Source organism: Geodermatophilus sp. DF01-2 (assembly GCF_004571065.1).
Lineage (GTDB): Bacteria > Actinomycetota > Actinomycetes > Mycobacteriales > Geodermatophilaceae > Geodermatophilus.
The window spans coordinates 1-57,671 of record NZ_SPQN01000005.1 but is presented as its reverse complement, the minus strand read 5'-3'; the positions used below and the strand labels follow the sequence as shown (position 1 = coordinate 57,671).

The 57,671-nt window shown below is 71.7% G+C and carries 52 protein-coding genes (1 of these 52 running past the window's edge); 17 read left to right on the top strand and 35 right to left on the bottom strand.

The genetic code is table 11. From position 1 onward, the window contains the following. The 7 genes from E4P41_RS03060 to E4P41_RS03030 all read right to left on the bottom strand — a co-directional run. A protein-coding gene (locus tag E4P41_RS03060) for an urease accessory protein UreD (protein WP_167760890.1) crosses the window boundary here: on the bottom strand, positions 1–561 show its 5' portion. Its footprint begins 222 nt before the window's first position; the window shows 561 of its 783 coding nt (coding positions 1–561); it begins with the start codon at positions 559–561; the stop codon falls past the left edge of the window. Further along, positions 561–1,256, bottom strand: a complete 696-nt coding sequence (gene ureG, locus E4P41_RS03055) for an urease accessory protein UreG (RefSeq protein WP_280659026.1) — start codon at positions 1,254–1,256, stop codon at positions 561–563. The genes E4P41_RS03060 and ureG overlap by 1 nt, the downstream gene beginning before the upstream one ends. Then, a complete protein-coding gene (locus E4P41_RS03050; RefSeq protein WP_135139404.1) occupies positions 1,246–1,950 on the bottom strand; it encodes an urease accessory UreF family protein in 705 nt (234 codons plus the stop codon). The genes ureG and E4P41_RS03050 overlap by 11 nt, the downstream gene beginning before the upstream one ends. Further along, a complete protein-coding gene (locus tag E4P41_RS03045) occupies positions 1,950–3,659 on the bottom strand; it encodes an urease subunit alpha (RefSeq protein WP_135139403.1) in 1,710 nt (569 codons plus the stop codon). Before E4P41_RS03045 ends, E4P41_RS03050 begins: the two co-directional genes overlap by 1 nt. Further along, positions 3,652–3,948, bottom strand: a complete 297-nt coding sequence (ureB, locus tag E4P41_RS23770; RefSeq protein ID WP_348536454.1) for an urease subunit beta — start codon at positions 3,946–3,948, stop codon at positions 3,652–3,654. Before ureB ends, E4P41_RS03045 begins: the two co-directional genes overlap by 8 nt. A gap of 287 nt (positions 3,949–4,235) precedes the next feature. After that, positions 4,236–4,538 (bottom strand): urease subunit gamma, encoded by a 303-nt coding sequence (locus E4P41_RS03035; RefSeq protein ID WP_135139402.1) that lies wholly within the window; start codon positions 4,536–4,538, stop codon positions 4,236–4,238. Between the two features lie 217 nt (positions 4,539–4,755). Beyond that, positions 4,756–5,307, bottom strand: a complete 552-nt coding sequence (locus E4P41_RS03030; RefSeq protein ID WP_135139401.1) for a universal stress protein — start codon at positions 5,305–5,307, stop codon at positions 4,756–4,758. 87 nt (positions 5,308–5,394) lie between these two features. Between E4P41_RS03030 and E4P41_RS03025 the strand changes: the two genes are divergently transcribed. Then, complete coding sequence (locus tag E4P41_RS03025) at positions 5,395–5,868, top strand: MarR family winged helix-turn-helix transcriptional regulator (protein WP_209307509.1); 474 nt, start codon at positions 5,395–5,397, stop codon at positions 5,866–5,868. Positions 5,869–5,957: 89 nt separating this feature from the next. Here the strand turns inward: E4P41_RS03025 and E4P41_RS03020 are convergent, their stop codons facing one another. From E4P41_RS03020 to E4P41_RS03010, 3 genes are all read right to left on the bottom strand, one after another. Then, complete coding sequence (locus E4P41_RS03020) at positions 5,958–7,169, bottom strand: glycosyltransferase (RefSeq protein ID WP_135139400.1); 1,212 nt, start codon at positions 7,167–7,169, stop codon at positions 5,958–5,960. Beyond that, entirely contained in the window at positions 7,166–8,194 is a 1,029-nt protein-coding gene (locus tag E4P41_RS03015) for a glucosyl-3-phosphoglycerate synthase (RefSeq protein ID WP_280659016.1), read from the bottom strand. Before E4P41_RS03015 ends, E4P41_RS03020 begins: the two co-directional genes overlap by 4 nt. A gap of 209 nt (positions 8,195–8,403) precedes the next feature. Then, positions 8,404–8,673 (bottom strand): hypothetical protein, encoded by a 270-nt coding sequence (locus E4P41_RS03010; protein ID WP_135139398.1) that lies wholly within the window; start codon positions 8,671–8,673, stop codon positions 8,404–8,406. Positions 8,674–9,006: 333 nt separating this feature from the next. On the opposite strand from E4P41_RS03010, the gene E4P41_RS23545 reads away from it, so the two are divergent. The 3 genes from E4P41_RS23545 (at position 9,007) to fdxA (ending at position 12,423) form a co-directional block, all read left to right on the top strand. Further along, positions 9,007–10,557, top strand: coding sequence for a GAF domain-containing protein (locus E4P41_RS23545; RefSeq protein WP_280659014.1), 1,551 nt, complete (start codon positions 9,007–9,009; stop codon positions 10,555–10,557). Between the two features lie 1,049 nt (positions 10,558–11,606). Then, positions 11,607–11,939, top strand: a complete 333-nt coding sequence (locus E4P41_RS03000; RefSeq protein WP_135139396.1) for a cupin domain-containing protein — start codon at positions 11,607–11,609, stop codon at positions 11,937–11,939. Positions 11,940–12,072: 133 nt separating this feature from the next. Then, positions 12,073–12,423 carry a ferredoxin gene (gene fdxA, locus E4P41_RS02995; RefSeq protein WP_135139395.1) on the top strand — a complete coding sequence of 117 codons (351 nt, stop codon included), beginning with the start codon at positions 12,073–12,075 and terminating at the stop codon, positions 12,421–12,423. Positions 12,424–12,430: 7 nt separating this feature from the next. Here the strand turns inward: fdxA and E4P41_RS02990 are convergent, their stop codons facing one another. Next, positions 12,431–13,183, bottom strand: coding sequence for a helix-turn-helix domain-containing protein (locus E4P41_RS02990; protein WP_209307508.1), 753 nt, complete (start codon positions 13,181–13,183; stop codon positions 12,431–12,433). A 175-nt stretch (positions 13,184–13,358) separates the two neighbouring features. Continuing rightward, entirely contained in the window at positions 13,359–13,574 is a 216-nt protein-coding gene (locus E4P41_RS21880) for a hypothetical protein (protein ID WP_167760889.1), read from the bottom strand. A 442-nt stretch (positions 13,575–14,016) separates the two neighbouring features. Here E4P41_RS21880 and E4P41_RS02985 point away from each other — a divergent pair, with 442 nt between their 5' ends. After that, positions 14,017–14,208, top strand: coding sequence for a hypothetical protein (locus E4P41_RS02985; protein ID WP_135139394.1), 192 nt, complete (start codon positions 14,017–14,019; stop codon positions 14,206–14,208). Between the two features lie 7 nt (positions 14,209–14,215). Here the strand turns inward: E4P41_RS02985 and E4P41_RS02980 are convergent, their stop codons facing one another. Next, a complete protein-coding gene (locus E4P41_RS02980; RefSeq protein ID WP_280659007.1) occupies positions 14,216–14,704 on the bottom strand; it encodes a hemerythrin domain-containing protein in 489 nt (162 codons plus the stop codon). A 164-nt stretch (positions 14,705–14,868) separates the two neighbouring features. Here E4P41_RS02980 and E4P41_RS02975 point away from each other — a divergent pair, with 164 nt between their 5' ends. From E4P41_RS02975 to E4P41_RS02965, 3 genes are read left to right on the top strand one after another with little or no spacing between them, the layout of a single operon-like run. Next, on the top strand, positions 14,869–15,570 hold the full coding sequence (locus E4P41_RS02975; RefSeq protein WP_135139392.1) for a hemerythrin domain-containing protein: 702 nt from the start codon (positions 14,869–14,871) through the stop codon (positions 15,568–15,570). Then, positions 15,486–16,520: a universal stress protein gene (locus tag E4P41_RS02970; RefSeq protein ID WP_135139391.1), complete on the top strand. Its 1,035-nt coding sequence runs from the start codon at positions 15,486–15,488 to the stop codon at positions 16,518–16,520. The genes E4P41_RS02975 and E4P41_RS02970 overlap by 85 nt, the downstream gene beginning before the upstream one ends. Before the next feature lie 60 nt (positions 16,521–16,580). Then, positions 16,581–17,384, top strand: coding sequence for a class I SAM-dependent methyltransferase (locus E4P41_RS02965; RefSeq protein WP_135139390.1), 804 nt, complete (start codon positions 16,581–16,583; stop codon positions 17,382–17,384). Here E4P41_RS02965 and E4P41_RS02960 read toward each other — a convergent pair. The 6 genes from E4P41_RS02960 to E4P41_RS02935 form a co-directional block, all read right to left on the bottom strand. Then, entirely contained in the window at positions 17,362–18,495 is a 1,134-nt protein-coding gene (locus E4P41_RS02960; protein ID WP_245177070.1) for a tellurite resistance/C4-dicarboxylate transporter family protein, read from the bottom strand. The genes E4P41_RS02965 and E4P41_RS02960 overlap by 23 nt on opposite strands. Before the next feature lie 40 nt (positions 18,496–18,535). Beyond that, the gene (locus E4P41_RS02955; RefSeq protein WP_135139389.1) at positions 18,536–19,768 is read right to left on the bottom strand and encodes an MFS transporter; all 1,233 of its coding nucleotides are present in this window, start codon (positions 19,766–19,768) and stop codon (positions 18,536–18,538) included. Beyond that, entirely contained in the window at positions 19,765–20,505 is a 741-nt protein-coding gene (gene narI, locus E4P41_RS02950) for a respiratory nitrate reductase subunit gamma (protein WP_135139388.1), read from the bottom strand. Before narI ends, E4P41_RS02955 begins: the two co-directional genes overlap by 4 nt. After that, complete coding sequence (narJ, locus tag E4P41_RS02945) at positions 20,502–21,212, bottom strand: nitrate reductase molybdenum cofactor assembly chaperone (protein ID WP_135139387.1); 711 nt, start codon at positions 21,210–21,212, stop codon at positions 20,502–20,504. Before narJ ends, narI begins: the two co-directional genes overlap by 4 nt. Then, positions 21,209–22,936 carry a nitrate reductase subunit beta gene (narH, locus tag E4P41_RS02940; RefSeq protein WP_135139386.1) on the bottom strand — a complete coding sequence of 576 codons (1,728 nt, stop codon included), beginning with the start codon at positions 22,934–22,936 and terminating at the stop codon, positions 21,209–21,211. The genes narJ and narH overlap by 4 nt, the downstream gene beginning before the upstream one ends. Before the next feature lie 148 nt (positions 22,937–23,084). Continuing rightward, positions 23,085–26,798, bottom strand: coding sequence for a nitrate reductase subunit alpha (locus E4P41_RS02935; RefSeq protein WP_209307507.1), 3,714 nt, complete (start codon positions 26,796–26,798; stop codon positions 23,085–23,087). 447 nt (positions 26,799–27,245) lie between these two features. Between E4P41_RS02935 and E4P41_RS02930 the strand changes: the two genes are divergently transcribed. Beyond that, the gene (locus E4P41_RS02930) at positions 27,246–28,490 is read left to right on the top strand and encodes a globin domain-containing protein (RefSeq protein WP_135139385.1); all 1,245 of its coding nucleotides are present in this window, start codon (positions 27,246–27,248) and stop codon (positions 28,488–28,490) included. 518 nt (positions 28,491–29,008) lie between these two features. On the opposite strand, the gene E4P41_RS02925 is transcribed toward E4P41_RS02930, so the two are convergent. Continuing rightward, on the bottom strand, positions 29,009–31,120 hold the full coding sequence (locus E4P41_RS02925) for an EAL domain-containing protein (RefSeq protein WP_135139384.1): 2,112 nt from the start codon (positions 31,118–31,120) through the stop codon (positions 29,009–29,011). A 780-nt stretch (positions 31,121–31,900) separates the two neighbouring features. Here E4P41_RS02925 and E4P41_RS22965 point away from each other — a divergent pair. Together E4P41_RS22965 and E4P41_RS02915 are read left to right on the top strand one after the other, a co-directional pair. After that, positions 31,901–32,452, top strand: coding sequence for a hypothetical protein (locus E4P41_RS22965; RefSeq protein ID WP_245177069.1), 552 nt, complete (start codon positions 31,901–31,903; stop codon positions 32,450–32,452). Between the two features lie 134 nt (positions 32,453–32,586). Beyond that, a complete protein-coding gene (locus tag E4P41_RS02915; protein WP_135139382.1) occupies positions 32,587–33,513 on the top strand; it encodes a hypothetical protein in 927 nt (308 codons plus the stop codon). Here E4P41_RS02915 and E4P41_RS23765 read toward each other — a convergent pair. Beyond that, a complete protein-coding gene (locus E4P41_RS23765; protein ID WP_348536452.1) occupies positions 33,504–33,866 on the bottom strand; it encodes an SRPBCC family protein in 363 nt (120 codons plus the stop codon). The two genes, E4P41_RS02915 and E4P41_RS23765, sit on opposite strands and share 10 nt — an antisense overlap. Next, the gene (locus E4P41_RS02910; protein ID WP_280658996.1) at positions 33,796–34,419 is read right to left on the bottom strand and encodes a Rieske 2Fe-2S domain-containing protein; all 624 of its coding nucleotides are present in this window, start codon (positions 34,417–34,419) and stop codon (positions 33,796–33,798) included. Before E4P41_RS02910 ends, E4P41_RS23765 begins: the two co-directional genes overlap by 71 nt. Before the next feature lie 263 nt (positions 34,420–34,682). Between E4P41_RS02910 and E4P41_RS02905 the strand changes: the two genes are divergently transcribed. The 5 genes from E4P41_RS02905 (at position 34,683) to E4P41_RS22555 (ending at position 38,756) form a co-directional block, all read left to right on the top strand. Beyond that, positions 34,683–35,627, top strand: a complete 945-nt coding sequence (locus E4P41_RS02905; protein ID WP_135139381.1) for a LysR substrate-binding domain-containing protein — start codon at positions 34,683–34,685, stop codon at positions 35,625–35,627. Further along, on the top strand, positions 35,624–36,727 hold the full coding sequence (locus E4P41_RS02900) for an enolase C-terminal domain-like protein (protein WP_135139380.1): 1,104 nt from the start codon (positions 35,624–35,626) through the stop codon (positions 36,725–36,727). Before E4P41_RS02905 ends, E4P41_RS02900 begins: the two co-directional genes overlap by 4 nt. A gap of 133 nt (positions 36,728–36,860) precedes the next feature. Then, the gene (gene catA / locus E4P41_RS02895; protein ID WP_135139379.1) at positions 36,861–37,715 is read left to right on the top strand and encodes a catechol 1,2-dioxygenase; all 855 of its coding nucleotides are present in this window, start codon (positions 36,861–36,863) and stop codon (positions 37,713–37,715) included. Then, positions 37,712–38,017 (top strand): muconolactone Delta-isomerase, encoded by a 306-nt coding sequence (catC, locus tag E4P41_RS02890; RefSeq protein WP_245177068.1) that lies wholly within the window; start codon positions 37,712–37,714, stop codon positions 38,015–38,017. Before catA ends, catC begins: the two co-directional genes overlap by 4 nt. 583 nt (positions 38,018–38,600) lie before the next feature. Next, entirely contained in the window at positions 38,601–38,756 is a 156-nt protein-coding gene (locus E4P41_RS22555; RefSeq protein WP_209307505.1) for a hypothetical protein, read from the top strand. A gap of 142 nt (positions 38,757–38,898) precedes the next feature. Here the strand turns inward: E4P41_RS22555 and E4P41_RS02880 are convergent, their stop codons facing one another. The 8 genes from E4P41_RS02880 to E4P41_RS02845 form a co-directional block, all read right to left on the bottom strand. Continuing rightward, positions 38,899–39,570 carry a M15 family metallopeptidase gene (locus tag E4P41_RS02880; RefSeq protein ID WP_135139378.1) on the bottom strand — a complete coding sequence of 224 codons (672 nt, stop codon included), beginning with the start codon at positions 39,568–39,570 and terminating at the stop codon, positions 38,899–38,901. Between the two features lie 82 nt (positions 39,571–39,652). Continuing rightward, a complete protein-coding gene (gene acs, locus E4P41_RS02875; RefSeq protein ID WP_135139377.1) occupies positions 39,653–41,620 on the bottom strand; it encodes an acetate--CoA ligase in 1,968 nt (655 codons plus the stop codon). Between the two features lie 406 nt (positions 41,621–42,026). Beyond that, the gene (locus E4P41_RS02870; protein WP_135139376.1) at positions 42,027–43,646 is read right to left on the bottom strand and encodes a cation acetate symporter; all 1,620 of its coding nucleotides are present in this window, start codon (positions 43,644–43,646) and stop codon (positions 42,027–42,029) included. Beyond that, on the bottom strand, positions 43,639–44,034 hold the full coding sequence (locus tag E4P41_RS02865) for a DUF485 domain-containing protein (RefSeq protein ID WP_135139375.1): 396 nt from the start codon (positions 44,032–44,034) through the stop codon (positions 43,639–43,641). The genes E4P41_RS02870 and E4P41_RS02865 overlap by 8 nt, the downstream gene beginning before the upstream one ends. A gap of 315 nt (positions 44,035–44,349) precedes the next feature. Then, positions 44,350–45,882, bottom strand: a complete 1,533-nt coding sequence (locus E4P41_RS02860) for a cation acetate symporter (RefSeq protein WP_135139374.1) — start codon at positions 45,880–45,882, stop codon at positions 44,350–44,352. Between the two features lie 171 nt (positions 45,883–46,053). Further along, positions 46,054–46,428, bottom strand: a complete 375-nt coding sequence (locus tag E4P41_RS02855; protein ID WP_135139373.1) for a hypothetical protein — start codon at positions 46,426–46,428, stop codon at positions 46,054–46,056. Between the two features lie 3 nt (positions 46,429–46,431). Beyond that, the gene (locus tag E4P41_RS02850) at positions 46,432–47,175 is read right to left on the bottom strand and encodes a LytTR family DNA-binding domain-containing protein (RefSeq protein ID WP_135139372.1); all 744 of its coding nucleotides are present in this window, start codon (positions 47,173–47,175) and stop codon (positions 46,432–46,434) included. Further along, a complete protein-coding gene (locus E4P41_RS02845) occupies positions 47,172–48,260 on the bottom strand; it encodes a histidine kinase (protein WP_245177067.1) in 1,089 nt (362 codons plus the stop codon). Before E4P41_RS02845 ends, E4P41_RS02850 begins: the two co-directional genes overlap by 4 nt. 351 nt (positions 48,261–48,611) lie before the next feature. On the opposite strand from E4P41_RS02845, the gene E4P41_RS02840 reads away from it, so the two are divergent. Continuing rightward, positions 48,612–50,144 carry a methyl-accepting chemotaxis protein gene (locus tag E4P41_RS02840; RefSeq protein ID WP_209307504.1) on the top strand — a complete coding sequence of 511 codons (1,533 nt, stop codon included), beginning with the start codon at positions 48,612–48,614 and terminating at the stop codon, positions 50,142–50,144. 685 nt (positions 50,145–50,829) lie between these two features. Here E4P41_RS02840 and E4P41_RS02835 read toward each other — a convergent pair. The 5 genes from E4P41_RS02835 to E4P41_RS02815 form a co-directional block, all read right to left on the bottom strand. Further along, positions 50,830–52,785: a gamma-glutamylcyclotransferase gene (locus tag E4P41_RS02835; protein ID WP_135139369.1), complete on the bottom strand. Its 1,956-nt coding sequence runs from the start codon at positions 52,783–52,785 to the stop codon at positions 50,830–50,832. Beyond that, complete coding sequence (locus E4P41_RS02830) at positions 52,782–53,474, bottom strand: cysteine hydrolase (RefSeq protein WP_135139368.1); 693 nt, start codon at positions 53,472–53,474, stop codon at positions 52,782–52,784. Before E4P41_RS02830 ends, E4P41_RS02835 begins: the two co-directional genes overlap by 4 nt. A 17-nt stretch (positions 53,475–53,491) precedes the next feature. Then, positions 53,492–54,484 carry a carbamate kinase gene (locus E4P41_RS02825; protein ID WP_135139367.1) on the bottom strand — a complete coding sequence of 331 codons (993 nt, stop codon included), beginning with the start codon at positions 54,482–54,484 and terminating at the stop codon, positions 53,492–53,494. Then, on the bottom strand, positions 54,481–55,872 hold the full coding sequence (locus tag E4P41_RS02820) for a DUF1116 domain-containing protein (protein ID WP_135139366.1): 1,392 nt from the start codon (positions 55,870–55,872) through the stop codon (positions 54,481–54,483). Before E4P41_RS02820 ends, E4P41_RS02825 begins: the two co-directional genes overlap by 4 nt. Further along, positions 55,869–57,671: DUF2877 domain-containing protein (locus tag E4P41_RS02815; protein WP_135139365.1), on the bottom strand; the 1,803-nt coding region annotated here is incomplete at its 5' end. The genes E4P41_RS02820 and E4P41_RS02815, both read right to left, overlap by 4 nt.

The window sequence follows — 57,671 nt, the reverse complement described above, 5'->3', positions numbered from 1 at the left end:
GGGGGCGCCGGGTCCGACGCTCAGCTGCTGGTTGAGCAGCGGCCGGCCGTCGAGCCGGACCCGCAGGTGTTGGTACACGGTTCCGGGCGACTCGCGGTGCCGGCCCAGCAGCAGCTCCTCCCTGAGCAGCAGACGAGCGCCGGGGTCGAGGTCGACCCGGATGTCGCTGCGGTGGCGACAGCCGTGCGCGGCGATCACCGGCTCCGGAATCCAGACGAGGGTGGCTCCGGAGCAGACGTGGACGGTGACCCGGGTGCTCGACTGCTCGCCGCCCGGGCCGGGGAGCAGCAGGGTCGCGGACACGTCGCGCAGTACCAGGGTGCTGTCCCGCCCGACGTCGACGCGCAGGACCAGCTCGTCCCCGCCGACCGGGCCGGCTGCGCCAGCGGCCAGGCAGACCCGGGCGACATTCGCGGCTCCGTCAGTCCACGGCTCGGGCCCCTTGGGAAAGGTGGGCCGCAGCATCAAGGGCGATTCCGAGCGCAGCGTGGTGATGCGACTTCGGCCTCTGCCATCGGTCCGCTGGATGTAGTCCGTGGCCAGTTCGGCTCTGGCGCGCATCACTCCCGGCTGCTGGCGAGGCAGGCCCGCACCCAGGCGGCCACCGGAGCGGCGGTGGGGTCCTCGGTCAGGGACAGGAAGATCGTCGGCAGCTCGCCGCGCTGGGCCCGGGCGTCGCGGTCCATCACCGACAGGTCGGCACCGACGCGGTCGGCCAGGTCGGTCTTGTTGATGACCAGGAGATCAGCTCGGGTCACGCCCGGACCGCCCTTGCGCGGCACCTTGTCGCCACCGGCGACGTCGATCACGTAGATCTGGTGGTGGACCAGGCCGCGGCTGAACGTCGCCGTGAGGTTGTCCCCGCCGCTCTCCACCAGCAGCAGCTCCACCCCCGGCAGGCTCTCTTCGAGATCCTCCAGCGCCTCCAGGTTGGCCGAGATGTCGTCGCGGATGGCGGTGTGCGGGCAGCAGCCGGTCTCGACGGCGCGGACGCGCTGCTCGGGCAGGACGCCGTTGCGGAGCAGGAAGTCGGCGTCCTCGGTGGTGTAGATGTCGTTGGTTACCACGGCCAGGTCCACCTCGCTGCCGAGGGCGCGGCACAGCGCGGCGACGAGCGCGGTCTTGCCCGATCCGACCGGGCCGCCGATGCCGATCCGCAGCGCCCGGCCGGGGGTGCGCGGCAGGGTGCCGGCGGGATCGGTGTGCGGGTGTGGGTGCTCGTGGTCGGCATCGGCGAGATCGTGGTCAGGAAGCAAAGAGACGCACCTCCCAGGTGGCGTGCTGTTCTGCGGCGAGGTCGAGCAGCGGAGCGCTGTCGGCTGGTAGGTCGGCGGGGTCGCCGACGGCACAGCTGTCGGCATCGGCGGCGATCCGGTCGAGCATCGGCCCCAGCCGCGCCAGGGCGGCGTGGGTCGCGAACGGGTCGAGGCCGAGCAGCCGGACGGCGGCGGTGGCCGGCCCGACCACCGCGTCGTGGACGGCGGCCAGCGCGGCTGCCCTGGGCGGCAGTCCGGCAGCCGCGCAAGCGGCGCCGAGCACCAGAGGATGGTGCGGGCTGGTGCCGATCTCGTCCCAGCAGGGGTGCGGCCGGATCACGCGGACGGCGCGCAGGAGCTGGCGGCCCAGCTTGCGCGAGGTCGCCCGCAGCGCCGGGGAGGGCATGCGGGCGTCCAGCTCCGCGTCGAGGGTTCCCAGGTCGGCGACCTCACCGCGGATCACCCTGGCGCACGCCGCGGCCGCGAAGGCGGCCGCCACCGTTCCGCTGGTGGCGGCGCGGCCGCGGAGGAACCCCTCCAACGAGGCCACGTCGTGCACCCGGCCGGCGGCTACCGTCGCCTCGAGCCCGCCGGAGTGGGCGTGTCCCCCGGCCGGAAGGCGACCGTCGGACAGCAGCAGGAGCGCCGCGGCCGCGTCGGCCCCTGTCGCCTCCGCGGCGCCCGTGCCGGCCATCAGAAGAGGAAATAGCGCTGGGTCATCGGCAGGTCGGTGACCGGCGAATGGTCGACCACCTCGCCATCGATGCGCACCTGGAAGGTGTCCGGGTCGACGTCGATCTCCGGCAGCGCATCGTTGAGCGGGAGGTCGGCCTTCGTCCGGCCGCGGACGTTCTCCACCGCCACCAGCCGCCGGTGCACGTCGAGCCGGTCCGCCAGGCCGTCGTCCAGGGCCGACGGGGAGACGAACGCGAGACTGGTGGCCTGCGCGGCCCGCGTGTGCGTGTTGTAGCCGAGCCGGGCGAGCACCGGTTGCGGGGTGGGCACCGAGGCGTTCGGGTCCCCCAGCATGGCCATCGCGGCCATGCCTCCCTTGAACACCGAGGTCGGCTTGACGCCGAACAGCGCCGGCTCCCAGAGCACGAAGTCGGCCAGCTTGCCGACCTCGATCGACCCGATCTCGCGTTCGAGGCCGTGGATCACGGCGGGGCAGATCGTGTACTTGGCGACGTAGCGGCGGGCCCGGTGGTTGTCGGCCCGGCCGTCGCCCGGCAGCGGGCCGCGCAGCTCCTTCATCACGTGGGCGGTCTGCCAGGTGCGCAGCACCGTCTCCCCGAGCCGGCCCATCGCCTGGGCGTCGGAGGACATCGCCGAGATCGCGCCGATGTCCTGGAGGACGTCCTCCGCCGCGATCGTCGTCGCCCGGACCCGGCTCTCGGCGAACTGCAGCTCGGCCGGGACCTTCGGGTTGAGGTGATGGGCGACGAGCACCATGTCCAGCTGCTCGTCCGCGGTGTTGACCGTGAACGGCCGCGTGGGCGTCGTCGAGGAGGGCAGCACGTGGGCCTCGGCGGCGATGCGGATGATGTCGGGCGCGTGCCCGCCGCCGGCGCCCTCGGTGTGATAGGCGTGGAACGTCCGGCCGGCGGCCGTGCGCAGCAGGTCCTCGACGAAGCCCGCCTCGTTCAGGGTGTCGCTGTGGATCGCGACCTGCACGCCGGACGCGTCGGCGACCCTCAACGCGGCGTCGATCACTGCCGGCGTGGCGCCCCAGTCCTCGTGGCACTTGAAGCCCGCGGCTCCGGCGCGCAGCTGCTCCCACAGCGCGTCCTCCGAGACGGTGGTACCGCGGCCCAGGAACGCCACGTTCACCGGCCACGGATCCATCGCCTCGAACATGCGCTCGAGCCACCAGGCGCCCGGCGTGGCCAGCGTCGCCTGCGAGCCGCTGGTCGGACCGGTGCCGCCGCCGACGATGGTCGTGATGCCGGCGTCCAGCGCCACCTCGGCCATGGGCGGGGACACCAGGTGCACGTGGGTGTCGATCGCACCCGCGGTCATGATCAGCCCCGTGCCGTTCATGATCTCCGTGGACGGCCCGACGACGAGATCGGGGTGCACGCCGTCCATGATGTCGGGGTTGCCGGACTTGCCGACGGCGGTGAAGCGCCCGTCCCGGATGCCGACGTCGGCCTTGACGATGCCCCAGTGATCCAGGATCACCACGTTGGTCACGATCAGGTCGGGCGTGCCCTCAGTGCGTGGGGTGTGCGACTGGCCCTGGGACTCACGGCCGGACTTGCCGCCGCCGAAGACGTTCTCGTCGCCGCCGACGCAGTGATCCTCCTCGATCTCGATGACGAGGCTGGTGTCGGCCAGGCGCAGCCGGTCGCCCGTCGTGGGGCCCAGCGTCGCCACGTACTCCTGGCGTTCGATCTCAGCCATCGAGCGGGCCCGCGCACTCGCCGCGGAAACCGGCGGCGATGCGCCGCCCGGCGAACGGGATCAGTTCGATCTCCTGGCGAGACCCGGGATCGAAGCGGGTCATGCCCCCGGCGATGATGTTCTGCCGTCGTCCCCAGGCGGCCTGTCGGTCGAAGGAGAGTGCCGGGTTGGCCTCGGCGAAGTGGTAGTGCGAGCCCACGGTGATCGGCCGGTCCGCCGTGTTGACGACGGTCACCGTGACGGCCTCGCGCCCGACGTTGATCTCCATCGGCCCCTCGCCGTAGAGGATCTCGCCGGGCGTGCCGGGGCGGGCCGAGGAGTCGGCACCGGGATGGGTGATCGCGATCGCGCCTCCCTTGCCCGACCCCAGCGGGACGTCCTTCCCGCTGCCGGGACGCGTCCTGGACGGCGGCGGCATCGGGCTCGCCATCCGGCCGGCCAGCTTCGCCAGTCCCGGGTTGCGCTCCGCCGCGTGCTGCGCCCAGGCCAGCGCGCGACTCGTCAGCGACTGCCCTGCCCCGCCGGGCTGCTGCATCCGGTTGGACAGCGTGTCCTTGACCCGCTGACCGAGCCGGTTCACTGGATCGGCTCCGGCAGAGTGATCAGCTTGGTCCCGTCGGGGAAGGTCGCCTCGACGTGCAACTGGGCCAGCATCTCCGGAACCCCGTCCATCACGTCCTCGCGGGTGAGCACGTGGCGGCCGTCGTTCTGCAGGTCCGCTTTGCAACGCCCGTCACGGGCCCCTTCCAGCAGGAAGGCGGTGATGACCGCGGTGGCCTCGGGGAGGTTGAGCTTGAGACCTCGGGCCTTCCGCTTGAGTGCCAGCTCGGAGGCGGTGAAGATCAGCAGCTTCTCCCGCTCCTTGAGGGTCAACAACATCCTGGTCTCCCTCCACCGACCTACCGCCTCTGCGACCTCGGCGACTTCGAGAGGTCAGGGCGCTGGCGTGGTCAGCGTCACACAGGTCGTCCGAGCACGCCCGCTGTGCACCGGCTCGTCGTCCCACCGGTCGGCTGGGGCCGAGGCGGCGCGCAGACCGGTGGGCTCTCGACCTGAGGGAGCTACACGGGCGGCGCGCCGACGCCACTCGTCGGCATCAGCCGGCCCTGGTGGCGTCGTCTTCGCCGGGACGGTCGGTCCGGGGCCGGACGATGACGACCGGGCACTGCGCTTCGCGCGCGACGTCCGTGGCGACCGAGCCGAGAACGAGGTCGGCGAGCCGGCCGTGGCCGCGCGAGCCGACGACGACGAGATCGGCGTCCCGGGACGCCTCGACGAGCACGCGACCCGGCCTGCCGTGCACGGCATGGAGGCGCAGCTCGGGAACCCGGTCCCGCAGCGACGCCCACGCGGCGTCGAGCTCCCGGATCACCGCCTGCTCCCAGTCCTCCAAGGGAGGGATGTAACCGACCTTCCAGGAGCCGGGCTGGGGAGCGGTGGTCATCTGCCAGCAGCGGACGACGTGCAGTGGGGCGCCACGCCGGGCGGCGTCCTCGGCAGCCCAGAGCACCGCATCCCGGGACGCCGCTGAACCGTCGTCCCCGACGACGACGCCGGTGACGGACCGCAGGTTCTCCTCCACGCCCGGGGCGCCGACGGAATCCGCGACCGCGTCGGTGGTGGAACCGGTCGACCCGTTGCCGGTCATGATCGTCTCCTCTGCGCCAATGACCGCAGGAGCTCGTCTGCGGCACCCGACGCCGACGAAGCCATCGTAACACGATATGTTTCCACCGTGGCAGGTGACGAGGGACCGTCGGTCGGCAGCCGCAGGTCCGGGTCGGACGACGAATCGCCGGACGGAGGCCGGCTGACCAAGGAGGACTTCGAGGCCTTGGCCCGATTCCGGTTCGGCATCCGCCGCTATCTGCGCTTCAGCGAAGAAGCGGTGCGGCAGCACGGCCTCACCCCGCAGCAGTACCAGCTCATGCTGGCGATCAAGGGGTTTCCGGGGCGGGACTGGGCCGTCGTCCGGGAGCTGGCCGATCGACTGCAGTTGCGCCATCACAGCGTCGTCGAGCTGGTCACCCGGGCGCAGCGACAGGACCTCGTCCGCCGGATGCCGGACCCGGACGACGCCCGCGCCGTCCGGGTGGCGTTGACCGGCGAGGGCGAGCAGCTCCTGGGTCGACTCAGCGCCCTGCACCGGGACGAGCTCCGGCGCATGGACGCCGCCCTGGCGCTCCCCCGCTGGCACTCGGGCGACTGAGGAGACCGGCCACCGCCCGTCGGAGAAGAGCGTCGACGGCTACCTGTGGGGCACGACCTCGACCGTGTCCCGCCGTCGAGGGGACGGCGTCATGCCGACTTCGCCGATCCCGAAATGTCCTGGGCTCGCCCGGCCACCGTCCCGGTACCGCCGGCGAGGGCCATCGCCTCGGAGTAGAGCCGTTCGTAGGCCGTGGCCATCGACGCCGGGGCGAACCGGCGGCGGGCGGCGGCCATGCAGGCAGCCGGGTCGAGCTCGTCGAGTCGGCCGACGGCGCGTGCGAAGCCGGCCTCGTCCTCGGCGAGGAACCCGGTCACTCCGGGCTCGACGAGCGAGGGCAGGCAGCCGCGGGCCATCGCCACGACGGGCGTCCCGGCGGCCAGCGCCTCGCAGACCGCTGTGCCGCCCGGCTCCTCCCAGTCGATCGGGAAGAGTGCGGCCTGCGCATACCGCAGCAGGTCGTCCTTGGCCTCTCCGGAGACGTTGCCGATCCACCGGGCGGTCACACCGTCCAGCAGCGGTGCCACCTCGTCGAGGAAGTAGCGGACGTCGACGTTGCCGTGCAGGTGCGCCGCCGGGTCGGCCAGGTTCCGGCGCAGGGACGCCTCGTCCGGGCGTCCGGCCACCGGCCCGGCCAGCACCACCGGCAGCCCGGCCTGCCGCGCCGCGCGGACCGCGACGGCGGTGCCCTTGAGCGGCGTGATCCGTCCGAGCGCGACCACGTCCGGACGGCGTTCGGAGGGTGCCGCCGGCCGGGGATGCCGGCTGAGCGGCACCGCCAGTGGGACGGCGCCGAGGGTCTGGCGCCGCAGGAGTTCCGGTCCGCGGGCGACCTGAGCGGCGGAGACGCCGGCGTAGAACACCCGGCCTCGGCCGTCGAAGCCGGCCCAGAAGTCGGCGTTGCGGTGCAGGTCCCAGTGCAGCGTGGCCAGCACCGGCGGGCCGCTCCGGCCCAGTGCTCCCAGCACGGCCGGGCCGACGACCTCCACGTGCGTGTGCACGATGTCGAACGGCTGCCCGGCGGCGGCGTGCCGCCCGATCGTGTCCAGCACGACCTGCTCGTGGGCGTGGGCGATGCCGACCACCCCCGGATAGGGCGCGGCCAGGCGGCCGAACTGCCCGGTGGGGAAGGCCGCCACGCGCTCCTCCACCGGGAGGTCGCTCTCCCCCACGGTGGCCAGGACCACGCTGTGTCCCCGACGGCGCAACTCGGTCGTCAAGGTGGCGACGACGTTCTCCACCCCGCCGTACCCCCCGGGTGGCACCGCCAGCCACGGCCCGGCGTCCATGAGGATCTTCACGCCGACCGCCCCAGCCGGGCCTCCCTGGCCGACCGGCGGGCGGCGTAGGCCGGCACCGTCCGCATCGGCGGCCGCTGGCGCACGCCGACGTCCCAGGTCACCGGCTCGACCTCCATGCCGGTGCGCACGTACTGCATCAGGGCGTCGTTCCGGACAGCGATGTCAGGACAGCGCGCCAAGGCGGTCTGCAAGATCTGTCCGGCCATCCGGCCCAGTGCGGCGTCGGACTGATGGGTGTGCTGACGGGTGCCCAGGTCGACCTGCGCGAGAGCGTCGATGCCGGCCACCTCGGCCAGGTCGACCAGCAGGCCCAGTTCGACGCCGTAGCCGGAGACGAACGGCACCTGTTCCAGCAGCTCCCGACGCCCGGCGTACTCGCCGGACAAGGGCTGCACGAAGCCGGCCAGCCCCGGCCACAGGGCGTTGAGCAGCGGCCGCGCGAGCAGCTCGGTCACCCGGCCCCCGCCGGTCGGGATCATCCCCTCCGCCGTCGTCAGCGGGCGGTCGTAGAGCGCCTTGACGTACCCCACGGATGGGTCGGAGAGGAGTGGACCGAGCAGACCGACGACGAACTGGGCGTCGAAGGCGACCAGGTCGGAGTCCACGAAGACGACGAGGTCACCATCGGTGGCGTACAGGGACTTCCACAGCGCTTCGCCTTTCCCCGGGACCTGTCCGTGGGACGGGAGGAGGTCGTCCACGGTGATCACCCGGGCACCGGCCGCGGCGGCGACGGCGGCCGTGCGGTCCGTGGAGCCGCTGTCGGCCACCACCAGCTCGTCGACCAGCGGGGTGCGCTCCACGAGCTCGCGGCGGATGGCCGAGACGATCGCGCCGACCGTGCGTTCCTCGTCGAGCGCCGGGAGCACCACGCTGACCGTGACGCCCCGGCGGCGCTTGGCCTCGCACAGGGTGGCCGCGTCATAGTCGGCGCCCACATAGGTCCGGCGGCTCAGCCACCGCGAGACATCGGTCTGCACAGCCCACACTCCAGTCGCTGGTTCGGGATCCGTTGCCGGCCGCATGGCGCCGGGGATCTTCGTCGTTCGCGCGGACGCCGGCCGTCGAGAAGTCGTCCGATCGGTTCATGCCCCGCGCGGGTCGCGCACCCCCGGTGAACGTCGTCACGTCGGCCCGAGGGGAGTGCTCAAGACCAGGTCCTGCTCCGGCCAGGGCGAGGGCCCGCCGACCCGGTACGAGCCGGTCGGCGGGCCCTCGCGCGCTCCTGTGGATGTCAGCTGCCGGCCGGGGTGACGCCGAACATCAGCACACGCCGACCGACGTCGTAGTGGACGGTGCCGGTGTTCGCCAGCAGGTCCTGGAGGACGTCGGCGTCGTCCCGGTCCACGGTCAGGACCTCTTCCCAGGCACCCTGGTCCAGCACCAACTGCAGGGTGAAGGTGCCGGGCTTCCCGGGCTCACCGGCCACCCAGCTGAACTGGTAGTGGCTGAGCTGGCGCACCTTCACGCTGTTGTCGGTGATGGGCTGAGATACGTCAGGCACGGGTTCTCCCCTCGTCAACAGCCGCACGTCCGCACGGCTGCCCTGGCCCCTACCCACGCCCTTCGGTCACATGCCAGCGACTCGCTGCGCATCGGCCTCGCCCCAGCGGGCGGTGCACGGGGGCCTGACCGGTGTGTCGGCAGGCTTCGCCGTCGATGCCCGTCGCTCCGACGGGTTCGGCCCGGCGGAACGACATCGGACTCAAGCCGCAGCTGCGGCATGCCGACAGAAGGCGCAGTCGATCGCGACGGCCGGGCACCTGCGCGCCGATGCGCGAACGGACGTGCCGCATACCGGCACCGAAACCGAGACCGAGGCGAGGAGTTGGAGTTGTTGGGATTCAGGGACCGCCGTCAGGCGCTGGAGGGCGACGCGGAGGTCGTCGAGGCGCGCGCCAACGTCGACGCGGTGACCGCCGTGGTGAAGGCGCTGGCCGACGCTCGGACGTCGGAGGAGGCGGTGCGCATCGCGCTGGACCTGGTGCGGGAACGCTTCGATTGGGCCTACGGCTCCTACTGGCGGATCGATCCGGTCGGGAACGCGCTGCGGTTCGTGCAGGAGTCGGGCGACGCGGGCGAGGAGTTCCGGCGGGTCACCCTCGCGGCGTCCTTCCGGGAAGGCGTGGGCCTGTCCGGGCGGGCCTGGCGGTCCCGTGACCTCGTCTTCGTCCCCGACATCGGCGAGGTCCGCGACTGCGTTCGGGCCCCGGTGGCACAGCGCGTCGGGGTGCGCAGCGGTGTCTGCTTCCCGCTGATGGAGGACGGCAGAGTCACCGGGACGATGGACTTCTTCGCCACCGAGACGCTGTCGCCGTCCGCGCAGCGGCTGGAGACGCTGCGCCGCATCGGGCAGCTGGTGTCCCAGGCGATCGAGCGGGTGGCCACCGGTGAACGGCAGGCGCAGGCGGCCGAGGACACGGCGGCGGTCAACAGCGTGCTCCGGGCGGTGGCCGGGGCACGGACGTTGGACGAGGCGATGTCGCAGGCGCTGGCGACGATCCGTCAGGGCTTCGGGTGGGCCTACGCCTCCTACTGGGCGATCGACCCGGCCGAGCGGGTGCTGCGCTTCGCCACCGAGTCCGGCGATGCGGGCCGGGAGTTCCGCGAGGTCACGCTCGCGGCCTCCTTCCAGGAGGGCGTCGGCCTGTCGGGGCGGGCCTGGCGCACGCGGGACCTGGTGTTCGTCGAGGATCTGGCCGAGGTGACCGACTGCGTCCGCGCCCCGGCCGCCCAGCGGGCCGGTGTCAAGTCGGGCGTGTGCCTGCCCATCCTGGTCGGCGGCGAGGTCGTCGGCACCATGGACTTCTTCGCGACCACCACGCTGACGCTGTCGGCCGGTCGGGAGGATGCCCTGCGCAACGCGGCCTTCCTGCTCGGCCAGGCCCTCGAGCGCTTCACCGCGGCGAAGCAGCTACGGACCGCGGGCGAGCAGCTCCTGCAGTCCATCACCGAGGTCGAGCGCAACGTGCTGTCGGCCGCCGCGGTGGCCGGTGACGGCCGGCGGCTGACCGACGAGGCCAACCGTGAGGTGGCCGAGCTCGGCGGGGCCAGCGCCGACATCGGCAAGGTCGTCAAGGTCATCCGGGGGATCGCCGACCAGACCAACCTGCTCGCCCTGAACGCCACGATCGAGGCCGCCCGGGCCGGCGAGGCCGGGCGCGGGTTCGCCGTGGTGGCCGGCGAGGTCAAGGAGCTCGCCGCCGAGACCGCCCGGGCGACCCAGGACGTGGACACCAAGGTGAACGCCATCCAGGGGCAGGTCGAGCGCGTCGTCGACGCTCTGGCCCAGATCAGCGCCGTCGTCGGGCAGATCGACGAGACCCAGCAGCTCATCGGCGGCGTCCTGACCGAGCAGACCGCCGTCACCAGGGAGATCCTCGGCTGACCACAGCTGCAGCCGCGCCTCGTCCCCCGTGCGCCCTTGTATCGCTCCGAGTGGGGTTTGTGGCTCTTCCCGGGCGGAGATGGGCTCGGTGAGGCCGATGAGACGGGGCTCGTGGATCGGCAGGCCGAATCGAGTTCTCCGACCGGTCGACGCCCCTCGTTCCGGCTTCCAGATGGGTGAGCGGCCCGGCCACATCGCATGGCCGGGCCGCTGGGGCACTACAGCGACTGGCGGAGGGCGACGAGGAACGGCCACAGCTCCGGCGGATCCTCGACGCAGGTGTCCCACAGGATGTCTGCGTCGAGGTGGGCGATCGGCTGGTAGGCCAGCCGATCCCGCAGCTTGACTGCGGGGTCATCTCCGCGATCGGTACGTCGTCGTTGAATACGCGCACGTACTGCTCGAGCTGGCTGCCGACGTTGACCCAGTGGAACGCCAGGGCATGACGCCGGTAGGCCGAAGCGTCGAACGCTGGGCGCCCCTCACGCACGAGGTCGGTGATCGCATCCAGCGCGCTCACCGCCGCATCACGTTCGGCCGCTCCGGAGCGGGCGGCGCTCACGCCGCGTCGCTCACCCCCAGCGGGCCTCGTGCCAGGTGGCCCGCTGCCGCGGCGCTGCTTGCCGGAAGCACGTACACCGTGGCGTGCAGTACGTCCTCCGCCTCGGCCTCGCGCGCCGGGTCGCCCGCCGCGGCGGCGCGCTGCACGAGGTCGCCGAGACCGCCGGCGGCGCATGTCCCGGCGGCGCGGTGGAGGTCGTCCCGGGTCTCGTAGCAGTTGAGGGGGGCAGTCGCGTGGAGCGACTGTCTACATCCGCTGACACCTCCCGACGAGACGTCCCTGACCGACGGCCACGGGACAGCGCGGTTACGAGGAGGCACGACACCAAGCCGAGGCGTTGACCGCTCCACGTCCCCACCCCCCGACACAATGAGCACTTGTAAGTATGAGCCTAGCTGGTAGAAAGAGAGGCGAGTGGCGAAGCGCGCGGTGCGACCGCGCCAACCGTCAGGAACGACGTCCGGCGGCCGAGTCTTGGGTGGTGGCCATGCAGAAGACGAGCCTCGACGCGCTCGCACGCCAACTGCTCCGCGCGGCACGTGCCGGCGAGAGCGGTCGTTCAGCCGACACCGTCTACGGGGGCCACGAGAAGACCCTCCGGCAGACCGTGGTGGCCATGGTCGCCGGAGCCGCCCTCGCTGAGCATCAGAACCCCGGCGAGGCGACCCTGCAGGTCCTGGATGGCCGGGTCCGACTCATCGCACCGCAGGCGACCTGGGAAGGACGCCGGGGCGACCTGCTGATCATCCCCGAAGCTCGGCACAGCCTCGAAGCGGTCACCGACGCAGCCGTGCTGCTGACCGTGGCCAAGCACCGGTAGACGGCAGACGTGCATCCAGCCCAGGTACCACTCACCGGCCGATCGACCTGTGCACTTACGCCTCCACGAGCGCTACGCCGAAGTGGCTTCCCACGACATCTCTGACTGACCACCTACGAGAAGGGAGAGCACCGTGGCCTACGTGATCGGCGAACCCTGCATCGACGTGATGGATCGGGCTTGCGTCGACGAGTGCCCAGTCGACTGCATCTACGAGGGAGCCCGCGCGCTCTACATCCACCCGGACGAGTGCGTCGACTGCGGAGCCTGCGAACCGGTCTGCCCCGTCGAAGCCATCTACTACGAGGACGACCTCCCCCAGAGCCTCAAGCCCTACCAGGAGGACAACGCGCGCTTCTTCGCCGAGCCCCTTGCTGGGCGAAGCGAACCCCTGGACTCCCCCGGCGGAGCGGCCAGGACCGGCCCCATCGGCGTGGACACCGAACTCGTGACCTCTCGTCCGGTCCGGACTGCGGACTCCTGATTCGTTGTCAGGGAGATCCCGTCGCTGCGTTCGGCGCGGAAGGAGAGTGCGATGGCGGGCCGTGCCTCTCGGATGCCCCCGTCTCTGGTGCCAGGTGGGCCACGCACAGGGACGGTTCGACGAACGGCAACAGCCGGTCGGCGGTCACCGGAGCGCGCATCTCGTCCAGCGCTCCCCGCATCAACCCCAGATGGATGGAACAGACGACTTCGCGGTGCTCCGCAGCCACCTCCCGGAACGGACAGTGCGGCAGCAGAATCCGCCGCGGGTCGTCAGCTGCCAGCTCCGGTGCGAAGCCGATCTCGTCGAGGATGCGCAGCAGGCGAGCGACGGCTTCGTCCTCGGTGACGCGTTGATAGGGAGCGGGCCGCTCAGTGAGGTAGCGCCCCCAGTTGCGTCCCATCTCGATGGCGGCGGCCGGCGGGTCGGCGGTCGTGCCAGTGACGAAGCTGGCGAGGATCTCGGAGAGGAACTGGTAGTTGCGTCGATCCCGGGCAGGGTGCGGCGGCGGCGCGGCGGTGAACGCCAACCGCGGACGTCCTGGTTCTGTTCGCTCCTCGACGTGCCGCTGCACCAACCCATCGGCGACCAGCCGATCGAGGTGGAAGCGCACGGTGTTGGTGTGCAGTCCGGTCCGCTGAGCCAACTCCTGGACGCCGAATCCCCCGGCGGCGGCACGCAGCAGCTCCAGGATGCGCTGCCGGCTGACACCGGCACGCGCGGTCTCCTGCGCGGACAGCTCCTCCGGCGACATGTTCATGAACCGAGTCTCACAGACGAACGGGTCGGGACGCCGGTGCGCTGTCCACGGACCTACCTTCCACGGGGGACGGGGAGGCTGCGAGACCCGAGCGGACGAGGCGTGCCACGGGTGTACCCGACCACCAGCCGGTAGCCCGCCTCGGCCGCCGCGATGACGGCGTCACAGGCCTCGGTCACCGCATCGTGCCGAGCTCGGGGACCTCAGCCGGGCGCCGGGCTCCGATTGCCCTCCGCCAGGTGCCCGTGGCCGTGGCCAGCTCGTCCTCGAGCTCGGTCAGCCGGGCCGCCGGTTCGCGGTCGGCGTGCTCCCGCGGCTCCAGAGATCGCCGGCCTCCGACGCAGGTCACTGCTCCTCCCCGCTGGCGATGGTCGCCGAGCATCTCGATCACGGCGTTCCCCTTCCGTCGGCGGGCGTCGTCCAGCCGCCCAGTGGTTGCGGTCGGGCACCGGCGTCCGGGCTCTCTCGAGACGGGCCAGGCAGAGCGTCGGCGTCACGAACGGTTCCATGTTCGCGGCCCGCAACGGAGCCGCCCGTGCGGCGAGCGCTCCCTGCATCAACCCCAGGCGCACCCCGCACACGACCGGAGAGTGGCCTCCGGCGACCTGGTGGAAGGGGCAGTGGTGCAGCTCGATGACGTCCTCCGACCCGGTGGACCGGGGAGCGAAGCCCAGGCTGTCCAGCAGGGCCACCAGGTCCTCGGTCGCCTCGCGCACCGACGGCGCTGCCGTCGTCGCTGGCGCCGTCGCCCCCGGCTGCTCACCGAGGACCCGACCCCAGGAGCACCGCACGGCGACGGCCTCCGCGGCCGGCTGCCGTGCGGTGCTCTTCAGATGGCTGATGAGGACCTCCGCCAGCAACTGGTACCCGGCGGAGGCGGCAGCCAGGCGCTGGCGCTGGCACCGGCCCAGGGCGGGTTCGTCGAGCTGACCTTCCCGGAGGCCGGGTCGTACCCCTTCGTCTCGCACGTCATGGTCGACGCCGAACGAGGCGCACACGGCCGCATCGCCGTCACCGACAGGTGAGCGAGGGTCACGTTCCCAGCGGCTCGGCCGGGGCGTCGTGCGCCTGCTTCCACTCCTCCATCGCGTCCCAGTCCGCGCCGTCCAGCGTGGCCAGGGCCGCCGGGAAGAGCCCGAAGTCCTCCTTGAACATGTGCCGGTCGAGGTCCTCCAGCACGCGCTGCACGCCGTCCCGCCAGCGCTGGGCGCCGTCGGCTGCGGCCGCTGCGTCGTCGAGGTCGTCCACGTCGTCGTAGAGCCCGGCGTGCTCCTCCTCGAGCACGGTGACGTGGTCGGCCAGCTCGCCGCTGCGGCGCAGCATGGGGAAGAGGGAGCCCTCCTCCTCGGCCACGTGCGGGCCGAGGACGACCAGCAGCTCCTCGAAGTGGGCCCGTGCCGCGGGATCGTCGCCGACGGCCAGGTGGGAACGGATGTGGCCGGTGAGTTCGCGCAGGCGGTCGTGCTCGTCCATCAACCGCGCGATAGGGGTCAGGTCACGGCAGCCGCAGTGGTCGCACATCCGATCTTCCCTTCGACGTCGGGTCCGCACACACGCCCGAGGCCGGTCGTCCGGTGACGGTGCGCCTTCCGCCGCTCGGCGATGCGGACGGAGACCGATCGCCATGGGCTCCCGTTTATACTAATGTCACTCGTGTAAACGGGAGCGACCTGACGGAGGTCGGGATGAACCAGCGATCGCAGGGACACCTACTGGCCGACGAGCACGCGATCCTGTTGCAGCAGGTCGAGGCTCACGAGGACCGCATCCTGACCGTCCTGCGCGACGGGCGGTGGCCCCGCAGGGAGCTGCGGGAACTGGTGGACTACCTGCGATACGAGCTGCTCGATCAGGCAGCGCACGAAGAACGGCTGCTGTTCCCCCTGGCGACCGGCGGCTTCGGCAGCGCTCAGGTCGAGGTCCTGATGCGGGATCACGTGGCGTTGCGGGATGCGGCCGACCGGCTCGCACGAGAGATCGATGCCGAGATCGGTGAGCAGGACGGGAATCGTCTCGCCGAGTTCCTGCTGGACCTGCGGCAGCAGCTGGACCGGCATCTCGCACGGGAGGAGCGCGCGCTGGCCACGACGACCCTGGAGGGAATCGAGCCACGACGCCGGCCGACGTGGTCGCGAACCTGGTACCCGCTGACCGAAGGGCCGGTGCTGGACCTCGATGTCCTGCCCGTGGGTTTCGCCACGCGGGTGGCGATGCAGCGCCTGGCGCGGTTGTCGGCCGACGAGACGGTGGAGGTCCGATCGCACAGCGCACCGACCGTGCTCAGCGCGCTGGTGGCCGACCGATGGGGTGCCGACTACGGCTGGACCTACCTCGAGGAGGGACCGCAGCGCTGGCGGGCCGAGGTCACTCGCCGGCGTCCACAGTGACACGTCCGGTCGGAAGAGACCCGACAAAGCCCGTAGGTGACCGGTACGGCGACGCACCGAACGGTCATGACCCCGCCCGGCTGGGCGAGCGACCGGTGGTCGTGGGCCTGGAGGGTCCCCTCTACGAGAAGGATGCCCTCCGCTGGGCGGCAGCCGAAGCCGCGGCGCGGCAGCGGCCGCTGAGGGTCGTGCACGTCTGCCCACCCCGGTGCGGCCGGGAGGGAGGTGAGCGGCCAGAGGACGTCCCCGCTCAGGTCCTGCAGGAGGCGACACAGGACGTCCGAGCGATCGTCGGAGACGGCCCCGTCAGCACTCAGCTGGTGACCGGGAGCCCCGCAGTCGCTCTGCTCGACGAGAGCCGCGATGCCGAGACGCTGGTCGTGGGCAGCCGGGGGCTCCGCCGCTGGGCGGGCGTGGTCCTCGGTTCGGTCAGCATCGCGGTAGCCGCCAACGCCAACTGCCCGGTCGTCGTGGTCCGGCAGTTGCACGGCGCCACCCCTGGGCCGTCGGCGAATCGGGTGGTGGTCGCGGTCGACGGCACAGAGCTGTCGGAGTCGGCGATCGCCTACGCCTTCCAGGCAGCCGCACGGCGCAGCATCGGTCTGACGGCCCTGCACTGCTGGTCGACGCGCAGTCCGGCAGATCTGCTCCCCGTGGTCGATGACCGCGCCGCCGTGGAAGCCGATCACCGCCGCCTGCTGGAGGACGCCGTCGCCCCCTGGCAACAGCACTTCCCGCAGGTGGACGTCCAGCTCGGCCTCGCGCAGGGTCCTCCGGCTCCCGTGCTCGACACGGAATCCGCGGGTGCGGCTCTGCTGGTCGTCGGGAGCCGTGGCCGCGGGGGTGTGCGTGGCCTGCTCCTGGGCTCGGTCAGTCAGGACGTGCTCCGGGGCGCGCGCTGCCCCGTGGCGATCGTCCGGTCCGGCGCGCATCGACCGGACCCCGGCTGACCATTCGAGGGAGCCTCCACGTTTCCGATGACCACCCCGCGCTACGGAAGGTGTCCCACCATGCCTGATCCCGACCAGCTGCCCGGAGCCGCTCTCGACGCCTCCCGGATGCCCGGGCACTGGCTGCTCGCCCGCCTCGGCAAGCGGGTGCTCCGCCCGGGTGGCCGTGAGCTGACCGGCGCGATGCTGGACGCCCTGGACATCGACAGCGGGGACCGGGTCGTGGAACTCGCGCCCGGGCTGGGAACCACCACCCGGCTCGTCCTGGCGCGCAACCCCGCCTCCTACATCGGGATCGAACGCGACCCGGCGGCCGCAGCCCAGGTCCGGCAGTTGACCACCGGTCCTCCGGTGGACTGCCGCATCGCCGACGCGGAGACCACCGGGCTCGAGGACGGCGGTGCGACCGTCGTGTTCGGCGAGGCCATGCTGACCATGCAACCCGACCCGGCCAAGCTCCGGATCGTGCGGGAGGCCGCGCGGCTGCTCCGCCCGGGCGGCCGGTACGGCATCCACGAGCTCTGCCTGTTGCCCGACGACCTCGACGAGAGCGCCGCCGAACGGGTCCGCGCCGACCTCTCCCGCACCATCCGGATCGGCGCTCGTCCTTCGACCGTTCCCGAGTGGCGCAGGCTGCTGGAGTCCGCGGGGATGTCGGTGGTGCACGAGGCTCGGGCGCCGATGCGGCTGCTGGAACCCACTCGGGTCCTCCGTGACGAGGGCGTCCGGGGAACCGCGCGGATCCTGCGCCGGCTGGCGACGGACCCCGTCGCACGCCGGCGGGTGCTCGCCATGCGCAGCCAGTTCCGCCGCCATCGCCACCACCTGGGAGCGGTGAGCCTCATCGGTCGGGTCGACGGCTGACCACCGCCCCGGACGGAATCGCTGAGGTGGTTCCGCGCCCGGCGGGCAGGACGACGGTGCGGACGACGTGGACGATCATCGCGGCCAGGGTCAGTGCCCACGCGGCGAATGCGACCCAGAGCCAGGTCGCGCCGACCGCGCCGACGACGGGCAGGTCGTTGGCCTGGTCGAGGTAGAGGCCCGCCACGGCGTACATGCCGAGGGGGAAGACCACGCTCCAGAGCGTCGCCTCGTAGACCAGCGGCACGCCGTGGGTGCGGTGCCGCCACCAGCCGGCCGCCACCAGCGCCGGGATCAGCCACGTGGCGAACGCCCAGAACGACACGGATGCGCCGGCGATGAGCCCGCGGGTGGCGTCGACCATCGGTGCGTCGGCCATCTCGACGATGCGTGCCCCGGCCAGCACGGTGATGGCGCTGGCGCCCATCGCGACCCAGTAGGGCGGAGTGAGGTCGACCGGGCGCAGGTCGTAGAGCATCAGCCGTGCGGAGACGAAGATGCCGGCTGCCGCGTACAGGAAGACGCCGACCGACCACGAGAACACCGCCACCACGGCGAGCTCGTCGCGCACGGCCGCGAACACCGGCTCGATGGAGGCAGCGGAGACGGCGACGGACTGGCTGGCGACGACCCAGATGAACCATGTTCCGTTGGCGGTCGCCACCACGGGGCGTTGCTCGCTGCTCAGCACGGCCGTCCATGGGACGACGTAGCCCAGCACGAGCCAGGTCACGCCGGCGACCACCAGCAGGCCGGCGGTGACCTCGTGATGGCCGTCCATCGCCAGCCGCACGCCCAGCACGTTCGTGCCCGCGATGACGGTGAAGAAGCCGAATCCGCGGCGAGGGTCGGTGAAGTCGTCGACGACCGCGTCGCGGTAGGCCAGCAATCGCCACGCGGTCAGCACCAGCAGCACCACGAACGACACCGCGCAGACCACGAGGAGCAGCACGGACAGCGCGATGTGACCGTCCAGCAGCATGCCCACCGAGATGATGCCGCTGCCCATGACCAGCGCGAAGTACCCGGGCGTCAGACCGTGGACGGCGTGCTGGAGCCGGCCCCGCAGTCGCCCGGTCGTGTCCGTTCTCGATCCGGCGGTGGACGTCACGTTCCGGAACCTGCCACAGGCCGCACGCTGCGCAGCGCCCTCAATCGGTGCGGGCGGTCCGACCCACCGGCCGCATGCCCCAAGCGGTGTAGACGGCGGCGACCAGCGCGGTGCCCGCCAGGAGCCACAGCCCGGGACCGTAGTTGCCGTAGTAGCCGTAGACGGCCCCCATGACCAGCGGCGGCAGGAAGCCGCCCAGGCCGCCGGCGGCACCGACGATGCCGGTCACCGAGCCGACCGTGCCGGCGGGGGCGGCGATCGCCACGAGCGCGAAGACCGCACCCGACGACGCTCCCAGCGCTGCGGCCATGGTGAGGAAAGCAATGGTGCCGAGCGGCTGCAGCGGCCGCTCCAGTGTCGAGAGGGCCGCGAACACCGAGACGACCGCGAAGCACACGACCAGCACGGGACCCGGGTGGAACCGGTCGGACAGCCAGCCGCCGACCGGCCGCATGACCACCGCGAGGACGACGAAGCCCGCCGTCCGCAGCGCACCGTCGCCCGGCTCCAGGCCGAAGGTCACCCGCAGGTAGGTCGGTAGGTAGACGCTGAAGGCCACGAACCCGCCGAAGCCGACCGCGTACAGGAACGACAGCTGCAGCGTGATCGGCAGCTTGAGGGTCTCCCAGGCCCGCCGGGCGGCGCTCCCGGTGGGCAGCGCCCGGCCGGGTGCGTCGCGGAGCAGCACCCAGGCGAGCACCGCGTAGGCGGCGAGCAGGACCGCGACGAGGAGGAAGGGGGTGCCCGGGCCGAACGCCTGGCGGAGGGGCACGGTGCTGAACGCCGCGATCGCGGTACCACCCGTGCCGAGGCCGAAGATGCCCAGGGCCAGGCCCCGCTTGTCCGGCGGGAACCAGGCGTTCACCAGCGGGACGCCGACGGCGAACGTGGTGCCGCCCAGCCCCAGGAACAGGCCCCCGACGAGCATCAGCGCGTAGGAGTCCGGGGCCACGAAGCCGACGAACAGCACGGGCACGATCGTCAGCGCGCTGACCAGGGGGAACATGACCCGGGCTCCGAACCGGTCGGTCAGCGCGCCGGCCGGGATCCGGCCGAGGGAGCCCACGACGACGGGCACGGCCACGAGCAGTGAGGTCTGCAGCGGGCTCAGCTCGAGGGTGCCGGCGAAGTACCCGCCGAGCGGGCTGAGCAGCGCCCAGGCCCAGAAGTTGACCGCGAACCCGAGGGTGGCGACGGCGAGCATCTCCCAGGCCTGCCGCGGAACCGCGGCCGTCTGCTGCGTACCGGCTGCCGAACTCGGTGCAACACTCATCGCCGCGGACCTCCCACCCGGTCCCAACCCCGAGGTGTGGCCCGGTTGCCCAGCTGCCGGTTCCTGCTGCGGTAGACGATGTAGGGCCGGGTGAAGTAGCCGATCGGCGCGCTGAAGGCGTGCACCAGCCGGGTGAACGGCCAGATGGCGAACAGCACCAGCGCCGACAGGGCGTGCAGCTGGAAGCCCAGCCCCGCTGCCGTCATCAGCTCCGGCTGCGGCTGGAAGTAGAAGATGCTGCGGAACCACGGCGAGACCGTGTCGCGGTAGTCGGCGCCCTCGTGCCCCAGCACGCCCAGGACGGTGTTGCTCAGCCCGAGCAGGATCGTGAGGGCGAGGACCAGGTACATGAACTTGTCGTTCCTGGTGGTCGCCGAGAACACCGGCCCCACCGTGCGCCGCCGGTAGATCAGGATGGCCATCCCGACCAGCGTGCCGAAGCCGGCGATGGCCCCGATCCCGATGGCGGCGACGTGGTACATCTCCTCGGTGATCCCGACCGCCTCGGTCCAGGACTCGGGGATGCCCAGACCGATGACGTGCCCGACGAGGACGAACAGGATCCCGAAGTGGAACAGCGGGCTGCCCCAGCGCTGCAGCCGTCGTTCGTAGAGCTGGCTCGACCGGGTGGTCCAGCCGAACTTGTCGTACCGGTAGCGCCAGATGTGCCCGCCGATGAAGATCGCCAGGCTGACGTACGGGAGGACGACCCAGAGCAGGACCTCGGGAACGCTCATGCGGGGGCTCCAGCGGGAAATCCGGAACGCGGACCAGGGGTGGCCGGCGGCAGGTACTCCGGCGGCGCGAACGGGGTCGCCCCGTAGGGGTCGAGGCCGACCTCCTCGGTCGGCGGCCCTTCTCGGGCCAGCCGCAGCACCGCCTCCTCGTCCTCGGCTCGGACCGGCGGCAGGGTCGCGCACACCGCCTGCAGCACCCAGGCGTACGGCGACCGGCGCTCCTCGAGCGCCAGCCGGATGAGCTCGAGGCCGGCCCGGTGCTCGCGCAGCAGCCGCTCGCCGCGCGCAGGGTCCCCGGTCGCGGTGAACTCGAGGACGACGGCCAGGTGGTCGGGCAGCTCGTCGTCGGTCAGGGTGAGGCCGGCGCGGCTGTACAGGTGCTTGAACTGCAGCAGCGCCATACCGCGCTTCCGGGTGTCGCCGTAGGCGTAGTAGGTGAGGTACAGCGAGCAGCGGCGGCGCAGGTCGAAGATCTCGACGTAGGCCGCCTGCTGCTCGGTCAGCGACGTGGTCTCCAGGTGGTCGAGGAACCGGCCCAGGGGGCCGGCGACCTGCACCGGCAGCGGCGCGACGGCGGCGCGCAACAGCGGCAGCCGCCCGAGCAGCTCCTCGTCGGGATACCCCAGCAGCAGCGACGCCACCTGCCGGGCGGCCGCCAGCTGACCCGAGGTGGCGGCCGTCCGGCGCGGCAGGAGTCGGCGGCTCACGGCTTGGGGTCCGTCACGGCGGGCGAGCCCTCCCCCACACCGCCGCCGTCCGGCCCGTGGAGTCCGGGGCTCTCGTCCGGGCGTGGCGGGAACAGCCCGGTGGGCGACCCCTTGCCGTCCCAGTTGAGCAGGTTCACCCGCTGCTCCTTGGATGCGGGGGCGGCCAGCATGTCGGTCGTCTGCCGGCCGGCCAGCATGTGGAAGTTCTCGACGGCGATCGGCGTGACACCGCCCGAGGTCTCGCCGAACGGGCCCCAGCCGCCCATCCCCGGGCCGCCGTCGTAGTCGAGCGAGCAGCCGACGTCGAGCTCCTCCATCTCCGGCCCCTGCTCGGCGTGCGCGGTGGGGATGACGTAGCGCTCGTCGTACTTGGCGATGGCGAGCAGCCGGTGCATGTCCTCGATGTCCTGGCCGGTCATGCCGACCGCCGCGGCGATCGACTCGTCGGCCGGCCGGCCCAGGTTGAGGTCGCGCATGTAGGACCGCATCGCGCCGAGCTTCCGGAGCACACCCGTCACCCGGTCCGTGTCGCCGGCGGTGAACAGCTCGGCCAGGTACTCGACCGGGATCCGCAGCGACTCGATGGCACCGAAGATGTTGCCGGCGTCCTCGCCGTCGTGCCCGGTCTCGGTGAGCGCGTCGACCACCGGCGACAGCGGCGGGATGTACCAGACCATCGGCATCGTCCGGTACTCCGGGTGCAGCGGCAGCGCGACCTCGTACCGGTTGATCAGCGCGTGGATCGGCGAGCGCTGCGCGGCCTCGATCCAGTCCCGCGGAATCCTCGCTTGCTCGGCGGCACGGATGACCTGCGGGTCGTCGGGGTCCAGGATGATCGAGCGCTGGGCCTCGTAGAGATCCTGGGGGTCCGGGGTGGACGCCGCCTCCAGCACCCGCTCCTCGTCGTAGAGGACGATGCCGATGTAGCGGAGCCGGCCGACGCAGGTCTCCGAGCAGACGGTCGGGATGCCGACCTCGACGCGGGGGAAGCAGAACGTGCACTTCTCCGCCTTGCCGGTGCGGTGGTTGAAGTAGACCTTCTTGTACGGGCAGCCGGTGACGCACATCCGCCAGCCGCGACACCGGTCCTGGTCGACGAGGACGATGCCGTCCTCTTCCCGCTTGTAGATCGCCCCCGACGGGCAGGACGCCGCGCACGACGGGTTGATGCAGTGCTCGCAGATCCGCGGCAGGTAGAACATGTAGGTCTGCTCGTACTTCTCCTTGACCTGCCCGGAGATCTTCTGCAGCACCGGGTCGTCCTGGGTGAGTTCCGGAGCGCCACCCAGGTTGTCGTCCCAGTTGGCGCTCCACTCCACCTTCATCGGCTTGCCGGACAGCTGGGAGTAGGGCTGGGCGACGGGTGTGTGCTCCTGCAGCGGAGCGTTGGTCAGCGTCTCGTAGTCGTAGGTCCAGGGCTCGTAGTAGTCGTTGATCGACGGCTGGATCGGGTTGGAGAAGATGGTCAGCAGCCGCTTGAGCCGGCTGCCGGTCCGCAGCCTCAGCCTGCCGTTCCGGCCGACCTCCCAGCCGCCCTTCCACCTCTCCTGGTTCTCGTACGTGCGTGGGTAGCCCTGACCGGGCCGCGTCTCGACGTTGTTGAACCAGACGTACTCGACCCCGGTGCGGTTGGTCCACGCCTGCTTGCAGGTGACCGAGCAGGTGTGGCACCCGATGCACTTGTCGAGGTTCATCACCATGCCCATCTGGGCCATGACGCGCATCAGTAGGTCACCTCCTGGTGGCTGGTGCTCCCTGCGCCGCCGTCCGGCCGAGTACGCAGTCGTGGACGCCGACACGCGCCGACACGCCGTCCGGACCGACCGGAACTGCTCACTCGACCCGGGACCCGGCCGGTTGGACGACCGCGCATCAGTACTGCACCTCCTGGCTGCGGCGGCGGATCACGGTGACCTCGTCGCGCTGGTTCCCCGTGGGACCGAGGTAGTTGAAGGCGAAGGAGAGCTGCGCATAGCCCCCGATCAGGTGGGTCGGCTTGAGGAACAGCCTGGTCAGCGAGTTGTGGATGCCCCCGCGCTTGCCCGAGGTCTCTGCCCTCGGGACGTCGATGAGGCGTTCCTGGGCGTGGTGCATGTAGACGGTCCCCTCCGGCATGCGGGAGGACACGATGGCCCGGGCCACCACGACACCGTTGCGGTTGACCGCCTCGATCCAGTCGTTGTCGCGGACTCCGACCTTGGCGGCGTCCTGCGTGCTCATCCAGATCGTCTGCCCGCCTCGGGACAGCGACAGCATGAACAGGTTGTCCTGGTACTCGGAGTGGATCGACCACTTGTTGTGCGGGGTCAGGTACCGGACGGTGATGCCGAGCTCCCCGGTGTCCCCGACCTGCGGCTCCCCGTACAGCGTGTGCATGTCCAGCGGTGGCCGGAAGACCGGCAGGTTCTCCCCCGCATCGGCCATCCAGTCGTGGTCGAGGAAGAAGTGCATCCGCCCGGTGAGGGTGTGCCACGGCTTGAGCCGTTCCACGTTGATGGTGAAGGGCGAGTACCGCCGTCCACCGTGCTCGCTGCCCGACCATTCCGGAGAAGTGATCACCGGGGTCGGCCGGGCCTGCGTGTCGCTGAAGGTGATCAACTGGCTCTCGTGCTCGGCAGCCAGGTCGGCCATCCGCGTCCCGGTGCGCTCCTCGGAGTTGCGGAACCCCTGCGTGGCCAGCCGCCCGTTCGTCGTCCCCGAGAGGGCGAGGATGGTCTCGCACCAGTGCACGTCCCGGGCCAGCGCGGGGCGGCCGGCCGCGACGCCGTCCCGCATGACCCCGTTCTTGTGCCGCAGGTGGTCGACCTCCTCGTCCGGCTCGGTCGTGACGCCCTTGATCTGCAGCCCGAGCTCCTCCACCAGCGGCCCGAGGGCCGACCACTTCTGCCCCACGGCCGCGTAGTCCCGCTCCTGGACGACGAGCTTCGGCATCGTCTTCCCCGGCACCGGATCGCACTCACCCGCCTTCCAGTCCCGGACCACACCGCGCGGGTTGGCGAGTTCGTCGGGGGTGTCGTGCAGCAGTGGCAGCGCCACCAGGTCCCGTCGCACACCCAGGTGCGTCGCCGCCAGCCGGCTGAAGGCACGCGCGATCCCGCCGAAGGCGTCGAAGTCGGTGCGCGTCTCCCACGGCGGGGCGATCGCCGGGTTGAACGAGTTGACGTACGGATGCATGTCGGTGGTGTTCAGGTCGTGCTTCTCGTACCAGGTGGCGGCCGGCAGCGTGATGTCGGAGAACACCGTCGTGCTGGTCATCCGGAAGTCGAGCGCCAGTAGCAGGTCCAACTTGCCGGTGGGCGCCTCGTCGTGCCAGACGAGGTCCTTGGGCCGGGCTTCCGGTGACGCCTCCTCGGCGCGGAGCGACGAGTCGGCGCCGAGCAGGTGCTCGAGGAAGTACTCGTTCCCCTTGCCGGAGGAGCCGAGCAGGTTGGCCCGCCAGACCGTCAGCACCCGCGGGAAGTTCTCCGGGGCGTCGGGGTCCTCGGCGGCGAACCGCAGCCGGCCGGACCTCAGCTCGTTCACCACGTGCGTGCCCGGGTCGGTCCCGGCGGCCTCCCCCGCTGCGATGGCCTCGTCGGCGAGGTCGAGGGGGTTGCGGTTGAAGGTCGGGAACGACGGCATCCACCCCATGCGGGCCGACTCCGCGAGGACGTCGGCCGGCGTCTTCCCGGCGAACCGGCCCTTCCCCAGCGGGGAGGAGAAGCCGTCCAGGGTGGTCCGGTCGTAGCGCCACTGGTCGGTGTGCAGGTACCAGTAGGCGGTCTGGATCATCTGCCGCGGCGGCCGCGCCCAGTCCAGGGCGCCGGCGAGCGTCATCCAGCCGGTGATCGGGCGGACCTTCTCCTGCCCGACGTAGTGGGCCCAGCCGCCGCCGTTGACGCCCTGGCAGCCGGTCAGCGTCGTGAGGGTGAGGAAGGCGCGGTAGATCGTGTCGGAGTGGAACCAGTGGTTCGTACCGGCGCCCATGATGATCATGGAGCGGCCGCCGGACTCCTCGGCGTTCCGCGCGAACTCCCGGCCGATGCGAGCGGCCGCGGCGGCCGACACGCCGGTGAACTGCTCCTGCCAGGCCGGGGTGTACGGCTGCGACGCGTCGTCCAGGCCGGTCGGCCACTCCCCCGGGAGGCCGGCACGCCCGACCCCGAACTGCGCGAGCAGCAGGTCGTACACCGTCGTCACCACGTGCTTGCCCATCCGGCGGACCGGGACGCCGCGGCGCATCGTCGCGCCCTCGCCGCGGGGCGTGTCGAAGCGGGCGAGGTCGACCGGCGCGACCTCGGCGCCGGGCGCGTACAGGCTGAGCAGCGGGTCGACCTCGCCGAGGTCGAGGTTCCACCGGCCCTTGCCGGCCTCGCCGTAGCGGAAACCCAGTGAGCCGTTCGGGACCTGCGGTTCCCCGGTGGCCGAGTCCACCAGGACGGTCTTGAACTCCGCGCCCTCCTCGACGTCCCCGAGGTCGGCGGCGGTGAGGAACTTGCCCGGCACGTAACCGGCCTCGGCGTCGTCGCCGCGTGGGGTGAGGGTCAGCAGGAACGGCAGGTCGGTGTAGCGCTTGACGTACTCGGTGAACCGCGGCACCTGGCGGTCGAGGAAGAACTCCCTGAGCACGACGTGGCCCATGGCCATCGCCAGCGCGCCGTCGGTGCCGGGATGCGGAGCGAGCCAGTCGTCGGCGAACTTGGTGGCATCGGAGTAGTCCGGGCTCATCACGACGACCTTCTGGCCGCGGTAGCGGGCCTCGGTCATCCAGTGCGCGTCCGGCGTGCGGGTCACCGGCACGTTGGAGCCCCACAGGATCAGGTAGGAGGCGTCCCACCAGTCCCCTGACTCCGGCACGTCGGTCTGGTCACCGAAGACCTGCGGGGAGGCGACCGGCAGGTCGGCGTACCAGTCGTAGAACGACAGCATCGGGGCGCCGATCAGCGCCATGAACCGCGACCCGGCGGCGTGGGAGACCATCGACATCGCGGGGATCGGCGAGAAACCGGCGATCCGATCCGGCCCGTACTCCTTGATGGTGTGCACGTGGGCGGCGGCGATCATCTCCGTCGCCTCGTCCCACGAGGCACGGACGAGTCCACCCTTGCCACGCTGCGACTTGTAGGTTCGGGCCTTCTCCGGGTCGGACACGATGTCGGCCCACGCGAGCACCGGATCGCCGAGGCGCTGACGCGCTTCCCGGTACATCTGCAGCAGCGAGCCGCGGACGTAGGGATAGCGGACCCGGGTCGGCGAGTAGGTGTACCAGGAGAAGGCCGCTCCCCGCGGGCAGCCGCGCGGCTCGTACTCCGGCCGGTCGACGCCCGCCGACGGGTAGTCGGTCTGCTGCGCCTCCCAGGTGATGATGCCGTCCTTGACGTACACCTTCCACGAGCACGACCCGGTGCAGTTGACCCCGTGCGTGGAGCGGACCACCTTGTCGTGGGACCAACGGTCTCGGTAGAAGCTGTCGGCGTCCCTTCCCCCGATCTGGTGCAGGGACCGCAGGTCGGCGCTCACCTCGCCCTTGCGGAAGAAGCGGGACGTCCGGACGAGGGCTTCGGACAGCTCGCTGTCCAACCCCGCCGCCTGATCGGTGCTGGTCACGCTGCTCCTTCCCGGATGCCGCGGTGGCCCGCCGCGGCGGCGAGCCGACCGTCATCCCGCAGAGGGGTCGGTCGGTGGTAGTGATGCCGGCGATTTTCCGAGCTGGCTCGTGAGAATCCAGTCATGGACACGTCGTCGGACGGCCCGCCCACGCAGGACGGCGCCCGGGTCGGGGTCGTGGACGCCGTCGACGGGCACCCCTCGACACGAGCCCGGTCCAGCACATCGATGCACGGCTCCCGACCACGTAGGTCATGGCGTACCTGCACGGATACCCCCTTGCCGTCCGGCTCCGGAAGCGACCCGCCGGAGCACTGCCGGTGTGCCATTTCTACCAGACTGACTCGTAAGTCCAGCTACCGCCTGTTGTACGTTCGGAGGGTCGCCGGGCCTGCGGTCAACGGGGCAGGGCCGGCCCTCTTCCCCACCCCCGCGCAAGGAGTCCGAGTGCTCTCCGACCGATCCCGTCCCGTCGTCCAGGCCACGCTGCCCGCCGTCGCCGAGAACATCGGCGAGATCGCCCGGCGCTTCTACGAGCACATGTTCGAGGCGCATCCGGAGCTGCTCGACGGGACCTTCAACCGTGGCAACCAGGCCGAGGGCACGCAGCAGGTGGCACTGGCCGGATCGGTCGCCGCCTTCGCCAGCGCGTTGGTGCACAGCCCCGAGGAACTCCCCGACCACCTGCTCGCGCGCATCGCCCACAAGCACGCCTCGCTGGGCATCCGGCCCGACCAGTACCAGATCGTCCACGACAACCTGTTCTGGGCGATCGCCGACGTCCTCGGCGACGCCGTCACCCCCGAGGTCGCCGCCGCCTGGGACGAGGTCTACTGGCTCATGGCCTACGCCCTGATCAACCAGGAGCGCGGCCTCTACAGCGCCCGCGGCGTGCGACCCGAGACCGTCTGGCGGGACTGGCGGGTCGTCGAGAAGAACCGCGAGACCGACGACGTGGTGACCTTCCGGGTCCGGCGCATCGACGACCGGCTGGTCAAGACCTCGCTGCCCGGCCAGTACGTCACCGTCCGGATGCCCATGACCGACGGCGTCCACCAGCCGCGGCAGTACAGCCTCACCCGCGCCGACGACGGCGAGCACCGCTCCTTCGCGGTGAAGCGGGTGCGCGGGGACGGCAAGCCCGACGGCGAGGTCTCCGCCCTTCTCCACGACACCGTCGACGTCGGCGACACGATCACCATGTCGCTGCCGTTCGGTGACGTCGTCCTCGACGACTCGGGCCGCCCCGTCGTCTTCGCCAGCGCCGGCATCGGCATCACGCCCATGGCCGGCATGCTCAGCCATCTGGTCACCGCCGGGTCCCGCCTCGACGTCACCCTGTTGCACGCCGACCTGGACGAGGCGTCCTGGGCCCTGCGCCGGCAGGTGCTCGACGACGTCCGGGCCCTGCCCAACGGCTCGGTGCACGTCTGGTTCGAGCGCGGCGCCGAGTGCAGCCTGCCGGTCGACGGCGTGTACGGCGGGGTGATGGACCTGGGAGAGCTGCAGCCGCCCGGAGACGCCACCTACTACCTGTGCGGCCCCCTGCCGTTCATGCAGGCCGTCCGCAGCGCGCTCATCGAGCGTGGCGTCGCCGCCCGCGACATCCAGTACGAGGTGTTCGGCCCCGACCTCTGGCAGGCCGACCTCGTCACCACCCCAGCGCCCGGCGCCTCCGGGAGGTCGGAGTGAGCGGCCCTTCGCACGAGCCCGGAGCGACGCCGGCGCGCCGAGGCGGACCCGCGGCGCACGCCGTCCCGCGGGAGCCACGGTCGCTGGTCAGCGCGCTCTCCGGCGTGCCGTTCCACCCGGGCTCCGCCGACCACGCGGCCGGGGTCGGAGCGCACGGTGTCGGCTGCTGCTGATCGGCCATCCCCAGATGCTGCTGCGCCTGGGCCACCCGTCCACCTCCGGCACCACGACCGGACGGCGACCCGTCGACCACGTCCTGCGCTTCACGCCGTCCACGTGATCCGAGCGACGGGTCCGTGGACCGGGAAGGCAACCGTGGCCGCGGCGCCGGTGACGTGCCGGCGATGCCGGCTGGCGTTGGAGGACGTCGTCCTGGACGACCCGGCCGGCGTCGTGTTCGCGGGTGCGGGCGCCTCTGCAGCGCGCTGACCCCGACGGGGGCTCCCCACCCTCCGGTTCCCTCCCAGGACGCCGGTCGGTCGACCGGTGTCCTGGGCCGCCTCGAGGAGGTCGAGGTCTCAGGCCGGTGCCTCGGTGAACGCCGGCTGCACCTGGCCGGCGAGTCGCCGGGTGATGGTCTCCGGGCTCTCGGGTCGGGCGAAGTGGTATCCCTGACCGAGCTGGCAGCCCAGGTCGTCCAGCGCGGCCAACTGGTACTCGTGCTCGATGCCCTCGGCGATGGGTTCGAGGGCCAGCGAGTGGGCGAGGTTGATGATCCCCTCGGCGAGGGCGCGGCCCTGGGAGGTTCCCAGCTGGTCCACGAACGACTTGTCGATCTTGATGCGGTCGATCGGGAACTGGCGGAGGTAGCCCAGCGACGAGTAGCCGGTGCCGAAGTCGTCGACGGCCAGCTGCACCCCGAGATCCCTGAGCTCGCGCAGCCGGCGGATGGTGGCCTCCACGTCGTGGATCATCATGCTCTCGGTGATCTCCAGGATCAGCCGGTGCGGCGCGATGTCGTGCCGGGCCAGGGTCCGCGCGACGAGGTCCGCCAGGCCGTCGTCGGCGAGCTGGCGCGCGGAGAGGTTCACGCTGACCTGCAGCTCACCGGCGGCGCCGGTTCCGACGGTGTCGTGCCACTGCCGCAGCTGCCCGCAGGCCTCGTCCAGGGCCCATGTGCCGAGGGTGGTGATCACCCCGTTGGCCTCGGCGAGCGGGATGAACTCGCTGGGCGGGACCGCGCCCCGGGTGGGGTGGTTCCACCGCATGAGGGCCTCTACGGCGACGAGCGGTTCGCCCTTGATGCTGTAGATCGGCTGGTAGTGCAGCGCCAGCTCACCGCGGTCGAGCGCACCCCGCAGCTCGTTGCTCATCCTCAGCCGGTCCTCGACGACGTCGTGCATCGTGGGGTCGAAGACGCACAGGTCGTCCTTGCCACCGGCCTTGGCCCGGTACATCGCCAGGTCGGCGTGGCGCAGCAGGTCCTCACCGGCGCCGTCCTGCCCCGGTACGGCGAAGGCGATGCCGATGCTGGCGGTCAGGAACAGCTCGCGGTCGTCGTGGACGAAGGCCGGCCGCAGGCAGCTCAGGATCCGCTCGCCGATGCCCAGCACCTGGGCGGATGTCTCCCCCTCCGCCAGCACCGCGAACTCGTCCCCGCCGAGGCGGGCGGCGGTGTCCTCGGGTCGCAGGCACAGCCGCAGCCGATCGGCGACCGACCGCAGGACCTCGTCGCCCGCGGTGTGCCCGAGGGTGTCGTTGACCGCCTTGAACCCGTCCAGGTCGATGAGCAGCAGTGCGACCTGCGTGCCGCGCCGCGAGCTGCGGGCCAGGGCCTGGCGGATGCGGTCGGCCAGCAGCACCCGGTTGGGCAGCCCCGTCACCGCGTCGTGCAGGGCATGGTGGGTGAGTTCGGCCTGGCTGCGCTCCAGGTCGCCGGCCATGGCGTTGAACGCCGAGCCGAGTTCGCCGAACTCGTCCCGACGCGGCAGCGCGACGCGGTGGGACAGCATCCCCTCGCCGAGCCGGCGGGCGGCCTCCCGCAACGTCCGGAGCGGCGTGAGCACCACGCGTGTCAGGTGCAGGCCCCCCGCCGCGGCCAGGACGAGCCCGACGAGCACGACCGCGACGATCCAGAGGACGGCGCGGCGCTGGACCTGCTGGGCGATCTGGTACTCCTCGACGATGTCGGCCGAGGCCAGCTGCTCGGCCTCCTCGAGAGCGCGCAGCGCCGCCTCGGTGGAGCGTTCGATCGCCGACAGCTGCGGTACCGCGGCCGAGGAGGGTCCATCCGTGGGAGCCGACCGGTCCAGCACCGCGTCCAGCAGCCGGACGGCGTCCTCGGCGCGAGCGGACGCGGTGGTGACGAGCTCGCCCTCCTCGGTCAGCTCGCTGCCCTCGAGGTCGCCGAAGGCCTCCTGCAGCTGCCGCCGGGCAGCCTGGTAGTCGGCCCCGGCCGTCGGGCTGGGCTCCAGGATCGCGCTCAGCCCGCGTCGCTCGACCTGGATCACCAGCGTCTGCAGTCGAGCCAGCGGCAGCGCCTCCTCGACCGCCTCGTCGGCGGTGTCGGCGAAGCGATCCAGCGTGCCCTCCAGGGCGGTGACCGCCGTCGCGGACAGTGCCAACAACGGCAGCACCATGGCCGCCACGCTGACACCCACACGGGCACGCACCGACAGAGAGCTGAGCATCGGGATACCTCATACAAAACGGGGACGACCGGTCAGGGACGAAGGAATGATCGGCAGATCCGCGCCGTCCTTGAGAGTCGTCACCTCCCTTCTTGGCCTCGGTGCGGTGGGCGAGTCCGGCGACTCATCCCAGGGAATGAGTCTCCCTCCACCAAGAGGGGATTCTCGAGCGCTCCTCCACATCCCGGCGGAACTCGAGGCTTGACACTCGGCACCTCGTCGATGCCGCCTACCCTGCACATTCGCTTCGGCCGCTCCCACGAGCGCCCTCCACCGCTCACTGCACAGGCTCGCTCTTCGATGCTGTGGGCCGACCACCTGCGCCGACGGAAAGCCCGCAATAATGGAGGTCGATCTCACGCCGAGAAATGGCACACCGCGTGCAGGAATCCGAACGATCGGGCGGCCACGTCACCCTGAAGTCAGGGTCTTTGCGAAGTCAGGTGATGAACCGTCGACCTGGGATTTTGGGGGCGGGCACGGGAGTCGTGGTGATCTGAGGGTGCTGAAGCCGTCGATCCCCGCGAGAGTGCCGTGCCCGCTGTTGCGTCACCGTCTCCGCCGCCGCTGATCTTCCCGACCGGCCCGACGGGCTGTCGGAGGTCGAGGCGATCACTCCGGTCGCCCCCTGATGGCGGTGCCCGACCCGCATCAGGCCCGGGGCCGCCGTAACTCGCTGCAAGCGATCGTGATCCTTGCGCTGACCGGGGTGATGGCCGGTGCCTGGTCGTGGACCGCACTGGCCCAGTGGGCCCGCGACGGGCAGCACAAGGTCCGGCTGTGCGGCCCACCGCGCTCGCCGGGCTGCCCTGGGCGCAGGTCGACCGGCAGCCACGCCGGCAGTCCGGGCACGGCAGGGCCGAGTCCCGCTCGATCGCCGTGCTCGCCGCCGACGGCGCCGGCGGGATTGACGCCCTCTGCCCGTACGCCGCCCAGGTGTTGCGCGTGATCCGTAGCCGCACCGCCAGAGCAACCGGCAACCGCTCCCACCGGGGGTCTACGCGATTGCCTGCCTGGACCACCGCCAGGCCGACCCCGCGCTGCTGGCCGGCTGGCTGCAAAGCCACTGGGCATCGAGAACCGTGTCCATCACGTCGCGACGTCACCCACGGTGAGGATGCCTCCCGAATCCGCACCGGCACCGGGCCGCACCTGATGGCCGCCCTGCGCAACATCGGCCTCCTCGCCCGGCTCCGCGGCGAGACCAACATCGCCGCCTTCCAGCGTCGCAACGCCTGGGCCGGTAGCACCGCCGCCGACACCGTCGACGCCGCACGATCAACCAGGGCCCTGCGGGTCAGGCCGTCATTCCCGACTTCGCGAAGGCCCTGACTCGTTGCCAGTTCCGCACGTACGTTGCCCTATGTAAACGTTGTGCTACATTCTGTTGCGTGCCTCGTTCCCCACGGAAGCCCGTACCAGCCACCCGACGCGCGCTCCTCGGCGGCCGTAGGCGCCCAGTCGCCTTGCTGCTCGCCCTCGGCTGCTTCGTCCCGCTGACCGACGTCGCCGTGGCCCCGGCGGCAGCTGCCGAGGTGAGTGACGCCGCCAGTGCACTCAGCTGGGCCCCGCCCGCGGGGTACACGAACTACCCGGTCAAGAAGGTGACCGCCACGAACACGCTCACCACGGTGAGCGGTCGCGGTGGCGATGTCTACATCAAGCTGTCCCCGGATCACCCCGTCGGCCCGATCGCCATCACCGACTGCCGCAACGCGGTCGTCATCGGCGGCGAGATCAAGGTGCTGCCCTCGGCGACGGTGAACGGCTACGACCAGCGCGCCATCTACGTGCGCAACTGCACCGGGACGGTGCACATCGAGGGCGTCCGCATCGACGGCGCCGTGGCCGGCGCACAGTCCGACGGCATCGCCGTGAACGCCCCGAAGGCGGTGCTGCAGATCCAGAACGTGCGGGTCGACGGCCTGCGCGGCGGGGCCAGCGGCAACCACGCCGACGTCTTCCAGCCCTGGGGCGGTGTCCGAGAGTTCCGCATCGACCGGCTGAGCGGCTCGTCGAACTTCCAGGGGCTGCACATCTTCGAGAACCGCGGCGAGATCGGCCGCGGGATCATCCAGAACACCAACATCGTCGGCACCAACGACGCCCCCATCGACAAGGGCGGCTACTACATCTGGACCGACTGCGACGACGACTACCCGCTGCTGCTGGACAACGTCTACGTCACCCCCCGACCGGGCCGGCCCTTCAGCCAGAGCGTCTGGCCGTCGGTGACCCACAAGGAGTGCCCCGCCACGGTCGCCAACGGCGTGGCCACCTGGCCGCGCGACCCCTCCATCACCGGTGAGGTCCGTGAGGGGCGGCCGGCGACGGGAGACTTCGTTCCGGCCGGGTCGGTCGGGCTGAACTACACGTCCCCCGGCTACCGCTGAGGCACAGCGGCCGGCCCCTGCCCCGGGGCCGGCCGCTGCGGTGACCGGGCCGCGATGGTCCGGATCCGAGCAGGAGGGCTCCCTGGCCGGCGGCGATCCGATCCGCACCGGGAGTGATGAGGCCAGTAGCCGCCGCCGAACGTGCCCCAGCCGCCAGCGTGCAGGGCCTTCGCCGTGTTCTCCGACTCGCCGGTGCTGCACCAGGAGGTCGTGGCCGCGTAGTTCCAGTGGGTCGCGCTGACGTGGTAGCCGTCGGCGCCGTTCTTCGCCTGCACCTTCCAATTACGGTCGTAGGTGTAGGCCGAGGAGCCGCGCAGCACCTCCAGGCCCTCGGGCGACTGGTCGACCAGCATGTCGATGACCTTGGTGGTGTCGCCGAGATGCTCGGCCATCGTGCTGACGTCCGAGTTCAGGCTGCCGAAGAGGAAGCCGCGGTTGCTGTCGAACCGCGCGACCTCGACCAGGTCGTGCGAGCCGTCCTCGTCGAAGGGTCGCCGGGTAGCCGGCCCCGTCCGGGTCCTTGACCTTGAGCAGCGCGCCGTCGTTGCGGAACGTCCAGCCGTGGAACGGACAAGTCAGCGTCATCCGGTTGTCGGTCTTGCGGCGGCGGAGCATCGCACCGCGGTGCGCGCAGGCGTTGATCAGACAGTGCAGCTCGCCGTTCTTGTCACGGGTGGTGACCACGGGCTGGCGGCCGATGTAGGTCGTGAAGTAGTCGCCCGGGTTGGGGAGCTGGCTCTCGTGCGCGAGGTAGACCCAGTTGCCCTCGAAGATGGAGGTCATCTCGAGCTCGGAGATCTCCTCGTCGGTGAAGATCCGGCGGTCGGCGCGGTAGATCCCGGCCTCGGGATCGTCGACGACGGCGTCGGCGAGAACCTCGCGCAGGTGCGTCACGTCGGCAGTCATGGCGGATGCCTCCGGTCGGGTCGGCGGTGGGGCGAGTGCGTTGCCATCGCTGTCCGTGGCATGCCTCACGGCCGCATCGGCACTCTGCCTAGTCCTGACCCGGCACTTTCCAAGACGTCTGCCGTCTGGATCGAGCCGAACTGAGTCTTTGTCGATACATGCTCGACCGTCGTACGTTGGCTGCGTCACACGCCGCCGGGCATGTCGACGAAGCAGCCGGCACACCCTCGGCGGCCGAGCCCTGGAGCGACGAAGGAGGCGACGTGGAGCTCCGTCAACTGCGCTATTTCGTCACGGTCGCCCAGACCCGCCACTTCGGGCGAGCAGCTGAGCGGTTGCACATGGCCCAGTCCCCGCTGTCCCAAGCCATCCGGCAACTGGAGTCGCAGCTCGAGACCATGCTCTTCTACCGGACGACCCGGCGGGTGGAGCTCACGCCCGCTGGCGAGGCCTTCCTGCGGGACGCGCAGCGCATCCTCGACTCGGTCGAGGCCGCGCAGACGCGCGTCCGGCTCGTCGGAGTCGGCAGCACCGGCCTCCTGCGCGTCGGGGCGACCGGGCTGGCGGCATTCCGCCAGCTCCCGCGGCTCGCCGGGATCGCCGCCCGGGAGGTGCCCGGCCTGGTGCTGCGGTTCCAGCCCGACCTGCTCACTCCGGCGCAGGAGTCCGCGCTCGAGGAGGACCGGATCGACCTCGCGGTGCTGCGGCCGCCGATGCGCCGGACGGGACTGTCATCCCGGCTGATCACCCGGGAGCGCCTGGTCCTCGCCGTACCCCGGAGCCACCGTCTCGCCGGCGAGGAGCCGGTCGCGCTCGGCGAACTGCGGGACGAGGACTTCGTCGTCTACGGCGTCCCCGACTCGGTCGTCGACACCGTCGTGACCCAGGCCTGCCTGGCCGCCGGTTTCCTGCCGCGGCGCACCCACCAGGCCGCGAAGACCTCGATCATGCTCACGCTCGTCGCCGCCGGCCTGGGGGTGGCACTGCTGCCCGAGTCGGCCCTGGCCCTGCACGTCGAGGAAGTCAGCTACGTGCCCGTCGCCGACGACGTGCACATCGACCTGGCCCTCGCCTGGCGCAGCGACGACCCCTTCCCCGCCCTCGCACGGTTGCTCCAGGCGCTGGAGGCCAACGGGTTCATCGCACCCGACACGGCCCTCCGGCACCCGCCCGCTCCGGACGCCGTCCCCCTCGGAGGAGCGCGATGAAGATCACCAGGATCGAGGCGATCCCGTTCGCGATCCCGTACCGCAAGCCCCTCCGCTTCGCCAGCGGCGAGGTCCACGTCGCCGACCACGTGCTGGTCCGGGTGCACACCGACGACGGCGTCATCGGCGTCGCCGAGGCCCCGCCCCGGCCGTACACCTACGGCGAGACCCAGGAGTCCGTCGTCGCGGTGATCGACAGGCTCTTCGCGCCGGAACTGGTCGGGCTCACCCTGCTGGAACGCGAGGCCGCCTCCGCGCGGATGGACCGCACCGTCGGCAACCCGGCCGCCAAGGCAGCGGTGGACATGGCGATCTGGGATGCGCTGGGCCGCACGCTCGGTCTCAGCGTCTCCGACCTGCTCGGCGGCTGGACCGACCGGCTGCGGGTGTCCCACATGGTGGGGTTCGCGCCCGACGCCGAGATGGTGGCCGAGGCCGAGCGTGTCCGGGACCGCTACGGCGTCCGAACCTTCAAGGTGAAGGTGGGCCGGCGTCCGGTGGAGCTCGACGTCGGCGCCTGCCGCGCCCTGCGGGCGGCGCTCGGCCCGGACGTGGAGCTCTACGTCGACGGCAACCGCGGCTGGACGCCGTCGGAGGCAGCACGCGCCCTGCAGGCGATGGCCGACCTCGACCTGACCCTGTCCGAGGAGCTCTGCCCGGCCGACGACGTGCTCGGCCGCCGCTGGCTCACCGCCCGGACGACGGTGCCGACCGTCGCCGACGAGAGCGCTCCGACGCCCGGCGCCGTCACCCGCGAGCTGCTCGACGGCGCGGCGACCATGATCAGCATCAAGACCGCCCGCACCGGTTTCAGCACCTCCCAGCGCATCCTGCACCAGTGCGAAGGCCTGGGCGCCGAGGTCGTCATGGGCAACCAGATCGACGGCCAGATCGGCACCGCCTGCACCGTCGCCTTCGGTGCCGCCCACCGCAGCTCGTCGCGCCGGGCCGGCGAGCTCTCCAACTTCCTGGACATGAGCGACGACCTGCTCACCGAGCCGCTGGAGATCTCCGGCGGCGAGCTCACCGTCCGTCCCGGACCGGGGATCGGCATCGAGGTCGACCCGGACAAGCTCGCACGCTACCGCCGGGACCGCTGAAGAAGAGAAAGGACCCCGTCCGCCTCACCGCTGACAAGCTCGCGGCGGGCCTCCGGACGGGGCCCGGCGGGGGCCGGCAGGGAGGCCACCGTCCCATCCGCACCGCACCATCCGCACCGACGCAGGAGGCACCATGACCATCCCCACCGCCCCCAACCCGACCGCCGCCGGCTCCGGCCGCTCGGCCACCGAGCGCTTCTCCCAGAAGGAGCTCAGCGCTGGAGCGGTCGACCAGGCCCGCGTCTCGGCCATCGCCACCGACGCCATCCACGCGCTGCACGAGGTCATCCGCAGGCACCACGTTCACTACGCCGAGTACGACGCCCTCAAGGCGTGGCTCATCCGGGTCGGGGAGGACGGCGAGTGGCCGCTGTTCCTCGATGTCTGGCTCGAGCACGTGGTCGAGGAAGTCGTCAACGCCGACCGTCTGGGCACGAGCGGCACCATCGAGGGCCCGTACTACATCCCGGGCTCGCCGGAGTTCCGCAGCGAGGCGACCCTGCCGATGCGCGACGGCGAGCAGGGAACCCCATTCGTGTTCCAGGGCACCGTCACCGACCTCGACGGCAACCCGCTCGAGGACGCCCGGGTCGAGCTGTGGCACGCCGACGACGACGGCTACTACTCCCAGTTCGCGCCGGGCATCCCGGAGTGGAACCTGCGCGGCACCATCCTGACCGGCCCCGACGGCCGGTTCGCGTTCCACACGATCAAGCCCGCGCCGTACCAGATCCCGACCGACGGCTCCTGCGGTGCGCTCATCGCGGCGGCCGGCTGGCACGCCTGGCGTCCGGCCCACCTGCACCTGAAGGTGTCCGCACCCGGCAAGCAGCTGGTCACCACGCAGCTGTACTTCGAGGGCGGCGAGCACGTCGAGGACGACGTCGCCCAGGCGGTGAAGCCCCAGCTCATCCTGCGCCCGACCCCGGCCACCTCCGGGGTCGGCGAGGAGGTCATCTACGGCTTCGCGCTGGACCCGGCGGCGTGAGTCAGCTCTACGCCGTCCGGATGGACGTCGCGCTGCCGCCGGACATGGACCCGGCGGCACGCGACGACCTCCTCGCCCGGGAGAAGGCGTACTCCCAGCGTTGGCAGCGCTCCGGGCACTGGCCGCACATCTGGCGGTGCGTCGGCGAGTACGCCAACCTCAGCATCTTCGCCGTCGACAACAACGAGCAGCTGCACCAGATCCTCTGGGGCCTGCCGCTGTTCCCCTACATGTCGATCACGGTCACTCCTCTGGCCTCGCACCCGTCGGACATCTCGCAGTCTCCCGCGACCTCCGACTGACGACCGGCACCACCCGCACCACGCCATACCACGGCGTCCGGGGCCGGGGTCGTCCTACCCGATGTCCAGCGCGCAGCGGAACCCGAGGTGGGTCGAGGCGGAGTCACGGTTCTGGAGCTGGCGCGCGGCGGGCCGGTAACGCAAGCACTGCTCGGGAGCACGGAGGTGCGATCCGCCCTTGACCACGAAGGCATCGCGCGGACGCTCGGGACCGGGGTGCGGGAGGTCGGCAGGCGCGCAGCACGGGGAGGCGGCCGCCTCGGGGTGGCGGGAGGTCCACCGGTCGGCCGTCCACTCCCAGACGTTGCCGATCAGGTCCACGGCCCCGTAGGGGTTCGCCGGATAGGAACCCACCGGGGAGGTGGTGACCCACCCGTCCTCTCCGGTGTTCCGGTAGGGATACGGCCCTTGCCACGTGTTCGCCAGGTGGCGGCCCTCCGGGGCACCGCTCGTCGCCCCAGGCGTAGACCGTGTTCCCGGTGCCTCCACGGGAGGCGAACTCGTGCTCGGCCTCGGTCGGCAGCCGCCGTCCGACCCAGTCCGCGTAGGCCTGGGAGTCCTCCCACGACACCTGGGTGACCGGGTGATGCGCACCGACCACGGCCCGACCAACCTTGCCGCCTTGCGCACCCTGGCGATCAACGCCCTCCGACTGGCCGGCCATCCCAACATCGCCGCCGGCCTGCGACAACACACCCGAACACCGCAGCTACCGCTGGCCACCCTCGGCCTCACGTGACAGACGACTCTGCCGAGGCCCTGCGGCGCCGCCTCGACACCCGCGGATGTGGGCCGGGGCCGGCGAGGAGGTCTCCGGACACTGCCGCGCCGCGCCGGAGTGACGGGAGGGGACGTCCTTCGTCCAGGTCAAGTGGCGGCGGTCAAGTGGCGGCGCTGCCGTCCGGACGGCGCACGGGCCCGTAGAAGGCAGCTGGCGCGCCGGTGACAGCCGCCCAGTAGCGGTCGCCGACCGACCAGTGCCACCACTCCGTCGGGTAGTTCACGAAGCCGACGGTTCCGAGGGCCTCCGCCAGAACGGCGCGGTGCCGACGAGCGGCGGCAGGCACCCATGAGGCGTCGGTGTAGCAAGCACCGTGGCTCTCCTCGGGGCTGGCATTGACCCGCGTCCCGAGGTCCAACTCCTCCCCCGCGGTCGTGCTGAGGGTGACGTCGATAGCCCCTCCCGTGGGGTGGGGTGCCACGTCGGGCGGCGCGACGTAGCGGCTGGCGGCCGCGTGGATCTCGTCGTCCGGCCAGTCCCTGTTCAGCTGCCGCAGCTCGTGGCGGTAGTCGGCGAAGTACTGGAGCTGCAGCTCCGGCGGCCGGTAGCCCTCGATCATCAGCACCTGAAGCCCCTGTGGCAGCAGCTCGGCAGCCCGTTCCAGTCGGCGGCGCAGTCCTTGGCGGACGTGCGCGAAGGCGCCGGCCGGGTCCTGCTTGCGCAGGTCGACGCGGACAGCTGTGCACGCCCGCAGGTCGACGAGCGGTTCAGCGCAGTCCCGAACCGGCACCGCGGCCACCCGAGCATCAGACAGCAGCATGGGTTCGGTCACGCCGAGCACCTCTCCACTCTCCGCATCGGTGCTGCGCGGCCGACCTCGACGAGCCCGGAGGCCCGGAGGCCCGGTTCGACGCTCAGTCCTCCTGCTTGCCGCCCGCGAGATTCGCCGAGATCAGGTCCATCACCGACGAGTCGGCGAGCGTGGTGACATCACCCACCTCGCGCTTCTCGGCGACGTCCCGCAGCAGCCGGCGCATGATCTTCCCGGACCGGGTCTTGGGCAGCTCGAGGACGACCATGATCGACTTCGGCTTGGCGATCGGGCCGATCTCCTTGGCGACGTGGTCACGGAGCTCCGTGACGATCTCGGCGCCGGCGCCCTCGTCGGCCGCCGACTCGCGCAGGATCACGAAGGCGTTCACCGCCTGCCCGGTATCCGGGTCGTTCGCGCCCACGACCGCCGCCTCGGCGACCTTCGGGTGGGAGACCAGCGCCGACTCGATCTCCGTGGTGGAGAGCCGGTGACCGGAGACGTTCATGACGTCGTCCACCCGGCCGAGCAGCCAGATGTCGCCGTCCTCGTCGAGTTTGGCGCCGTCACCGGCGAAGTACACCCCGGGGAAGCGCGACCAGTAGGTGTCGACGTAGCGCTGGTCGTCGCCCCAGATGGTGCGCAGCATCGCCGGCCACGGCTCGGTGAGCACCAGGTAACCGCCGGAACCCTTCTGCACCGGCTTCCCCGAGTCGTCGACGACGGCGGCGCAGACGCCGGGCAGCGGCGTCATGGCCGAGCCGGGCTTGCCCGAGGTCACCCCGGGCAGCGGCGTGATCATGATCATCCCGGTCTCGGTCTGCCACCAGGTGTCGACCACCGGGCAGCGGTCGCCGCCGATGGTCTCGCGGTACCACATGTACGCCTCGGGGTTGATCGGCTCCCCGACCGAGCCGATCAACCGCAGCGACGACAGGTCGAACTTCTGCGGGATCTCTGCGCCCCACTTCATGAAGGTGCGGATCGCAGTGGGTGCGCAGTACAGGATGCTCACCTCGTACTTCTCGACGATCTCCCACCAGCGGCCCTTGTGCGGCGCGTCAGGGGTGCCCTCGTACATGACCGAGGTGGTCGCGTTCGACAGCGGCCCGTAGACGATGTAGGAGTGCCCGGTGACCCAGCCGATGTCGGCGGCCGTCCAGTAGACATCGATGTCGGGCTTGAGGTCGAAGACCGCCCACTGGGTCCAGGAGCAGCCGACCAGGTAGCCGCCGGTCGTGTGCAGGATGCCCTTCGGCTTGCCGGTGGTCCCGGAGGTGTACATCACGTACAGCGGGTGTTCGGCGTCGAAGGCCTCGCACTCGTGCTCGCTGGACTGCTTGCCGACGACCTCGTGCCACCAGAGGTCGCGGCCCTCGTTCCACTCGATCTGCTGGCCGGTACGGCGGACCACCACGACGTTGCGCACGTCCGGGCAGCTCTTCAGCGCCTCGTCGACGGCCGGCTTCAGCGCCGAAGGTATGCCGCGCCGGTAACCGCCGTCGGCGGTGATCACGATCCGCGCGTCGCAGTCGAGGATCCGGTCCTGGAGTGCCGTGGACGAGAACCCCCCGAACACGACCGTGTGCGGGGCGCCGATCCGCGCGCACGCGAGCATCGCCACGACGGTCTCCGGGATCATCGGCATGTAGATGGCCACCCGATCGCCGGTCCGGACGCCGAGCTCCAGCAGGGCGTTCGCCGCCCGGCAGACCTCGTCGGTCAGCTCGGCGTAGGTGATGTCGCGGGTGTCGTTCTCCGGCTCCCCCACCCAGTGGTAGGCGATCCGGTCGCCGAGCCCGGCCTCGACGTGCCGATCCAGGCAGTTGTAGGCGGCGTTGAGCTTGCCGCCGACGTACCACTTCGCGAACGGCGGGTCGTCCCAGTCCAGCACCCGGGTGAAGGGCTCGGCCCAGGTCAGCCGCCCGGCCTGCTCCTCCCAGTACGCCAATCGGTCCTGCGTCGCCGATCCGTAGGCGTCGGCCGTCACGTTGGCGTGCTCGGCCAGTTCGGCCGGCGGGTCGAACCGCCGGGTCTCGTGCATCAGGTTCGTCAGTGCGGGGCTGCTCATGGTCTCTCATCTCCTGGAACGGGGCCGCTGCCGGAGCGTGCAGCGGCGCCTGCGGCATGCACCACCGGCCGCCGAAGGGGTCAGGGAAAGGCCGTCGACACCAGCGAGTCACCGGACGTCGGCGTCGCACCGGCTCAGCACGAGGGTCGTGGGCAGGAAGGTCCCGAGGTCGGACGCAACCGGATCGCGGATCGTGCGGCTCGCTCGGTCCGGCTCGGAACGGCCGCCGCATCTGGCCGGTGCCGGAGCCCGCCGACGGCGCGGAGAGCCGGGGAGATCCGGTCTCCTCGCCGCCGGCGGTGGCTTCCTGCAGGCCCCGCCGCCGGCCCCGTCCCGGGTCCCACCTTGAGCTTGCGAAGGGTGGGGAGGACGGGGTCCTTCGCTGGCGGGGGGCAGGGGGTCCTTCTTAGTGCGCGACCGCCTTCTCCGCGCCGATCCCGGTCATGGCCCGGACCTCGAGCTCGGCCCACTTGGGCTCGTCCGGCTTCTCCCTGGTGAGCACGGTGCCCAGCCAGCCCAGGAGGAAGGACAGCGGGATGGAGACCAGGCCCGGGTTGCGCAGCGGGAACCAGGCGAAGTCGACGGTCGGGAACAGCGACAACTCCCCGCCCGAGACCACCGGCGAGAAGATGATCAGCCCCACGCACGCGATCAGCCCGCCGTAGATGGACCACAACGCGCCCTGGGTGGTGAACCGCCGCCAGAACAGCGTGTAGATGATCGTCGGCAGGTTCGCCGACGCGGCCACGGCGAAGGCCAGCGCCACCAGGAAGGCGATGTTCAGCCCGGCCTGCAGGGCGAAGATGCCCAACCCGATCGAGATCGCGCCGACCACCACGGCGGTGATCCGGGCGACCTTGACCTCTCCGTTGGGCGGCACGTCCCCCTTCTTGATCACCGACGCATACACGTCGTGCGCGAAGGACGCCGACGCGGTGATCGTCAGCCCCGCGACCACCGCCAGGATCGTCGCGAACGCCACCCCGGCGACGATGCCCAGCAGGACCGTGCCGCCCAGCTCGAAGGCCAGCAGCGGAGCCGCGGAGTTGACCGCCCCGGGTGCCGCCGCGATCGTCTCCGGGCCGACCAGCGCGCCCGCGCCGTAGCCGATGACCAGGCTGAACAGGTAGAAGATGCCGATCAGCCAGATCGCCCAGACGACCGACCGGCGGGCGTCCTTGGCGGTGGGCACGGTGTAGAAGCGCATGAGCACGTGCGGCAGGCCCGCCGTGCCCAGCACCAAGGCGATCGCCAGGCTGATGAAGTCGAGCCTGGTGAGGTCGTCGACGCCGTACTGCGCGCCCGGCGCCAGCACGTCGACACCGGCGGTGGCCTGATCCGCGGCACCACCGAGCAGCGCCGAGAGGTTGAAGCCGAACAGCGCCAGCGTCCACGCCGTCATCACCAGCGCGGCGGCGATGAGCAGCGTGGCCTTGATGATCTGCACGTACGTGGTGCCGCGCATGCCACCGACGAGGACGTAGATGATCATCAGCGCGCCGACCACCACGACGGTCAACGCCTGCGCCGCCTCGCCGGTCACCCCCAGCAGCAGCGTCACCAGCGCACCGGCTCCGGCCATCTGGGCCAGCAGGTAGAACAACGACACCGCCAGCGTGGAGATCGCCGCCGCCGTGCGCACCGGACCCTGCCGCATCCGGAACGCCAGCACGTCGGCCATCGTGAACCGCGCGGTGTTGCGCATCAGCTCCGCCACCAGCAGCAGCGCCACCAGCCAGGCCACCAGGAAGCCGATGGAGTAGAGGAACCCGTCGTAGCCGTAGAGGGCGATCGCCCCGGCGATGCCCAGGAACGACGCGGCCGACAGGTAGTCCCCGGCGATGGCCAGCCCGTTCTGGGTGCCGCTGATGTTGCGGCCGGCAGCGTAGTAGTCGGCTGCAGTCTTGTTGTTGCGGCTGGCGCGGAAGGTGATGACCAGGGTCACCGCCACGAAGGCCGCGAAGATCGCGATGTTGAGCGCGGGCGTGCCGATCGTGGTGCTCTCGGCGGCGAGGACGTCACCCACGGGTCGCCCCCTGGTCGAAGGACGAGCCGGTCCCCCGCGTACCGGGCGCGTACTCGTGGTGCTCCAGCCGATTCCGCATCTCGTCGGCGATCGGGTCGGTCCGCTTGCCGGCGTGCGCCACGTAGAGGTGCGTGATCACGAACGTCGACACGAACTGTCCCAGGCCCAGCAGGATGCCGACGTTGACGTTGCCGAACACGCTGGTCGCCATGAAGTCGGGCGCGTACGTGGAGAGCAGGACGTAGAGCAGGTACCAGGCCAGGAACGCCACCGTCATCGGGAACGCGAAGGCGCGGAACCGCTTCTTCAACTCCTGGAACTCCGGTGAGGCCTGCGCCTCCCGGTACTCCTCCGGCGTCAGCAGACGCCGTTCCTTGATCTCGGTCAACGTGCGGCCTCCAGGTCAGAGTCAGGCTGATCGTTGCTACGCAACGGTGGACGGCTGTGAGCGCTGTCACGCTAGGAAGCGCGTCCCGGGGAGGGCAGGGGAACGTGCGGACGCTGCGCTGAGCGGTGAGCGGCGGTCGGCGTACGGCAGGTCTTGCGGGACGAGCGGTCGCGAAGCGACGGCACCGTCGGATTCGGATGAGATGACGGTGCGCACCTCGGCCGGTCGTGGGCCGCAGGTCGGGGCGCTCCGGTTCTCTACTGCGCCGTGCGCCAACGGCAGTGCGTCTCGCCCACGTCGTCAGAGCGGCGAGGGTCACCGTGGCAGAGGTCCACGGTCCAGCTGCACCGCCTCGGGAGTGTGCAGACTGGCCATGGTGCGAGAGGCATGCCGCGGCACCCTCCGGGGGGTGGCCAGGGAGACCACCGTCATGGTGAGGAACGCCAGCGGAACGGTCCAGGCCGCCGGCTGGGCGAGCAGCGCGCCGGGCCAACCGTCGGGTGCCACGCCGGCCAGGGTGGCCAGCACCGCCCCGCCGGCGCCGCCGCCACCGACGAGCATCCCGGCGATCGCGCCGGCGTCGGTGAGCCGGCGCCACCAGATGCCCAGCACCAGCAGCGGACAGAACGTGGAGGCGGCGAAGGCGAAGGCAAGGCCGACGGCCCGGGCGACACCTACCCCCTCGGTCAGCAGCGCGAGGCCGAGCGGGACGACGACGGCGATGACGGCGGCCGCCTGGAAGGCGCGCACGCCGCGGAATCGGCGGCCCATCACGTCCTGGCTGAGCACACCGGCCACCGCGACGGTCAGCCCGGACGACGTGGACAGGAACGCGGCGAACGCCCCCGCCGTGGTGAGGGCAGACAGCAGTTCGCCCGTCGTGCCGCCCAGCATCCGCGCCGGCAGTTCCAGCACCACGGTGTCGGTGCGGCCGCTGCTGATCAGGTCCGGGGCGTAGAGCCGGCCCAGGCCGCCGTAGATCGGCGGCAGCACGTAGAAGAGGCCGAGCAGAGCCAGCACGAAGAGGGTCGTGCGGCGGGCCGCGGCGCCGTCGGGATTGGTGTAGAAGCGCACCACCACGTGGGGAAGCCCCATCGTGCCGAAGAACGTGGCAACGATGATCGCGTACGTCGTGTAGAGCTGGTGCTCGCTCCCCCCGGCGAGTGGCGACGCCCACTCGTCTCCGGACATGTCGGGACCTCCCACGTCGGCGGAGGCGGGCGAGACGCCACCGTCGCCGAGCCAGACGGCGGTCATGAACAGCACCGGGAACAGCAGCGCGGTGAGCTTCAGCCAGTACTGGAACGCCTGTACGAAGGTGATGCTGCGCATCCCGCCGAACAGCACGTTGACCAGCACCACCGCCGCGACCAGCACGCCGCCCAGCCAGGGCCCGGTTCCGGTCGTGGTGGCCAACGCCAGGCCGGCGCCCTGGAACTGCGGCATCAGGTAGAGCCAGCCGATCGCCACGACGAGCAGTGAGGAGAACCGGCGCACGCCGAGCGACTCCAGCCGGCTCTCGGCGAAGTCGGGCAGCGTGTAGGCGCCGGAGCGGCGCAGCGGCGCGGCGACGAGCACCAGCAGAACGAGGTAGCCCGCCGTCCAGCCGACCGGGTACCACAGCATCTCCGTGCCGAACGCGAGCACCAGGCCGGCGACGCCGAGGAAGGAGGCTGCGGAGAGGTACTCTCCGCCGATCGCCGACGCGTTGAGCCCAGGCCGCACCGTGCGGGAGGCGACGAAGAAGTCACTGGTGGTGCGGGAGAACCGCCACCCGTAGGCGCCGATCGCCAACGTGGCCACGAAGACGCACGTGACGCCGATGATGCTGTAGCCGGCGGCGGTCACGGCCGGCCGATGCTCCCGGTCACGAGCTCTCCTCGCTGGCGCTCGTCGACCCCGTGCCCGAGGGTGCTGTGCCCATGCGTGACCTCGCAAGCTCGGTCACGAGCTCTCCTCGCTGGCGCTTCGACCCCGTGCCCGAGGGTGCTGTGCCCATGCGTGACCTCGCAAGCTCGGTCACGAGCGGTCCAGCACGTCGGTGAAGTCCCGCTCATTGCGTTCGGCGGCGCGCACGTAGAGCCAGCCGGTGGCGAAGAGGAGCGGATAGACGGCGAACGCCAGCAGCAACCACGGGAGCGGCACGGCGAGCACCTCGACCGCGGAGAGGTCCGGCAGGAGCCAGAAGACCAAGGGGATCCCGCCGACGAGCACGGCCACGGCGGCCAGCGCGAGCAGCGCCAGGCGCAGTTGGGAGCGCAGCAGCGAGGTCATGTAGACCTCGCCGAGCAGCGTCTGGGCCTCGATCTCCCTGGCGGCCGGGACCCGCTGGGCGCGGGTAGCCCCGGTACGCGGACTGGTGACGCGCACCCGGCGGGGCGTGGCGTCCGACATCGCTCACCCCCTGCCCGAGGGACCCGGACGCGCCCGCCGCACCAGGAGGTCCCGGAGTTCCCGCGTGTGCCGACGGCTGACACCGAGCTCGATGCCGCCGACGACCACCGTGCACCGGCCGGCGTCCATCCGCACCTCCTCCACGTGCTGGAGCGCGACCAGCAGCGACCGGTGGATCCGGACGAACCCGGCGTCCTTCCAGTCCTCCTCCAGCGCGGTCAGCGGCACCCGGACCAGGTGGCTGCCCGATGGGGTGTGCAGCCGGGCGTAGTCGCCCTGCGCCTCGACGTAGCGGACGCTGGACCGCGGCACGAACCTGGTCACCCCGCCCAGCTCGACCGCGATGTCGTCGTCCGCCGGTGCGGAACCGCCGCCCCGCGCGCCGACCACCCGGCGGACCGCCTCGGCCAGCCGGTCGTCGCGGACCGGCTTGAGGACGTAGTCAACGGCGCCCAGCTCGAACGCCTCCACGGCGTGGTCGTCGTAGGCGGTGACGAAGACCACCGGAGGCGGCGTCCTGAATCGGGACAGCACCCGGGCCAGGTCGACGCCGGTGAGCCCGGGCATCCGGATGTCGAGGAAGACCGCGTCGACGCTGCGCTCCTGGAGGACACGCAGCGCCTCGGTCGCCGAGTCGCTGGTCACCACGGTCCCGATCCGCCCGTCCCGTTCGAGCAGCCAGCGCAGCTCGTCGAGGGCGGGGCGTTCGTCGTCCACCACGAGGACGATCAACCGGTCGGCGGTCACGGGCGCACTCCGGGGGCGAACTTCGGAACTCGCACGATAACCTTCGTGCCGGCCCCGGGGCCGGTCTCGACGACCAGACCGTAGTCGTCACCGAAGGCGGTGCGCAGCCGGGCGTCGACGTTGCCCAGCCCCACCGAGTCGACGGAGGCGTCGCCGGCGAGTGCCCGTCGCACCTTCTCCGGGTCCTCCCCGACGCCGTCGTCCTCCACCGAGATCAGGCACTCGCCGCCCTGGTCGGCGGCGATGATGGTCACCGTTCCGGTTCCCGGCTTGCGTTCCAGGCCGTGCCGGACGGCGTTCTCCACCAGCGGCTGGAGGCAGAGGAACGGCACAGCGGCCGGCAGCACTTCCTGCGCCACCCGGAGCGTGACCTGGAGCCGATCGCCGAACCGGGCCTTCTCCAACACGAGATACCGCTCGATCGACCGCAACTCCTCCGCCAGCGTCGTGTACTCGCCGTGCCGGCTGAAGGAGTACCGGGTGAAGTCGGCGAACTCCAGCAGCAGCTCGCGAGCTCGCTCGGGATCGGTGCGCACGAACGACGCGATCGCGGTCAGCGAGTTGTAGATGAAGTGCGGGCTGATCTGCGCCCGCAGCGCCCGGACCTCGGCCTCCATCAGCCGGGTGCGTGAGGCGTCGAGCTCGGCCAGCTCCAGGTTCCCCGACACCCATCGGGCGACCTCGCCGGCGGCCCGGACGAGCCCGGCGGAGGCGTGGGAGGTGAACGCCTGCAGGGTGCCGACCACCCGGTCCTCGACCACCAGCGGGCTGACCACGACCTGCCGCAGTGCGCAGCCGGCGTCGGCGCAGGGAAAGTCCTTGCGGTCGCGCACCACGGTGTTGCCCGATCCGACCACGAAGGCGGCGAGAGCCGGTGTCTGCGGCTCGTGGTGCCCGAACCGACCGTCCCAGGCCAGCATCGACACGGTGTCGGTGAGGGCGACGGCGGGCACCCCGAGCAGGTCGCGCAGGTGCCTGATCGCGCGTTCGGCGGAGCCGGCCGTCAGGCCCTCGCGGAGCTCGGGCGCGGTGAGGGAAGCGGAATGGAGGGTCCGGAACGTCGCCTGTTCCGCCTCCGTCCCCAAGTGACCGGGCCGAAGCCACCGCCGGGAATAGCGCATCGGTCACCAGGACGTCGGTGCCGCTGCACGGCCCGGCTTCCCATCCTCCTCTCGATCGAATCCGTACCGGACAGAAGTCGAGCGTGCGCACCGTAGAGTCCGGTGGCCCGTTCCGCCACCCCGCCTCAGGATGGTGCGCCAGCCGGGGACCCGAGGGGTCGGGCCGACGATCACCGCGCGGCGGGCGGGCGGACGAGGCGCCGTCCCGGCATGGGACGGGGGTTTCAACTCAACACCGTCCGAATTCCGCCGATACGTCCCGCGGCAATTCGTCCATGGCGCTGGGAGCTGGACATGGTGGGGCGATTCCGCGGGGTGAGGATCAGCACGCGCCTGCTGGTGCTGGTGCTGGCGGCGACGATCGGAATGGCGGCCATCGCGGTCATCGGCGCGCTCAACGTGCGCTCCACGATCGAGGAGGAGCAGCGCAACAAGGCCCGGGCGGCCGTCGAGGCGGCCCTCGGCGTCGTCGCCTACTACGGCGAGCTCGAAGCCGGCGGGCAGATAACCGAGGCCGAGGCGCAGGCGGCCGCCATGACGGTGATCGGCCAGTTGCGGTACGCCGGCGAGGAGTACTTCTGGATCAACGACATGCAGCCGGCGATGGTCATGCATCCGATCAGGCCCGAGCTGGATGGCACAAACCTGAGGCAGAACGAGGACCCCACGGGCAAGAAGCTGTTCGTGGAGATGGTGGAGGTCGTCGAGCGCGACGGCAGCGGCTTCGTCGAGTACATGTGGCCAAAGCCCGGTGAGGAGGACCCGCAGCCGAAGATCTCCTTCGTCGCGGGGTACGAGCCGTGGGAGTGGGTTCTCGGCTCCGGCATCTACGTCGCCGACCTCGACGGTGCCTTCCGGGCCGAGCTGCTGGACATGGCGCTGTGGGCGCTCCCGGTGCTCGCCGCGATCGTCGCGCTGTCCCTGCTGGTCTCGCGCAGCATCACCCGTCCGCTGCGGGACATGACCGACGTCTTCTCCTCCGGGGACCTGCGCCGGCGGTTCGACGTGCCGGACAGCCGGAACGAGCTGGACCGCCTCGGCGGCGCGCTGAACGGGACGCTCGACCGAGTCTCCGCCGTGGTGGGCGAGGTCGGGAACGCCTCGCAGCTGCTGGAGAGCGCGGCTCGGACGCTGTCCGCGACGGGCGAGACGATCGCCGACACCGCCGAGCGGTCGACCGAGCAGGCGCAGAGCGTCACGACCGCCGCGGCGGAGGTCAGCAGCGGCATCGAGGCCGTGGCCGCCGGCGCCGAGCAGATGGGCGCGTCGATCAAGGAGATCGCCCACAACGCCGCCGAGGCCGCCCGCGTGGCCGGCAGCGCCGTCACGGCCGCCGAGGACGCGAACGGTACCGTGGCGCGGCTCGGCGAGTCCTCGGTCGAGATCGGCAACGTGGTCAAGGTGATCACGTCGATCGCGGAGCAGACCAATCTCCTCGCTCTCAACGCGACCATCGAGGCCGCGCGCGCCGGCGAGGCCGGCAAGGGCTTCGCCGTCGTCGCCAACGAGGTCAAGGAGCTGGCGCAGGAGACCGCGAAGGCGACCGAGGACATCGCCCAGCGGGTCGAGGCCATCCAGGGCGACACCGCCAGCGCCGTTCAGGCGATCGCCGGTGTCACCACGGTCATCGCCCAGATCAACGACTACCAGACGACGATCGCCAGCGCGGTGGAGGAGCAGACCGCCACCACCAACGAGATGAGCCGGTCGATCGCCACCACCGTCGCCGAGGTCGCTCACGGGGCGCAGCAGACCCACGCCGGAGTGGGCGACATGCAGACCGCCGCCACGGAGCTGGTCCGGATGTCGCACGAGTTGCAGCAGGCGGTGGCGGCCTTCCAGCGATGACCGGTGCGGCCCAGACCAGTCGTCCGGTGTCGTGGTCGACCACGACGGTGAGGTGCTTGTGGCCCCGCGGGTCTGCCTCAGCCACGCCACCGTGAAGTCGCACCTCGCACACGTCTAGACCGGCTCCCGCACCGCTGCGGTCGCCGTCGGGACCGAGCGCGCCTCCTGCGCCCCTGACCGGCACGAGGCGTCGGCCCGGCGTGCCATGAGATCCGCCGCCCGCAGCCGGCTCGGCCCGTCGTCCGCCGGTCGCTGGTCGCCTTGTGGAACCTGCCGTTGAAACGTCGGGGTCCTGCGGCCAGCGGCTCCTGATCGATAAGTCCTTCGAGGAGGCGGCCGAGGGACTCGCGGCCGAAGTGCCATTCGAAGGTCTCGGCGGTGGCGTTGGAGCGGTCCTGGAAGGCCACCAGCCGCCCGGCCAACTGGTCGAGGTCGGCGACGTCGCCACGATTGACCACTTCCGCTGGACCGGAGGATGGAGAAGAGATCTCCACCTGGTCGAGCGGACGGGCGTACACCGGCAGATACACCAGATCGGTCGAGGCGTACTCCCAGGGCTCGGCCATGGTGCCCGACCCGGCGGCGTCCCTCGCTCAGGTCGTGGTGCCGCGGCTCGACACCTGCGGGCGCGTCCACCCCGCTGACATCGCCATCGGGGTGGACGGCATCTCTGCGTAGGAAGAGATCAGTGCGCCGAGGGCGCCACCGTCGCGCGGTACTGCCGCCAACCACCGTGCTCGGTGATGTCCGGGTGCGCCTCGGCCATCTCCCGGGCGTAGAGAATGCCCGGGACCACGCGACCGTCGATCAGCTCGACCGGACCCCGGTAGAGACCTGGCGGCTCGCCTTCGATGACCTTCAGCAGCACGTCGAGCGGCACCTGGTACAGCTCACCGGAGATCGACGCCCCCTGCTCGCCGCCGTTGACCTTGTACATGCCCGGGTGCACGTCGCCGATGGTGTGCACCCGGTACTCGGGCGCGGTCGCGGTCTCCTCCAGGAGCTCCGCGCCGGACAGGTTGCCGTGCAGCTCCAGGCCCCGCATGAGGGTGCCGTTGACGAAGAGCAGCTCGTCGTCCAGCACGCCGCCGTCCTCGTTGCGCTCCCGCCAGCCGAAGAAGGCGAGGATCAGGGCGAGGAAGGCGTACCCGAGGGTGACCGCCGGCGAAGCGTTGAAGCCCACCTCGTAGGCGTTGATCAGGCCGATGAACGACAACGCCGCCCCGACCGCCGCGGTGACCGCGGCCGCGTACATCCTGCGGTCGATCACGAAGCAGGCGATGGCCCCGAGCACGATGCCGACGAGCACGGCCCCCTGGCCCAGCAGCTTGAGCCCGTCGTAGACCACGCCGTTGTCCACCAGGGTGGCGACGCCGACGGTGGCGGCATCGGTGCCCGCGGCGGCGAGCGCGTTGTCGATCTGCCCGGTGGCCCACTCGGCCAGGCTCGGCAACATCGCGAGCACGATGGCCGGGGCGTACCGGCGCGCGCTGACGTTGAACGCCTGCGCACCGATGACCAGGCCGATGTAGAGGAGCACAGGCACCAGGGCCTGCATCGGGAAGACCGCCAGGAAGGTACCGACCAGCCCGGTGAAGCAGACGACGGCGACCACGATCCCGGTGACCAGCGAGTAGCCGATGCGCCCGCCGACCTGCTTCCAGCCCGGGTGGCCGATGTAGACCGCCGGCGGGAACGGCGAGCCCAGGAAGGAACCGATCACCGCGCCCAGCCCGTCGGCCGAGAGCACCTGACGCACCGAGTAGCGATCGCCAGCCGCGGCCGCCGACTCGACGTTGGTCATGCCCTCGGTGAAGTTGTAGATGCCGAGGGGGATGGCCGAGGCCAGCAGCGGAGCGATGTCCTGCAGCCCGGTCAGCACGTCCCCGGACGGGAACGGCAGCCGCAGCGCGAGCTCGGAGATCGACTCGGCCACCGCACTCGGCTGCAGGATTCCCGACCAGCCGGCCAGCACGCCGATCCAGGCCACCGCCGTGGCGACCAGGACGGCGAGCAGGCCCACCGGGACGTCGAACGGCATCTTACGGTCGCCCAGCCAGCCGACCAGGATGAACGCCAGGGCGATGAACGCGATCCACGGCGCCTGCCACATCTGTGCGGCCGGGCTCATCGAGATGAAGGTGATCGAGATACCGGCGAGCGCGCCGAGCAGCGCCGCCCGCGGCGTCCACCGGCGGATCCACGGACCGAACACCGCGCCGAGCAGCACGATGACGCCGATGATGAACGCCCAGGCCAGGCCCGCCCGCCACGCGGCGAGGGCGTCCCCGGTGGCCAGCAGCACCGGCAGCATGACGACGAAGACCACGATGAACGTGTGCGGCACGCTCGGCCCGTAGGGCAGCGCGGTCACGTCGCTGCGCCCCTCGCGCCGGGCCAGCCGCCGCGCCAGGAACGCGTACCAGATGTTGCCCAGCGGCAAGGCGATGCCCAGCGCGGGCAGGATGCGCCCGTACACCGTGTCGGCCGGGATCTGCACCACGGCCAGGCACAGCCCGGTCAGCACGATGACGTTCAGAAGCACGTTCGTGCCGAGGCCGAACAGGCCGTTCCAGTCGCCCTTGACCCACCACCTGGGCGCGGCGGCGCTGGTCGCCGTCGCTCCGCGCTTCTCGCTCATTCCGCCTTCTCCGTCCGTACGGGGGACTGCTCGAGCGCGTCCAGCAGGTCGGCCGACGTGCCGACCCAGCCGACGATGCCGCCCTGGGCGGCGAACATCGCCAGCGCCGAGGCGTGGAACTCGGGGAAGTACGATCCGGTGCAGTCGGACAGGACCAGGGACTCGAAGCCGCGGTCGTTGGCCTCCCGCACCGTCGACTGCACGCACACCTCCGTGGTCACGCCGGCGACCACGAGGGATGTGATGCCGCGGGCCCGCAGGATCGTCTCCAGGTCGGTGGCGTAGAACGAGCCCTTCCCCGGCTTGTCCAGCACCACCTCACCCGGCTGCGGGGCCAGCTCCGGCACGATCTCGTGCCCGGCCGAGCCCCGGACGAGCAACCGGCCCATCGGGCCCTCCTCGCCGATCCGCAGCGACGGGTTGCCGCGGTCGCGCTTGGCGGGGAACAGGTCGGTCAGGTCGGGGCGGTGCCCCTCCCGGGTGTGGATGACCGTCCAGCCGCGCTCCCGGAAGGCCGAGAGCACCGCCTGGGTCGGCGCGATGGCGTTGCGCAGCCGGGCGACGTCGTTGCCCAGCGACTCCCCGAAGCCGCCGGTTTCGAGGAAGTCCCGCTGGAAGTCGATGCACAGCAGGGCGACGTGCCCCGGATCGAACACGAACGGCTGCGGTTCGGCCTGAACCTCGATCATGGAGTTCTCCTGGTGACTCACCGGGCGGCTCCCGGGGACGCGGCGGGCTCCCCGCCGCAGGTGGTGATGTGCGTCCCGGCCTCGCCGGCGAGGGCCTCGCGCAGCCGCGGCAGGGACGTGATGACGGCGCGGTGCCCGCCGTCGGACAGGAACTGCAGCGCGGACTCGACCTTCGGGCCCATCGATCCCGGCGGGAACTCGCCGGCCTCGAGGTGCCCACGCATCTCGGTCGCGCTCACCTCGCTCAGGGCGCGCTGGCCGGGCGTGCCGAAGCCGACGAACACCTGGTCCACGCCGGTCACGAGCACCAGCGTGTCGACGTCGACGGTGGCGGCCAGGACGGCGGACGCGCGGTCCTTGTCGATGACGGCGTCCACGCTCTGCCACCCCTGTTCGGTCCGGACGACGGGGATGCCCCCGCCGCCGGCGGCGATGACGACGGCACCGAGGGTCGCCAGCCCGCGGATCTGGTCGGCCTCCAGGATCCGCCGTGGACGGGGGCTGGCCACCACGCGGCGGAAGCTGCCGGGTGAGGTCTCGGTGACCGACCAGCCTTCCTGTGACGCGCGCAGCCGCGCGACGTCGGCGGTCATGGCCGATCCGATGGGCTTGGCCGGTGCAGCGAAGGCCGGGTCGGCCGGATCGATCTCCGCGTGGGTGAGCACCCCGACGGCGCGCGCGGTCAGGCCGCGGCGCTCCAGCGCCGTGTCGATCGCCACCGCGAGCAGGTGTCCGATCCCGCCCTGGGAGTCGGCGACGGCGAGCCACAGCGGCAGGTCGGGCAGCCCCTCGATCCCGGCCTCCGGGGCCACCAGCTCGCCCCGGCGCAGGATGAAGCCGACCTGGGGCCCGTTGCCGTGGCTCACCAGCACCGTCCAGCCGTCTGCCACGAGGTCGGCGACCTGGCCGGCGAAGGCCGCGGCCCGCTCCTGCTGCAGCGGAACCGAGCCCGGCTCGCCGTCGAGCACCAGGGCGTTGCCGCCGATGGCCACGAGTGCGGTGCGGTTCACCGGGCGCCGTCCCCTCGTGCGTGCCGCGCCTCGGACAGCGCGACGACGGCCTGCCCGAAGACCTCCGCGGGCGCGTCGACGATGCCCGCGCCGATCTGGCCGACACCTGCCTGCTTGTGCGCGATGCCGGTGTTGATGACGGGCAGGACGCCGGTGTCGAGCACCCGGAGCACGTCGATGCCGCTCGGGCTGCCGGCGAAGTTCAGCGGGGGCAGCGGAAACGCCGGGTGCGGCGCGAGGGTGATCCGCCGCATCGACCGGGTGGTGGCGAGGGCGTCGTCCGGGGTTCCCCCGACGAACCGGGTGATCGCCGGCGAGGCGGCCATCGCGAAGCCGCCGATGCCGAGGGTCTCGGTGATCGCGGAGTCGCCGAGGTCGGGGTTGGCGTCCTCGATGCCGTAGCCGGGGAAGAACAGGCCGTCCGCCGGGCCGACGGGCGCGCTGAACCACCGCTCGCCGGTGCCGGCCACCCGGAGCCCGAACTCGACGCCGTTGCGAGCCATGGCGGTGACCAGCGTCGAGTGCTCGATGCCGGCCGCCGCGTCGAGGGCGAGCTTGGCCCCGGCCATCGACAGGTTGAGCGCGAAGTGGTCGTTGCCCGCGAGGAACTCGAGCACCTCGATGCCGCGCGGCAGCCCCGCGAGGACGGGGGCCAGGCGACGGGTCAGCAGGCTCGTCGCCGCGACGTTGCGGTTGTGCCCCTCGTCGCCCATCGCCAGCGCCTGGCCGAACAGCGCCGTCACGTCGACGGGCTCGCGGCCGCGGAGGGCTTCGTCCAGGACCGGGCCGAGGACGTCGCGCATCCACGCCAGGCGGGTGAGCACCTCGTCGTCGAAGGCGCCGAAGCGCAGTACCTTGCCCAGCCCCTCGTTGAGAGAGGCGAAGGCTTGGCGTCCGCCGTCCTCCACGACGAACACCGGCATGGACGGCGCCAGCACGCCGGCCATCGGCCCGACCGCGCCGGAGTGGTGGCAGGGGGAGACGGCGATCCGCCCGGAGCGCAGCTGCGCCTCGGCGTCCTCGGCGTCCGACGCCCAGCCCTCGAACAGCGCCGCCCCGACGAGGGCGCCCAGCATCGGGCCGCACATGCGCGCCACCTCGATCGGTGGGCCGGCGTGCAGCAGGGTCCGCCCCTCGGCGATGTCCGGCACGACCTCGCGGGCCGGGCGGACCCGCACCAGCCGCGGGCGGACCGCGTGGACGGCGGCGACGGCGCGGGCGTTGGCCTCCTCGGTCACCTCGTCGTCGAGGCCGGCCGCCAGGCGGGCCAGGTCGGCGTCGCCGAACGCCGGCGGGCGCCAGTCGAGCTGGACGACGTCGGCGGCGGGCACGCCCTCGACGATGAGCGGCAGCCCGGCGTTGAGAATCCGGACACCTCCGGTGATCATGCGGTCTCCTGACGGTGCAGCAGCGTGGGGTCGGTGGGCAGGGAGCCGGTCGCACGGGCGACCGCGTACCGGGCCGCGGCGGCGTTCGACGGGTGCAGGACGACGCCGGCCTCCTGCAGGATGCGCCGCTGCGTCTCGATGTCCTGCGGGTCGGCGGCGGTGCCGCACACGGACCCGGCGACGACGAGCTCGCGGCCGTCCGCGGCGGCGCTGGCCCGGGCCTCGCGCACCGCCTCGGCCAGCGGGGTGGCCGGGTCGGGACTGGCGCCGTGGCCGAGGACGAGGTCCACCAGCACCAGCGCGACGTCGGGGTCGGCGCCGGCCCGGGCGACCCGGTCGGCCCGCGCCGACGGGTCGATCATCGGATGGGGGCGGCCGGCGGTGTACTCGTCGTCCCCGAGGTCGAGCACCTCGGCCGACAGGCAGGCGCGGCCGAGCACCACCTTCGTCTCCGAGGCGAGGGTCCCCCCGGTGTAGAGCCCGAGGATCCGCCCGGGCAGCGGCGCCGCGTCCGCCGGCTCCGTGCCCGGGTCCTGGAGGGCGAGAGGCGTGCCGGCGAGCGCGGCCGCCGCGGCGGCGCCGCCCTCCAGGGTGCCGCGCACGACGACCGGCCCATCCGCGTCCTCCGCGCCGAGCAGGCAGGCCACCACCGGCTTGCCGAGCCCGGCGAGCCGGGCCAGCAGCCGGTCCGCGACCTCGGGGGCCGGCGGCTTGGACACCAGGACGACGATCTCGCTGGCGTCGTCCGCCGCGACCAGGTCCAGCGCCAGCTCGGTCATGAGGCCGCCGACCTCCGCCGACAGGTCCCGGCCGCCGACGCCGATCAGCTGGGAGATGCCCGTGCCGGCGTCGTCCAGCAGGCAGGACACCTCCTGGGCGCCCGTACCCGAGGCGGCGACGATCGCGACCGGTCCGGGGCGCACGACGTTGGCGAAGCCCAGCGGAACGCCGTCGAGGATCGCCGTGCCGCAGTCCGGCCCCATGAGCAGCAGCTGCCGGTCGACCGCCAGCCGCTTGAGCCGCACCTCGTCGGCCAGCGGCACGTTGTCGGAGAAGCAGAAGACGTGCAGGCCGCGGCGAAGGGCCTGCTCCGCAACGGCCGGGGCGTAGGGGCCCGGGGTCGAGACGGTGACGAGCGTCGCGTCCGCTGCCGCGGCCAGCCCCTCCCGCATCGTCTGCGGGGCGACCTCTTCTCTCGGGGCGCCGCCGCTCTGCTCGGTGGCGGTGAGGCCGGCGGTGGCGGCCTCCAGGGCCTCGTTCGCCGTCTGCTCGTCCTGAGCCCGGACGACGAGCACCAGGTCGTCGGGGGCGGCGGTCAGGTCGAGCGGAAGCATCTCCGAGCGGCCCAGGATCTCCAGGTTGCCCGGGGTGGCCATCACCGCTCCGGCGCGGAGCACCCCCTCCCGCTTCTCGATGCTCGACGCGAGCGCCATCAGGGCGACCGAGTCCCGGTACAGGCGGGGGAAGACCGTGGCCTGCAGCGTCTCGGTGTCGGGTGAGCTCATGCGCTCCTCCTGTGTTCGGGGTCTGGGGTTCGAGGGGGCATCCGGTCGGCGCAGCAGCCGGGCCAGCGCGGATGCCATGCCGGTGGCGAGGTCGACGCCGGAGGTGGCACCCCAGCTGCGGGCGGTGGCCACGGCGGCCGGCACCGCCGCCGGATCGGCCAGCGCGGACACCAGCCGGTGCACGTGCTCGGCGAACCGGCCCGCGAGCGCGGCGGTCAGGTCGTGGCGGCCGATCGCCGTCGTCCGGCCGAGCAGCGGGCGCAGCCGGGTGCCGAGCACGGCCCGCGCGAGATC

Excerpts from the sequence above, each read along its gene's own strand:
- E4P41_RS03050 (WP_135139404.1), bottom strand. The coding sequence starts at position 1,950 with ATGGCCGGCACGGGCGCCGCGGAGGCGACAGGGGCCGACGCGGCCGCG.
- E4P41_RS03045 (WP_135139403.1), bottom strand. The coding sequence starts at position 3,659 with ATGGCTGAGATCGAACGCCAGGAGTACGTGGCGACGCTGGGCCCCACG.
- E4P41_RS03035 (WP_135139402.1), bottom strand. The coding sequence starts at position 4,538 with ATGTTGTTGACCCTCAAGGAGCGGGAGAAGCTGCTGATCTTCACCGCC.
- E4P41_RS03030 (WP_135139401.1), bottom strand. The coding sequence starts at position 5,307 with ATGACCGGCAACGGGTCGACCGGTTCCACCACCGACGCGGTCGCGGAT.
- E4P41_RS03015 (WP_280659016.1), bottom strand. The coding sequence starts at position 8,194 with ATGCGGCCGGCAACGGATCCCGAACCAGCGACTGGAGTGTGGGCTGTG.
- E4P41_RS03000 (WP_135139396.1), top strand. The coding sequence starts at position 11,607 with ATGCAGAAGACGAGCCTCGACGCGCTCGCACGCCAACTGCTCCGCGCG.
- E4P41_RS02990 (WP_209307508.1), bottom strand. The coding sequence starts at position 13,183 with ATGAACATGTCGCCGGAGGAGCTGTCCGCGCAGGAGACCGCGCGTGCC.
- E4P41_RS02985 (WP_135139394.1), top strand. The coding sequence starts at position 14,017 with ATGGCTGATGAGGACCTCCGCCAGCAACTGGTACCCGGCGGAGGCGGC.
- E4P41_RS02980 (WP_280659007.1), bottom strand. The coding sequence starts at position 14,704 with ATGTGCGACCACTGCGGCTGCCGTGACCTGACCCCTATCGCGCGGTTG.
- E4P41_RS02975 (WP_135139392.1), top strand. The coding sequence starts at position 14,869 with ATGAACCAGCGATCGCAGGGACACCTACTGGCCGACGAGCACGCGATC.
- E4P41_RS02970 (WP_135139391.1), top strand. The coding sequence starts at position 15,486 with ATGGGGTGCCGACTACGGCTGGACCTACCTCGAGGAGGGACCGCAGCG.
- E4P41_RS02965 (WP_135139390.1), top strand. The coding sequence starts at position 16,581 with ATGCCTGATCCCGACCAGCTGCCCGGAGCCGCTCTCGACGCCTCCCGG.
- E4P41_RS02955 (WP_135139389.1), bottom strand. The coding sequence starts at position 19,768 with ATGAGTGTTGCACCGAGTTCGGCAGCCGGTACGCAGCAGACGGCCGCG.
- narI (WP_135139388.1), bottom strand. The coding sequence starts at position 20,505 with ATGAGCGTTCCCGAGGTCCTGCTCTGGGTCGTCCTCCCGTACGTCAGC.
- narH (WP_135139386.1), bottom strand. The coding sequence starts at position 22,936 with ATGCGCGTCATGGCCCAGATGGGCATGGTGATGAACCTCGACAAGTGC.
- E4P41_RS02925 (WP_135139384.1), bottom strand. The coding sequence starts at position 31,120 with ATGCTCAGCTCTCTGTCGGTGCGTGCCCGTGTGGGTGTCAGCGTGGCG.
- E4P41_RS23765 (WP_348536452.1), bottom strand. The coding sequence starts at position 33,866 with ATGCTGGTCGACCAGTCGCCCGAGGGCCTGGAGGTGCTGCGCGGCTCC.
- E4P41_RS02910 (WP_280658996.1), bottom strand. The coding sequence starts at position 34,419 with ATGACTGCCGACGTGACGCACCTGCGCGAGGTTCTCGCCGACGCCGTC.
- E4P41_RS02900 (WP_135139380.1), top strand. The coding sequence starts at position 35,624 with ATGAAGATCACCAGGATCGAGGCGATCCCGTTCGCGATCCCGTACCGC.
- catA (WP_135139379.1), top strand. The coding sequence starts at position 36,861 with ATGACCATCCCCACCGCCCCCAACCCGACCGCCGCCGGCTCCGGCCGC.
- acs (WP_135139377.1), bottom strand. The coding sequence starts at position 41,620 with ATGAGCAGCCCCGCACTGACGAACCTGATGCACGAGACCCGGCGGTTC.
- E4P41_RS02855 (WP_135139373.1), bottom strand. The coding sequence starts at position 46,428 with ATGTCGGACGCCACGCCCCGCCGGGTGCGCGTCACCAGTCCGCGTACC.
- E4P41_RS02835 (WP_135139369.1), bottom strand. The coding sequence starts at position 52,785 with ATGAGCGAGAAGCGCGGAGCGACGGCGACCAGCGCCGCCGCGCCCAGG.
- E4P41_RS02830 (WP_135139368.1), bottom strand. The coding sequence starts at position 53,474 with ATGATCGAGGTTCAGGCCGAACCGCAGCCGTTCGTGTTCGATCCGGGG.
- E4P41_RS02820 (WP_135139366.1), bottom strand. The coding sequence starts at position 55,872 with ATGATCACCGGAGGTGTCCGGATTCTCAACGCCGGGCTGCCGCTCATC.